The sequence below is a fragment of the Acidihalobacter yilgarnensis genome, assembly GCF_001753245.1.
Taxonomy (GTDB): Bacteria; Pseudomonadota; Gammaproteobacteria; order DSM-5130; family Acidihalobacteraceae; genus Acidihalobacter; species Acidihalobacter yilgarnensis.
Genome location: NZ_CP017415.1, coordinates 393413 through 450247 on the forward strand (window position 1 = coordinate 393413; position 56835 = coordinate 450247).

Annotated in this window: 57 protein-coding genes (2 of these 57 only partly in view); 42 read left to right on the plus strand and 15 right to left on the minus strand. The window is 60.6% G+C overall.

Annotated features, from left to right (window positions below; translation table 11 throughout):
• On the minus strand, positions 1-344 hold the 5' portion of the coding sequence (gene greB, locus BI364_RS01985) for a transcription elongation factor GreB (protein ID WP_070077332.1). Its footprint begins 166 nt before the window's first position; 344 of the gene's 510 nt are visible here — the first part of the coding sequence; it begins with the start codon at positions 342-344; its stop codon lies beyond the left edge, outside the window.
• Between the two features lie 65 nt (positions 345-409).
• Between greB and BI364_RS01990 the strand changes: the two genes are divergently transcribed.
• The 17 genes from BI364_RS01990 to BI364_RS02060 all read left to right on the plus strand — a co-directional run bounded on the left by BI364_RS01990 (position 410) and on the right by BI364_RS02060 (position 20878).
• Complete coding sequence (locus BI364_RS01990) at positions 410-2611, plus strand: tRNA(Met) cytidine acetyltransferase TmcA (RefSeq protein WP_083251095.1); 2202 nt, start codon at positions 410-412, stop codon at positions 2609-2611.
• A gap of 121 nt (positions 2612-2732) precedes the next feature.
• On the plus strand, positions 2733-3485 hold the full coding sequence (locus tag BI364_RS01995; protein ID WP_083251511.1) for a GntR family transcriptional regulator: 753 nt from the start codon (positions 2733-2735) through the stop codon (positions 3483-3485).
• Positions 3486-3560: 75 nt separating this feature from the next.
• On the plus strand, positions 3561-4913 hold the full coding sequence (locus tag BI364_RS02000) for an 8-oxoguanine deaminase (RefSeq protein WP_070077334.1): 1353 nt from the start codon (positions 3561-3563) through the stop codon (positions 4911-4913).
• Positions 4910-6172, plus strand: coding sequence for an amidohydrolase family protein (locus BI364_RS02005; protein WP_070077335.1), 1263 nt, complete (start codon positions 4910-4912; stop codon positions 6170-6172). The genes BI364_RS02000 and BI364_RS02005 overlap by 4 nt, the downstream gene beginning before the upstream one ends.
• A 311-nt stretch (positions 6173-6483) precedes the next feature.
• Positions 6484-7278 (plus strand): ABC transporter permease, encoded by a 795-nt coding sequence (locus tag BI364_RS02010; RefSeq protein ID WP_070077336.1) that lies wholly within the window; start codon positions 6484-6486, stop codon positions 7276-7278.
• 80 nt (positions 7279-7358) lie between these two features.
• Positions 7359-8357 (plus strand): ABC transporter substrate-binding protein, encoded by a 999-nt coding sequence (locus tag BI364_RS02015; protein WP_083251512.1) that lies wholly within the window; start codon positions 7359-7361, stop codon positions 8355-8357.
• Positions 8358-8707: 350 nt separating this feature from the next.
• Positions 8708-10126, plus strand: a complete 1419-nt coding sequence (locus tag BI364_RS02020) for a cytosine permease (protein WP_070077337.1) — start codon at positions 8708-8710, stop codon at positions 10124-10126.
• 122 nt (positions 10127-10248) lie between these two features.
• The gene (locus BI364_RS02025; protein WP_070077338.1) at positions 10249-11514 is read left to right on the plus strand and encodes a cytosine deaminase; all 1266 of its coding nucleotides are present in this window, start codon (positions 10249-10251) and stop codon (positions 11512-11514) included.
• Between the two features lie 509 nt (positions 11515-12023).
• Positions 12024-12734 (plus strand): GNAT family N-acetyltransferase, encoded by a 711-nt coding sequence (locus tag BI364_RS17165; RefSeq protein ID WP_083251096.1) that lies wholly within the window; start codon positions 12024-12026, stop codon positions 12732-12734.
• Between the two features lie 88 nt (positions 12735-12822).
• Positions 12823-13206 (plus strand): YybH family protein, encoded by a 384-nt coding sequence (locus BI364_RS02035; RefSeq protein WP_070077339.1) that lies wholly within the window; start codon positions 12823-12825, stop codon positions 13204-13206.
• Between the two features lie 896 nt (positions 13207-14102).
• Positions 14103-15649 (plus strand): IS3 family transposase gene (locus BI364_RS17170; protein WP_156782587.1). Its coding sequence is split into 2 segments (ribosomal slippage): positions 14103-14565 and positions 14565-15649, totalling 1548 coding nucleotides; the frame shifts between segments, so codons are not numbered across the junction.
• Between the two features lie 38 nt (positions 15650-15687).
• On the plus strand, positions 15688-16563 hold the full coding sequence (locus BI364_RS02050) for an IS5 family transposase (RefSeq protein ID WP_070077342.1): 876 nt from the start codon (positions 15688-15690) through the stop codon (positions 16561-16563).
• 488 nt (positions 16564-17051) lie between these two features.
• Positions 17052-17189 (plus strand): hypothetical protein, encoded by a 138-nt coding sequence (locus BI364_RS17745; protein ID WP_156782588.1) that lies wholly within the window; start codon positions 17052-17054, stop codon positions 17187-17189.
• 274 nt (positions 17190-17463) lie between these two features.
• A complete protein-coding gene (locus BI364_RS17175; RefSeq protein ID WP_083251097.1) occupies positions 17464-17874 on the plus strand; it encodes a GFA family protein in 411 nt (136 codons plus the stop codon).
• Positions 17875-17991: 117 nt separating this feature from the next.
• Positions 17992-18129, plus strand: coding sequence for a hypothetical protein (locus tag BI364_RS17750; protein WP_156782588.1), 138 nt, complete (start codon positions 17992-17994; stop codon positions 18127-18129).
• Positions 18130-18252: 123 nt separating this feature from the next.
• A complete protein-coding gene (locus BI364_RS02055) occupies positions 18253-19701 on the plus strand; it encodes a DUF202 domain-containing protein (RefSeq protein WP_083251098.1) in 1449 nt (482 codons plus the stop codon).
• Positions 19691-20878, plus strand: a complete 1188-nt coding sequence (locus tag BI364_RS02060; RefSeq protein ID WP_070077344.1) for a GspE/PulE/PilB domain-containing protein — start codon at positions 19691-19693, stop codon at positions 20876-20878. The genes BI364_RS02055 and BI364_RS02060 overlap by 11 nt, the downstream gene beginning before the upstream one ends.
• A 66-nt stretch (positions 20879-20944) precedes the next feature.
• On the opposite strand, the gene BI364_RS02065 is transcribed toward BI364_RS02060, so the two are convergent.
• Both BI364_RS02065 and BI364_RS02070 read right to left on the minus strand, forming a co-directional pair.
• Complete coding sequence (locus tag BI364_RS02065; protein WP_083251099.1) at positions 20945-22276, minus strand: NAD(P)/FAD-dependent oxidoreductase; 1332 nt, start codon at positions 22274-22276, stop codon at positions 20945-20947.
• A 669-nt stretch (positions 22277-22945) separates the two neighbouring features.
• Positions 22946-24301, minus strand: a complete 1356-nt coding sequence (locus BI364_RS02070; protein WP_070077346.1) for a dihydrolipoyl dehydrogenase family protein — start codon at positions 24299-24301, stop codon at positions 22946-22948.
• A 481-nt stretch (positions 24302-24782) separates the two neighbouring features.
• On the opposite strand from BI364_RS02070, the gene BI364_RS19040 reads away from it, so the two are divergent.
• On the plus strand, positions 24783-25190 hold the full coding sequence (locus BI364_RS19040) for a GFA family protein (protein WP_083251100.1): 408 nt from the start codon (positions 24783-24785) through the stop codon (positions 25188-25190).
• A gap of 123 nt (positions 25191-25313) precedes the next feature.
• On the opposite strand, the gene sppA is transcribed toward BI364_RS19040, so the two are convergent.
• A complete protein-coding gene (gene sppA / locus BI364_RS02075) occupies positions 25314-27152 on the minus strand; it encodes a signal peptide peptidase SppA (RefSeq protein WP_070077347.1) in 1839 nt (612 codons plus the stop codon).
• 560 nt (positions 27153-27712) lie between these two features.
• Here sppA and BI364_RS02080 point away from each other — a divergent pair.
• The 9 genes from BI364_RS02080 (at position 27713) to BI364_RS02125 (ending at position 36272) form a co-directional block, all read left to right on the plus strand.
• The gene (locus tag BI364_RS02080; protein WP_070077348.1) at positions 27713-28201 is read left to right on the plus strand and encodes a TspO/MBR family protein; all 489 of its coding nucleotides are present in this window, start codon (positions 27713-27715) and stop codon (positions 28199-28201) included.
• Positions 28202-28860: 659 nt separating this feature from the next.
• Complete coding sequence (locus BI364_RS02090; RefSeq protein ID WP_070077350.1) at positions 28861-29430, plus strand: hypothetical protein; 570 nt, start codon at positions 28861-28863, stop codon at positions 29428-29430.
• Positions 29431-29518: 88 nt separating this feature from the next.
• A complete protein-coding gene (locus tag BI364_RS02095; protein WP_070077351.1) occupies positions 29519-30274 on the plus strand; it encodes a cytochrome c oxidase subunit II in 756 nt (251 codons plus the stop codon).
• 45 nt (positions 30275-30319) lie between these two features.
• Complete coding sequence (locus BI364_RS02100; RefSeq protein WP_083251101.1) at positions 30320-32194, plus strand: cytochrome c oxidase subunit I; 1875 nt, start codon at positions 30320-30322, stop codon at positions 32192-32194.
• A 52-nt stretch (positions 32195-32246) separates the two neighbouring features.
• The gene (locus tag BI364_RS02105) at positions 32247-32816 is read left to right on the plus strand and encodes a hypothetical protein (RefSeq protein WP_070077352.1); all 570 of its coding nucleotides are present in this window, start codon (positions 32247-32249) and stop codon (positions 32814-32816) included.
• 1012 nt (positions 32817-33828) lie between these two features.
• Entirely contained in the window at positions 33829-35199 is a 1371-nt protein-coding gene (locus BI364_RS02110) for an NRAMP family divalent metal transporter (RefSeq protein WP_070077353.1), read from the plus strand.
• A 9-nt stretch (positions 35200-35208) separates the two neighbouring features.
• Positions 35209-35409 (plus strand): hypothetical protein, encoded by a 201-nt coding sequence (locus BI364_RS02115; RefSeq protein ID WP_070077354.1) that lies wholly within the window; start codon positions 35209-35211, stop codon positions 35407-35409.
• A gap of 119 nt (positions 35410-35528) precedes the next feature.
• Positions 35529-35777 carry a hypothetical protein gene (locus BI364_RS02120; RefSeq protein ID WP_156782589.1) on the plus strand — a complete coding sequence of 83 codons (249 nt, stop codon included), beginning with the start codon at positions 35529-35531 and terminating at the stop codon, positions 35775-35777.
• 183 nt (positions 35778-35960) lie between these two features.
• Positions 35961-36272: a DUF1840 domain-containing protein gene (locus BI364_RS02125; protein ID WP_070077356.1), complete on the plus strand. Its 312-nt coding sequence runs from the start codon at positions 35961-35963 to the stop codon at positions 36270-36272.
• A 49-nt stretch (positions 36273-36321) separates the two neighbouring features.
• Here the strand turns inward: BI364_RS02125 and BI364_RS17755 are convergent, their stop codons facing one another.
• Entirely contained in the window at positions 36322-36462 is a 141-nt protein-coding gene (locus BI364_RS17755; protein ID WP_156782590.1) for a hypothetical protein, read from the minus strand.
• Positions 36463-36861: 399 nt separating this feature from the next.
• Here BI364_RS17755 and BI364_RS02130 point away from each other — a divergent pair, with 399 nt between their 5' ends.
• Together BI364_RS02130 and BI364_RS02135 are read left to right on the plus strand one after the other, a co-directional pair.
• The gene (locus BI364_RS02130) at positions 36862-37854 is read left to right on the plus strand and encodes a hypothetical protein (protein WP_070077357.1); all 993 of its coding nucleotides are present in this window, start codon (positions 36862-36864) and stop codon (positions 37852-37854) included.
• A gap of 4 nt (positions 37855-37858) precedes the next feature.
• Positions 37859-38449: an RBBP9/YdeN family alpha/beta hydrolase gene (locus BI364_RS02135; RefSeq protein WP_070077358.1), complete on the plus strand. Its 591-nt coding sequence runs from the start codon at positions 37859-37861 to the stop codon at positions 38447-38449.
• On the opposite strand, the gene BI364_RS02140 is transcribed toward BI364_RS02135, so the two are convergent.
• From BI364_RS02140 to BI364_RS02150, 3 genes are read right to left on the minus strand one after another with little or no spacing between them, the layout of a single operon-like run.
• Entirely contained in the window at positions 38434-39225 is a 792-nt protein-coding gene (locus BI364_RS02140; protein WP_070077359.1) for an anti-sigma factor family protein, read from the minus strand. The two genes, BI364_RS02135 and BI364_RS02140, sit on opposite strands and share 16 nt — an antisense overlap.
• Positions 39222-39716: an RNA polymerase sigma factor gene (locus BI364_RS02145; protein ID WP_070077360.1), complete on the minus strand. Its 495-nt coding sequence runs from the start codon at positions 39714-39716 to the stop codon at positions 39222-39224. Before BI364_RS02145 ends, BI364_RS02140 begins: the two co-directional genes overlap by 4 nt.
• Before the next feature lie 50 nt (positions 39717-39766).
• The gene (locus BI364_RS02150; RefSeq protein ID WP_070077361.1) at positions 39767-40195 is read right to left on the minus strand and encodes a nuclear transport factor 2 family protein; all 429 of its coding nucleotides are present in this window, start codon (positions 40193-40195) and stop codon (positions 39767-39769) included.
• 234 nt (positions 40196-40429) lie between these two features.
• Here BI364_RS02150 and BI364_RS02155 point away from each other — a divergent pair, with 234 nt between their 5' ends.
• The 4 genes from BI364_RS02155 to BI364_RS18855 all read left to right on the plus strand — a co-directional run bounded on the left by BI364_RS02155 (position 40430) and on the right by BI364_RS18855 (position 42810).
• Positions 40430-41611: a transporter family protein gene (locus tag BI364_RS02155; RefSeq protein ID WP_083251102.1), complete on the plus strand. Its 1182-nt coding sequence runs from the start codon at positions 40430-40432 to the stop codon at positions 41609-41611.
• Between the two features lie 15 nt (positions 41612-41626).
• On the plus strand, positions 41627-41965 hold the full coding sequence (locus tag BI364_RS02160; protein ID WP_156782591.1) for a c-type cytochrome: 339 nt from the start codon (positions 41627-41629) through the stop codon (positions 41963-41965).
• A 7-nt stretch (positions 41966-41972) separates the two neighbouring features.
• The gene (locus BI364_RS02165) at positions 41973-42527 is read left to right on the plus strand and encodes a TlpA disulfide reductase family protein (protein WP_070079824.1); all 555 of its coding nucleotides are present in this window, start codon (positions 41973-41975) and stop codon (positions 42525-42527) included.
• Between the two features lie 151 nt (positions 42528-42678).
• Positions 42679-42810, plus strand: coding sequence for a hypothetical protein (locus tag BI364_RS18855; RefSeq protein WP_267887965.1), 132 nt, complete (start codon positions 42679-42681; stop codon positions 42808-42810).
• On the opposite strand, the gene BI364_RS02170 is transcribed toward BI364_RS18855, so the two are convergent.
• From BI364_RS02170 to BI364_RS02180, 3 genes are read right to left on the minus strand one after another with little or no spacing between them, the layout of a single operon-like run.
• Positions 42803-43237, minus strand: a complete 435-nt coding sequence (locus BI364_RS02170) for a cupin domain-containing protein (RefSeq protein WP_156782592.1) — start codon at positions 43235-43237, stop codon at positions 42803-42805. The genes BI364_RS18855 and BI364_RS02170 overlap by 8 nt on opposite strands.
• A 17-nt stretch (positions 43238-43254) precedes the next feature.
• Positions 43255-43902, minus strand: coding sequence for a uracil phosphoribosyltransferase (gene upp / locus BI364_RS02175; RefSeq protein ID WP_233279563.1), 648 nt, complete (start codon positions 43900-43902; stop codon positions 43255-43257).
• 28 nt (positions 43903-43930) lie between these two features.
• Positions 43931-44743 carry an ABC transporter ATP-binding protein gene (locus BI364_RS02180; protein WP_070077364.1) on the minus strand — a complete coding sequence of 271 codons (813 nt, stop codon included), beginning with the start codon at positions 44741-44743 and terminating at the stop codon, positions 43931-43933.
• A gap of 488 nt (positions 44744-45231) precedes the next feature.
• Between BI364_RS02180 and BI364_RS02185 the strand changes: the two genes are divergently transcribed.
• Genes BI364_RS02185 through BI364_RS02195 form a run of 3 tightly spaced genes read left to right on the plus strand, consistent with a single transcriptional unit; the run spans position 45232 to position 48172 of the window.
• Complete coding sequence (locus tag BI364_RS02185) at positions 45232-47340, plus strand: ATP-binding protein (protein ID WP_070077365.1); 2109 nt, start codon at positions 45232-45234, stop codon at positions 47338-47340.
• Entirely contained in the window at positions 47337-47720 is a 384-nt protein-coding gene (locus BI364_RS02190; protein ID WP_070077366.1) for a response regulator transcription factor, read from the plus strand. Before BI364_RS02185 ends, BI364_RS02190 begins: the two co-directional genes overlap by 4 nt.
• The gene (locus BI364_RS02195) at positions 47717-48172 is read left to right on the plus strand and encodes a chemotaxis protein CheX (RefSeq protein ID WP_070077367.1); all 456 of its coding nucleotides are present in this window, start codon (positions 47717-47719) and stop codon (positions 48170-48172) included. Before BI364_RS02190 ends, BI364_RS02195 begins: the two co-directional genes overlap by 4 nt.
• 192 nt (positions 48173-48364) lie before the next feature.
• Here BI364_RS02195 and fabA read toward each other — a convergent pair whose 3' ends face one another.
• From fabA to BI364_RS02215, 4 genes are all read right to left on the minus strand, one after another.
• Positions 48365-48856, minus strand: coding sequence for a bifunctional 3-hydroxydecanoyl-ACP dehydratase/trans-2-decenoyl-ACP isomerase (fabA, locus tag BI364_RS02200; protein WP_070077368.1), 492 nt, complete (start codon positions 48854-48856; stop codon positions 48365-48367).
• Between the two features lie 38 nt (positions 48857-48894).
• Positions 48895-49704, minus strand: a complete 810-nt coding sequence (locus BI364_RS02205) for a helix-turn-helix domain-containing protein (protein WP_083251105.1) — start codon at positions 49702-49704, stop codon at positions 48895-48897.
• A gap of 367 nt (positions 49705-50071) precedes the next feature.
• Entirely contained in the window at positions 50072-50872 is an 801-nt protein-coding gene (locus BI364_RS02210) for an MOSC domain-containing protein (RefSeq protein WP_070077370.1), read from the minus strand.
• Positions 50869-51378, minus strand: coding sequence for an asparaginase domain-containing protein (locus BI364_RS02215; protein ID WP_070077371.1), 510 nt, complete (start codon positions 51376-51378; stop codon positions 50869-50871). The genes BI364_RS02210 and BI364_RS02215 overlap by 4 nt, the downstream gene beginning before the upstream one ends.
• A 285-nt stretch (positions 51379-51663) precedes the next feature.
• Here BI364_RS02215 and BI364_RS02220 point away from each other — a divergent pair, with 285 nt between their 5' ends.
• From BI364_RS02220 to BI364_RS02245, 6 genes are all read left to right on the plus strand, one after another.
• Positions 51664-52317: a MotA/TolQ/ExbB proton channel family protein gene (locus BI364_RS02220; RefSeq protein ID WP_070077372.1), complete on the plus strand. Its 654-nt coding sequence runs from the start codon at positions 51664-51666 to the stop codon at positions 52315-52317.
• A complete protein-coding gene (locus tag BI364_RS02225) occupies positions 52304-52708 on the plus strand; it encodes an ExbD/TolR family protein (RefSeq protein WP_070077373.1) in 405 nt (134 codons plus the stop codon). The genes BI364_RS02220 and BI364_RS02225 overlap by 14 nt, the downstream gene beginning before the upstream one ends.
• Entirely contained in the window at positions 52705-53550 is an 846-nt protein-coding gene (locus BI364_RS02230; protein ID WP_070077374.1) for a TonB family protein, read from the plus strand. Before BI364_RS02225 ends, BI364_RS02230 begins: the two co-directional genes overlap by 4 nt.
• Before the next feature lie 280 nt (positions 53551-53830).
• Entirely contained in the window at positions 53831-55348 is a 1518-nt protein-coding gene (locus BI364_RS02235; RefSeq protein WP_197495799.1) for an efflux transporter outer membrane subunit, read from the plus strand.
• A gap of 66 nt (positions 55349-55414) precedes the next feature.
• Positions 55415-56506, plus strand: a complete 1092-nt coding sequence (locus BI364_RS02240) for an efflux RND transporter periplasmic adaptor subunit (RefSeq protein WP_070077376.1) — start codon at positions 55415-55417, stop codon at positions 56504-56506.
• A gap of 13 nt (positions 56507-56519) precedes the next feature.
• A protein-coding gene (locus BI364_RS02245) for an efflux RND transporter permease subunit (RefSeq protein ID WP_070077377.1) crosses the window boundary here: on the plus strand, positions 56520-56835 show its 5' portion. The gene runs 2795 nt beyond the window's last position; the window shows 316 of its 3111 coding nt (coding positions 1-316); the start codon lies at positions 56520-56522; its stop codon lies off the right edge, out of view.

Below are 56835 nucleotides of genomic sequence, written 5' to 3' on the forward strand. Positions count from 1 at the left end.
GCGCCGACGATGCGGTACCCGACTTCGTCTCCTGACTCGGTTTCCAGCGTGACCCAGGCGCCGAAATAGATTTTCGATGCCGCCTGAGGTCGCGTCACTACTTTGAGCGAGGGCAGACGTTTTTGCAGATAGCGTATGCGCCGGTCGATCTCGCGCAGCTCCTTCTTGCGATAGATGTACTCGGCGTTCTCCGAGCGATCGCCCTCGGCGGCGGCCGCCGCGAGGTGGCGGGTCACGTCGGCGCGATGCGGCCATAGCGCATCGAGTTCGCCGGACAGAGTCGCGTAACCCTCCGGGGTGATGTAGGGCGACGATCTCGGTGTAGGGGGGCGCCAGCGGCCCATGGTTTGTCGCAGTCCGGCAAGTGAAAGCGCGGAGTATATCCGGGTGGGGTCGGCGCTGCGGCATAATGACCGTCGTTGCACCGCGAAGCCCGAATTGCCGACTGATGTTCCCTGCCGATCCCGTCGAACTGGCCCGATCTCTGATCGACGCAGCGCGCGCCAGCCGCCAGCGTCGCGTGCTCGTGCTCGGTGGCGAACCCGCCTGGGCACGCGCAGCGGGTGAAGGCTTGCGCGGGGCGCTTCAGACTACCGCCTTATGGGTCGGCGATACGGCGCCAGCGGGTTGGACGGCGTGTGCGCCACGCGCAGCGCGGGGGCAGCTCGGGCGCGAATATCAGCTGGTCTGTCTCGATGCCTTCGCCGGGCTCGATCCGGATGCGCTCGGCGCGGTGGCCGGGACGCTGGTTGGTGGCGGCCTGTTGTGTCTGCTGTGTCCGCCGTTGGCCACATGGCAAGTCTATGCCGATCCAGAGTGCGAACGCATGTGCGTTGCACCGGGGAGCGTGGAGGCGGTGGGCGGGCGTTTTTTGCATCGTCTTGCGACGATGCTGGCCGACGCGCCGGGTGTATGCATAGTGCACCAGGACGGGCGTGTGAGCGGCGATCCGTCGGCGCTTGAGCTGCCTGCCGAGCTTGCCACGGAACCGGCGATTTCGGCGGACGGTTGCGTGAACGATGAACAGCGAGTGGCCGTGGCGGCGGTGCTGAACGTGGTGCGCGGCCATCGCCGCCGGCCCGCGGTATTGACCGCGCATCGTGGGCGTGGCAAATCCGCGGCCCTTGGTCTCGCGGCTGCCGTGCTCATGGCCGAACGCGGGGCGACGGTGTTGCTCACCGGCCCCAGTCTCGCGGCGGTCGAGGCTGTGTTCGAGCACGCTGCGGCACGTTTGTCTGGGGTGCGGCGCTCGCGCACCGAGTTGGTCTGTGGTGCGGGGCGGCTGCGCTTCGTCGCGCCCGATGCCTTGGCCGTAAGCCCGCCCGTGGCCGATCTTGTGCTGGTCGATGAGGCTGCCGCGTTACCTCAGTCATTGCTGTTGCGTCTGCTACGAGCTTGCCCGCGGCTGGCCTTCGCCACCACGGTGCACGGTTACGAGGGGTCGGGCCGTGCCTTCGCCCTGCGTTTCGAATCCCGGTTGGATGCCGAGGCACCCGGCTGGCGCGCGTTAACGCTGAAAAGCCCGGTGCGGTGGGCCGAGCATGACCCTCTGGAGGCGCTGGGCTTTCGTGCGCTGTTGCTCGATGCCGAACCGGCGCCGGCCGCCAGCATTGCCGGTGTGCCCATGCTGCGTGCGACGATTGAGCGTTTGGACCGAGACGCCCTGGCGGCGGATGAGGCGCTGTTGCGCGAGGTCTTTGGACTACTGGTTCTCGCGCATTACCGGACCCGGCCCTTCGATCTACGTCAGATGCTCGACGGTCCCTCGGTCGCGGTATGGGTCGCGCGCCTGAACGGCTGTGTCGCTGCGGTGGCGTTGATCGCCGAGGAAGGGGGGTTACCACCGGATCTCGCGTGCGAAGTGGCGAGCGGTCGCCGCCGGGTGCGCGGGCATCTCCTGCCGCAAGTGCTCGCCGCGCACTGCGGGCGACCGGACGCGATGGCGCTGCGTGGTTGGCGTGTGTTGCGGCTGGCAGTACATCCCGCCGTGCGTCGTCGCGGACTGGGTCTGGCGCTGCTCGCGCGACTCTCCACCGACGCGCGTGCCTGCGGGCAGGATTGGCTGGGTGCTAGCTTTGGCGCGACGCCGACACTGCTTGCCTTTTGGCGGCACGCGGGGCTGATGCCACTACGCGTCGGCGCCACCCGCGAGGCCAGCAGCGGCGCGCATGCGGCCCTGGTGCTGCGGCCGTTGTCGGTGGAGGCCGAGAGCTTGTACCGCGCACTGCGACGGCGTTACCTGGCGTTATCGCCACAACTACTGGGCGACGCGTTGCGTGATATCGACCCATTGCTCGCGCTGGCGTTACTCGCCCGCGATCCGGACGACGGAGTGCCATCGGTGCCGTCGCCCGAGTGGCGCCGCGACGCCGAGGATTTTGCCCGCGGCGCCCGCGATTACGAAGATGCCCTCGGCGTGCTTTGGCATCTTGCCGTCGAGGTGTTGCCGCGGACCGCGTTCACGGGCGACACGGCATACCGCGCACGGCAGGCCTTGGCGATGAAGGTCCTGCAGAAACGCAGCTGGAAGACGACGGCCGAGCATCTTGGCGTGCCGGGGCGGCGGCAAGTGATGGCGCTGTTGCGCGAGGCGACGGCGCGTCTGATCTGATGCATGCAACATTCCCGGTGACGGAGTGTGACGGTTTGTTATAGTGATGCGCTGGGCGGACGCGCGATCCGGATGTGTCGCCTGGGCTCGCCTGAAGTGCAAGCTATCCGAGGAGGTCAGCATGGGGCGCCCCATCGAAGTGTCCGCCAAACCGTCCGCACGGCCGGCGGCCCGGAGTCGAACCAAGACTCGCGCCGGCTCACGCTGTTCCGCGCAGGACATTTATGTCCAGTTGCGAGAGATGATTCTCAGCTTCGATCTGTATCCCGGCACCCGTGTTACCGAGACCGAGCTGGCCGAGCATTTCGGCGTCAGCCGCACACCGGTGCGCGAGGCTCTGCAACGCCTGGAGCAAGATGCCTATCTGTTGATCCGCCCGAAACAGGGTTGTTTCATCCGCCAGCTCGATATCGCCGAGCTGGGGCACTATTACGAGGTTCGCCAGGACCTGGAAGCCCTTTCCCTGCGCTTTGCCTGCGAGCACATGTCCGATCGTGCACTCAAGGATCTGGGCGAAGCCTGGGACCCGGAACTGCAGCCGGGGCGTTCGGAGGAACCAGGCGAGATGGTATCGCGTGAGGAATCCTTTCACGTGGCGCTGGCCGAGGGCGGCGGCAACAGCGTGCTGGTCAACTATCTCAAGGACATCAACAGTCACATTCGCGTAGTGCGCCGGCTCGATTTCACCAGTGGCGAGCGTATCGATCGCACCTATGCCGAGCACCACGAACTGGTCCACTGCCTCCTGCGGCGCGATCTGCCCGCCGCGGAGGCGCTGATGCAGGCTCACATCGCGCAGAGCGAGGCATTCGCTAAGTCGTTGACGCTGCATCAGCTTGCCCAGCGTCGCGATACCCGCTTCGGCCAGCGCTAATTCCCGGTACGGGGTATTTGGGTATGCAACGTTGCATTATTATGATGCGGTCGCATCCCTGACCCTGGAGACGATATGCGCACCTGGATACGCGAGCCCCTGGCCATTCTTGACCGGGAAGCCGCCGGCGGCTTGGTGATCGAGGGCGAACGGATCGTCGAGCGCGTGCCGATTGGCGCGCGACCCTCGGCGCCGGTCGATGCCGAATTCGACGCCCGCGCACACGTCGTGCTGCCGGGCCTCGTCAACACCCACCACCACTTTTATCAGACGCTCACGCGTGCCTGCCCGCCGGCGCTGGACAAGCCGCTGTTCCCTTGGCTGGAGGCGCTGTACCCGGTGTGGGCAGGATTGCGACCCGAGCACCTAGCGGTCGCGGCGCGGGTCGCCCTGGTCGAGCTGCTGCGTTCCGGTTGTACCACCGTGGCTGATCATCACTACCTCTTTCCCGCCGGTCTTGATGAGGCCATCGACATCGAGGTCGACGCAGTCCGCGCGCTGGGTATGCGCGCGGTGCTGACGCGTGGCTCGATGAGTCTGTCGCAGGAAGACGGCGGCCTGCCGCCGCGCAGCGTGGTCCAGCGCGAGGACGCCATTCTCACTGATAGCGAGCGCTTGCTCGCGCGCTATCACGAGGCCGGCGAGGGCGCGATGCTGCAGATCGCCCTGGCGCCCTGTTCGCCATTTTCGGTCAGCGGCGAACTGATGCGCGAGAGCGCGGCGCTGGCACGGCGCCACGGCGCGCGCCTGCATACCCACCTGGCCGAGACCGAAGACGAAACCGACTATTGCCTCGCGCACTTCGGCCACCGTCCGGTGGACTATCTGGAGACCTTGGGCTGGCTCGCGGACGATGTCTGGGTGGCCCACGGTATCCACTTCGACGATGCCGAGATCGCGCGTTTGGGCGCGGCCGGTGTTGGCGTCACCCACTGTCCCTCGTCCAACATGGTGCTCGCTTCCGGGCGTTGCCGCGTGCTGGCACTGGAATCGGCGGGTACGCCGGTGAGCCTGGGGGTGGATGGCTCGGCATCCAACGACGCCTCCAATCTGATGATCGAGACACGGCAGGCGTTTTTGCTGCAGCGTTTGCACGAGGGCGCCGCGCGGGTGGGGCATCGCGACGCCTTGCGCTGGGCCACCGAGGGCGGTGCCCGCTGCCTGGGTCGGCCCGACCTCGGTCGGCTGACGCCAGGCGCTCAGGCCGATCTGGCGCTATTCCGGCTCGACGAGCTGGGCTTCGCCGGGGCCGGCGACCCGCTGGCCGCGCTGGTGCTGTGCGGCGCGCATGCCGCCGACCGGGTGATGATCGCGGGTCAGTGGCGCCTGATCGACGGCGAGGTGCCGGGCCTTGACGTCGAAGCCCTGGTGGCGGCGCAGCGCGAGGCCTCGGCCGCGTTGCTCACGGCGGCCGGGGTGATCGCATGAGCGCAGTGGTCTATCGCGCGCCGATGCTCAATCCGCGTGGTGCGGATACCCTTGACGCCTGGGCCGATGGTGGCCTGCGCGTGCGTGACGGCCGCATCGAGGCGATCGGCGACTTCGATGCCGTCATGCGCGTCGGCGAGGCACATGACCACGTCGAAGTGCTGGAGGGCGTGATCGTCCCCGGCTTCGCCGACGTGCATATCCACTGGGTACAGCATCCGGTGCGCGGCGCCTTTGAGGCATCGCTGATGCCCTGGCTGCGCGAACATATCTGGCCGGAAGAGATGCGCTATGCGGACGAAGTCTTCGCCGCCGCCGCGGCACGGCGATTTTATACCGATACCGTGCGCGCTGGCACGGTGATGGGCATGAGTTACTCCAGTGCGCACGCCGATGCGGTGCGCATCGCCGATGACGCGCGCGTGGGCGACTGGATGACCGGCGACGTGGTGATGGAGCATGGCGCGCCCGAGGCATTGACCCGCGCCAGCGTGCACGAGGCCATCGAACTGGATCGTCGCGCGAGCGGCCTCGGCGCGGAGCGCTACGTGGTCACGCCGCGTTTCGCCCTCAACTGCACCCCACGTCTGATGGCCGACCTGGGTGCTTACGCCCGCGTCGGCGGTTTCCACGTGCAGACACATCTGTCCGAATCGGCCGCCGAAATCCGCGAGGTGCTGCGCGAATTTCCCGAGGCCGACGACTACACCGACATTTACGACCGCGCCGGCCTGCTCGGGCCTCGCACCGTGCTCGGGCACTGCGTGCACCTCTCGGCGCGCGAGTGGGCCGTGCTGCGCGCGCGCGGCTGCTGGATCGCGCACTGCCCGTCGAGCAACGAGGCGCTGGATTCGGGACGCATGGATCTGGAAGCGGTGCGCCGCCACGGCATCCCCTATGCGCTGGCCAGCGATGTCGGTGCCGGCCCCTCGCACAGCCTGCTGCACGTGATGCAGCGTTTTCTGGAAATCCATCGCGCCGCCGACGTGGCGGTGAGCGGCACCGAGGCGCTGTATCGCGCCACACTCGCCGGCGCCGAATGCATGGGGCGTAGCGTCGTTGCAGGCAATCTCGACGCCAGCAAGCGTGCGGACTTCGTACTGCTGCCCAGCCCCGGCGGCCCACTCGATGCCGAGGGCTGGATCGGCGAATGGACGCGCGGCGCCATGCACGAGTTGGAGAACCGCCCGCTCGCCACCTGGATCGCCGGCGAACGCCACGACCCGGCCACCGTTTCCGTGAATCCCCCGCCTCCCTGAGTCACGCCGTCGTGCGCGATTCGTCCCGGTGCGAACCGGAGGTGGTGTCTTGGATTTATTAATTCGCGACCTATTTTGGTGGCTTTGGCCCACACCCGCACGACGCGGTATGGGCGCTGGTCGCGGTGGTGGCGATGAACGCGCTTGGCCCGCTGTATGCCTGGCTCAACATGAAGCTGGCCGCGCCGCACGCGGCCTGAATTGCGCCGGGCGATGGGCGTCGCCCGGCGTTTTTGGGGAGTCCGCTATGATTTTCGGACGGACCCGCGCACATCGGATGCGGGGGCGCAGCGGATCGGGACGGGCGGAGCATGCTGGGAGAACAGAGGGCCGCTGCCAGGGCGGGGAGCGTGGCGGTCGGGCACTGGGTGGTGTTCGGGGTAATCAGCATCGCCCTGTGGGCGGTGATCGCGCGCGCCTATGGACAAACCTATCTACTACCCGATCCCTGGCAGGTGCTGACGCAAGCGGGGCGACAACCCGGCCTGCTGCTGCACTACACACTGATCACCGCTGCGGAAATCGGACTCGGCTTCCTTGCCGGCAGCGTCGCCGCGCTGCTCGTTTCGGTGACGCTGCTGATTCTGCCGCGCTGGCTGCGCGACTACATTCAGCGGCTCGTGGTCACGCTCAACTCGGTGCCCTTCGTGGCCATGGCCGGTTTGGTCGTGATCTGGTTTCCAGCGCCGATGGAGGCGCAAACCATGGCGGCCGCGTTGTTCTGTTTCTTCGCCGTGGTTTATCACACGCACCAGGCCTTCGGCGCTTCGCCACCGCTGTACGAAGACTTGATGAGTTCCTACAGCGCCAGCTTCATGCAGCGGCTGCTGTATCTCAAGCTGCCGGCCTCGCTGCCGGTGTTGATGACCAGCCTCAAGGGCGGCGCGATGGCAGCGGTCAACGGCGCCATCGTGGGTGAGCTGTTCGGCGCCTATCAGGGCCTGGGTTTCCTGATCATGGATTCGCGTTACGTGGGCAACACCTCGCGGGTGTTCCTCAGTGCCCTGCTGTGCACCGTGCTCGGCTGGGTGCTGATGGGTCTGTTGGCGCTGGTGGAGCGTCGGGTGCTGGGCTGGCACCGGATGCAGCTGCGCGAAGCCACTTGAGCGGGCGTACGACCCGCAACGCCGTGATGTACGGCATCGCTGTACGACTTGAAGGGCAAACACAAAAGGGAGACAAGGGCATGATTCTGAAATGGGCAAGGGTAGGGGTATTACTGCTGGGCCTCGCGGCCCTGGGGGCGCAGGCGGCCGACAAACCGTCGGTGCAGGTGATCGAATCTTGGTTTATCCACGCCGAGTCGATCGGCGACGTGGTGGCCAAGGACAAGGGCTTTTTCGGCGATCTCGACGTGCGCGTCGTGCCGGGCGGCCCAGGGCTGTCGCCGATCCAGCGGGTGATGGCCGCCAGTCGTGACGGCGTCGTGGCCCTGGGCGTCGACCTGCCGTATAACGTCATCCGCGCGCGGTTGAGTCAGGGCCTGCCGCTGGTGATTCTGTCTGCCGACTTCCAGCATTCGGCGATGCGCATCCTGTCCTGGAAGCCGATCAAGTCCAAGGACGACATCCACGGCGCCTTCGCCACCTGGATCGGCTATGACACGCCGATCAAGGCCGTCTTCGGCAAGGATTGGGCGCAACACATTGAGGTCGTCAACCAGACCGGCGATCCGGCCACGCTCGGCGCCTGGCTCAACCACCGCTACGAGTTCGCCTCGGGCATGGCCTACAACGAGGTGATGGTGGCGGCAGAGCATGCCAAACAGCCGTATCACGTGGTGTCCTACAGCGATCTGGGCGTCGATTGGCCGGAGAACGTCGTGTTCACCACCGAGAAAACCCTGCGCGAACACCCGGAGATCATCCGTCAGGTGCTCAATGCCCGCTATCGCGGCTACCGTTATGCCTTCCAGCATCCCGAGGAGGCCGGCAAGATGCTGGCGAAAGCTTCGCCGAGCCTGAACATTCCCTTCGAGCTGAAGGGCTTGGCCAAGATCTATGAAATCATGCGTCCACTGATCGGCTATGACCTCGGCCGCATCGACGGCACCGTGCTGACCCGCATGGCCAGGCAGCTGGCCAATGCCGGCATTCTGCCGCAGAACCCCGATCTGCACGGCGCCTATCACTATGTCCCGAGTGGGGTCGGCTGGCCGCCCGGCGCAGCGGTGGCAGGCGACTAGCCCCTGCCTCGACGCGTCGCCCGCCATCGGGGTGGGCGGCGCTTTTCATTCGGTGCCGAGCGCGGTTCGCAGCGCATGCCGGCGCGATGACGCAGGGTGCATGGCACCTCCGCCCACCAGGGCACTCGCCCAACCACCTGAATCACGCGGGTCTGCACACTTTGGGTGCGTGCCGGGCGCTGATACCCTTCGCATCTTGCCTGTAAGCCTGTCGCCACAATGTTGGCTGCTGCCGGCTCGATATTTGCATTTGCCCCGGCCTGACGCCGCCGCATTGCCGGCACGTTAGTGAGCGAGCCGCGACGGCCCGATTCAAACAACAAACAACATACAATTAGGAGGGCGCATTCATGTCTACTTCAGCCGAGAGTGCCGGTCTGAACACCGCCGCCACGCCGCCCGGGGGGATCGAGGCACGCGGCATCGAGCGGGTACTGCCGCACGAACGTACCCACGTCAGTATCCTCGACAACTTCACCCTGTGGCTGTCCGCCAACATGGTCATCTCCACCGTGGCCCTCGGCGCGCTCGCGATCCCGGTCTTCGGCCTGGGCTTCTGGGACAGCTTCCTGGTCATCCTCGCCTTCAACATGCTCGGCGTGCTGCCGGTGGCCTATTTCTCCACTCTTGGCCCGCGTCTCGGCCTGCGCCAGATGACCATCGCGCGCTTCTCCTTCGGCTGGCACGGCGCGAAGATCATGGCACTGTTCAACGTCGCCGCCTGCATAGGCTGGTCGGCCGTGAACGTCATCGTCGGCTCGCAGATCATCACCGCGCTGAGCCACGGTGCCGTGCCGGTATGGGCCTCCATCCTGCTGATCGCCGCGCTCACCACAGCGGTCAGCGTATACGGTTACCGCTACGTGCACCGCTACGAGCGCTACGCCTGGATGCCGATGGCGGTCATCTTCCTGATCGTCGTCTTCACCGCCGGCGGCAAGATGGGCATCGTGCCCACGCCGGTCTGGAACATGGCCCACTGGGCTTCGCTGATTTCCTTTGGCGGCGCGATCTACGGTTTTGCCACCGGCTGGAGTTCCTACGCGGCGGACTACACCGTCAACCAGCCTGAGCACACGTCCGCGAAGAAAATCTTCTGGCTGACCTTCTTCGGCGTCACCATCCCCTGCATCCTGTTGGAGACCCTCGGCCTGTCGCTGACCACGGTCGGCGCTTTTGCCAAGGCGGCGAACGAGGGTGGCGGCGCACTGCTGGCCGCCGCGCTGCACCCGCTGGGCGGTTTCGGCGAACTGCTGTTGCTGCTGTTGGCGCTGTCGGTCATTGCCAACAACATCCCCAACGACTACAGCCTCGGTCTGTCCATGCAGGTTCTCGGCCGCGTCTTCCACAAGGTCAACCGCGCGGTCTGGACCTTCATCGGCGCGGTGGTCTACATCGTCATCGCCATCGCCGCCGCCGCGCACTTCAACGCCGCGCTGGAGAACTTCCTGCTGATGGTGGCGTACTGGCTCAGCCCGTGGTCGATCATCCTCATCCTGGAGCACTTCATCGTGCGTCGCGGCCACTACAACCTGGACGGCTGGAACGAGGCGCGTCACCTGCCGGTCGGCTGGGCAGCGATCATCTCCATGGCGATTGGTCTGTTCGGCGTGTATCTCGGTGCCGCGCAACTGCTCTTCGTCGGTCCCATCGCCGCGCTGTTCAACCCGCCCTACGGCATGGACATCGGCTTCGAGCTGGGGCTGGTGTTCGCGGGGATCTCCTATGTAATCCTGCGGCCGATGGAACTGCGCGCGCATGCACGCTGAGCGTCCGCCGTCCCGTCGCATCTGGCGGGACGGCCTAAACTAGGAGGCGCAATCGCCGCCGCCCGTGTGGGCGGCGGCCGTCAACCGGGGGCCGACGCGCCCCGCCGAATGAGCCAGACGTCATGACCGACATCCTGATCCGCAACGCCCGCATCACCGCTCGTGGCCCCGAGCCCTGCGACGTGGCCATCGCCGGCGGACGCATCGTCGCCATCGGCCCGCACCTGCCGGGCGGCGGCACCGAGATCGACGCGGCGGGCGGCCTGCTCAGCCCGAGCTTCGTCGAGCTGCACTGCCACCTCGACGCCACGCTCACCGCCGGCAGCCCGCGCCCCAACCGCAGCGGCACCCTGTGGGAAGGCATCGCCCTGTGGGCCGAGATCAAGCCCGCGCTCACCGAAGAATCGGTCTATGCCCGCGCGCGCAAGACGCTGATGTGGATGCTCTCGCACGGCGTCACCCACGTACGCACCCACGTCGACGTCTGCGACCCCTCGCTGGTTGCCCTGCGCGCGCTGATCCGCCTGCGCGAGGACCTGCGCGGCACCCTCGACCTGCAACTCGTCGCCTTCCCGCAGGAGGGCATCTACGCCTATGCCGACGGCGAAGCGCTGATGCAGGAATCCATCCACCTCGGCGTCGACTGCCTTGGCGGCATTCCGCACTACGAGATCACCCGCGAAGACGGCGTGCGCTCGGTCGAATGGGTGCTCGCGCAGGCGCGCGAACATGGCCGGCGGGTGGACATCCACTGTGACGAAACCGACGACGAGCAGTCGCGCTTCGTCGAGGTCATGGTCGCGCAGACCCTGCGTCAAGGCCTGTCCGGCCGCGTCACCGCCAGCCACCTCACCGCCTCGCACGGCTATAACGGCGCCTACGCCGGCAAGCTCATCGGCTACATGGCCCGCGCCGGGCTGCACGTGGTCACCAATCCGCTGGACAACTCCGTGCTGCAGGGACGCTTCGACGGCTATCCCACGCGACGCGGCCACGCGCGCATCAAGGAAATGCTGCAGGCCGGGCTCAACGTCGCCTGCGGCCACGACTCCGTGATGGACCCCTGGTATCCCATGGGTGACGGCGACCCGCTCAAAGCCGCCTTTGTGCTCATGCACTACGCCCAGATCATCGGCGCCGACGAACGCCCCTGGCTGTTCCGCATGCTCACCGACATGCCCGCTGCCGCCTTCGGCCTGAACGACCACGCCATCGCCGAAGGTGCCCCCGCCGACCTCATCCTATGGGATATCCCCACCGAGGACGAGGCCCTGCGCCGCCTCCCACCGCGCCGCGCCGTGTTTCGCAACGGGGTTGTCGTCGCCGAGCGCGATGGCGCGGGCATGCGCGTGTTGGGCGAGCCGCTGGACGTTTCGCCGTCAGCCTGAGCTGCGTATCGATCTGCTATTGTCCAGCGGCGGAACTTATCGGCCGACCGCGGCTCTATTCATTAACCTGATGGATGTCGGGGTCAATGACAGGACGCGGGCGGGCGATGACGCTCGATATCGTAGCGTCTCATGCGAAGGGAGATAGGTTCGGGTCCCACCTTGTAACATGCGCTATATCCGACCCCGTTTTCGCGTAAAGAAGGCATTTGACTCCGGACGTGCAGCCACTCGACCCTGCCTGCGCGTCGATGTGTATTTGTTGTCCGCTATAGGGTGTATTTGACGACTAGATATGATGTGTAAGCCTTGATAAGGCGAGCATGACTTTAATTTAGACACCTACCAGATGTGATTCAACGCACCCTTTTCGGTGTGCCTACTTTTAGTTAGTGCTATTTATTTGAATTTGGCAGGGCCATGGAAGAGAGAAAAAAACTAGCTGTCCTCATCGACGCGGATAACAGAGTAGCAAGCGGGGTCGGGTCTCGTATTGTACATTCAGCGGAGTGGACCTGATTGGCACATATGTCAGGCCCGAGGCGCGCGGCACCGGGGCGGGGCGGATGCTGGTGGCGGCTGCCATCGATTATGCCAAGGCTCGACCAGGGCTGGAGGTCGTCACGCTCACTGTCACGAAGGGCAATGCTCCAGCGGAAGGCCTCTACCGCTCGGTTGGCTTCCAATCCTTCGGCATCGAGCCCATGGCCATTCGGAGTGGGGGCGCATACCTGTCCAAGGTACATATGTGGCTGGAGCTAGGGCACATGAGCGTTGTACCGTCCTTTCGTACCGTCGACGAATCTGAAGGCGAAGAGCTCGCACGCATTCGGGTTGAGGCTATGCGTGAGAGCCTGGAGCGCATCGGAAGGTTTGATGAAGCCAGGGCAAAGGCGCGGTTCCTTTCGAGCTTTGTGCCAGCGTACACCAGAGCTGTCGTGATCGGTGCGCAACTTGTGGGATTCTTCGTGGTTCGGCCGGAAGGTAGAGGTTTGCTGCTTGATCACCTATACGTTCGCCCTGTACATCAAGGGCAAGGCATCGGTTCGCTCATACTTGCCAAGGTCTTCGCCGAGGCTGATGCGAAACAACAGGTGGTCAAGGTGGGTGCTTTGCGGGAGAGCAGATCCAATGAGTTCTACGTCAGAAGCGGATTTGTTCTCGTGGAGAGTGCGGAGCATGACAATTACTACGAACGTCTGCCGCAGAATGTGCGCTAACACCCCAGTCGAGCGGACGGCGTACCGCTGGCTGCTCCATCGGCAGTCCGTCGCTCATGTCGAACGTTAGGCATCCAAAGGAACGGAGATGCACCCGATTGAAGTTCTCATCAGCAAAGCGGATACCGCGATAAACCAAGAAGATTTCGACACGTTGCTCGATTTCTATTCCGATGACGCCGTCCTTGTGATCAAGCCAGGAATGAATGCTGTGGGAAAAGAACAGATTAAAAAAGCGTTTGAAGCAATCGCAATTTACTTCGAGCATAGTTTGGATGTGAAGCAGGCTGGGATGGCACTCTTGGAAACCGGAGATACTGCATTAGTTCTGGCCACGACTGTTGTCTCAGCGAAGAGTCTCGCAGCTACCGAGCGGAAGGCTACCTATGTTTTCAAAAAAGACAAAGACAATCAGTGGGTATGTGCCATTGATAATTCTTACGGGCACGATCTGCTCAAAGCAGATGCCTAACCACGCCGGTTATGGCGAATGTTGGGCCCCTCCAGAGACTCCTACAATATGAGGCGAATGTTGAGACAATCACCTCCAAAGCCCTATGGTCCAGACGAGGCTCGTGCGGAACATCGCGCCTGCGTCGACTATCACATCGCTTTAGTGAATAGCCGATTTACGATCGTTGGACTCTATGTCGCGGCGATGGGTTTCATAGCGGGTGCAGTTTTCAAGGAAGTAATTAGTTGGGATTTTCGAGCTGCTGTCTCTCTGTTGGCTTGCTGGCTCACCGCCTGTTTGTGGATACTTGAACTTCGATCGCGTGCGCTATTTACTAACATTGCCCATCGAGGGATCGATATCGAGCGTCGTTATTGGAAGCTCGACGGCGAAGAACTTATGTCAGGGTTCTTCAGTCGGCAGCATAAGCTCCCGGCTAAGACTGAAGAACTCGATTCGAGTGCCGCACCTCGTCGAAAAAAACCAGATCGCCCGGTTCTAGGATGGAGCCCGGACGCAGCAATATCTGAGAAGTGGTCCCGCTTCATTAGCCATAGCATGGGGCTTGACTTGTTATACGCAGGCGGCCTGGTTTTCTGGGCATGTTCAACTGTGATTTCAACAATCTATTGGCTCGTCTGCTCCTAAAGGGCACCTCTAAAAACCTCTCTTGATCAGCGATAATTTGGGCATTCCAATCCGAGATATGTAAGCGCCATGCAGCCTAGTTTCTTTGACCATCAAGACCGCCTTGACCTATTCGAACGGCTGGGAGATCCGCTACCCAAGCTGGAACGTACGATTCAATGGGAAGCCCTTCGCGAGGTGTTGCATCCGGTGCCCCCGGTGGCAAGGTAGTTGTCGTCTGTCCGAAATGGAGTAAGGCACAGATCGGGGGCGGAAAGTTGGTGGATATGAAGCATTATTCAGCAGAACGTAAGGCTGCCGTACTCCGGAAGATGTTGCCGCCTTTGAGCCTGCCTGTAGCGAAGTTGGCCCAGCAGGAAGGCATTTCTGACGGGACGCTCTATCATTGGCGCAAGCAGGCAATGGCGAGGGGCGACATGAGTGCGGTGAGCAAGAGGAAGGCCGAAGGCTGGTCTGCCGAGTCCAAGTTAGCGGCGGTGGTGGAGACGGCCCTGCTGTCGGAGGTGGAGTTGAGCCAGTATTGCCGGGAGAAGCGACTGTATCCCGAGCAGGTAAAGGCTTGGAGGCAGGCCTGTATTGTCGGGCAACAGACCGCCACCCAGCAGAGGCAGACAGAGGGTATCCAAGCCCGCGAGGACCAGAAACGGATTCGTGAACTGGAGCGGGAACTGTGTCGCAAAGACAAGGCCTTAGCCGAGGCTGCCGCGATATTGATCCTGCGAAAAAAATTGAACGCCCTCTGGGGAGACGACGCCGGGGAGAATTAACCCCGGTCCCGGAGCGGCAACAGTTAGTCGCATGGATACAGGAAGCTGCTGACGATGGATCCCGCCGGTCGCGAGCCTGCGCGGAAGCCGGCTTATCATTACGCACCGTCCAGCGATGGACAGAGGAGTCGGGAGAGGTGAAGACAGATGCCCGCACAACGGTCGAGCGACCGACACCCAACAACAAGCTGAGTGAAGCGGAAGTACAGGAGGTGCTGGAGGCCTGCCACCGCCCAGACACCGCACACCTGCCGCCGACCCATATTGTGCCGCGACTGGCCGATGAAGGAGTCTATCTAGCCTCGGAATCCACCTTCTACCGGATCCTCAAGGCCAAAGGCATGGCGGCACGACGTGGTCGTGCGCACCCGCCCCGCAAGGTGAAGCTACCCACCACCCATACGGCCACAGCAGCCAACACCGTCTGGTCTTGGGATATCACGTACTTGCCGTCGCCGGTGCGTGGGCAGTACTACTATCTCTACCTCTTTGAGGACCTTTACAGCCGCAAGGCGGTGGCCTGGGAGGTCCATACCGAGGAGAGTGGCGACCATGCCGCTGCGCTCATTCAGAGAGGCTTTACGGCGGAGCAATGCTGGCGGCAGCCATTGGTCTTGCACTCCGACAATGGCGCCCCGATGAAATCGTCCACGCTGCTGGCCAAGCTCTATGATCTGGGGATCACTCCGTCTCGGGGCCGGCCACGGGTTAGTAACGACAATCCGTATTCGGAGTCGCTGTTCCGGACGCTGAAATACTGCCCGCAGTGGCCGGAGAGTGGCTTTGCGAGCCTTGATAATGCCCGGATCTGGGTGCGCGATTTTATCGCCTGGTACAACCATGAGCATCGTCACAGTCGCATTCGCTTCGTCACCCCCGCCCAGCGTCACCGGGGCGAGGATCATGCACTGCTGGCGAAGCGCCATGCCCTCTACGAGGCGGCCAAGGCGAGAAACCCTGCGCGCTGGTCAAGTGGCATACGCAATTGGACACCTGTTGGTGCGGTAGATTTGAACCCGCAGCGACAGGATAAAAAGGCGGCTTAAAAAATGGGAGACGCGACAACTACCTTGACAGACGCCGGGTGTACAAGGCCTCAGATCCCCGCAAAGGCGGACGCCCGCCCTTCGATGCGGTACTGATGTTCAAGGTGCTGGTGCTCCAGCAGTTCTACAACCTGTCGGACGATCAGACGGAGTTCCAGATTCGGGATCGCTACAGCTTCTGCCGATTTCTGGGTCTGAGCCCGGAGGGCCGAGTCCCGGATGCCAAGACGATCTGGGTGTTTCGTGAACGGCTCAAGCAATTGGCGCTCACGGATCAGCTGTTTGGCCAGGTCCTAAGCCAGATTGATGCAGCGGGCTTTACGGCGCGCAAGGGGCAAATCGTGGATGCGGCCTTGGTTCCGGTGCCGTGCCAGCGCAACCGCCGGGATAAAAACGCCAGGATCAAGGCCGGCGACCCGCCGCAGGAATGGAGCGAAGCCAAGCGTCGTCAAAAGGATGTGCAGGCACGCTGGACCCAGAAGCATGGCCAGAGCCACTACGGCTACAAGAATCACCTGAGTGTCGACAACCAGCACAAGGTGATCCGCCACTACGCGGTCACCTCGGCCGAGGTGCATGACAGTCAGGTCTTTGAGCGGCTCCTGGATGAACGCAACAGCAGTGGCGATGTCTGGGCCGACTCGGCCTATCGTGACCAGACCCGCGAGCAGGCGCTAGCGCGGGCCGGCTACCGTAGCCACATCCATCGCAAGGGCAGCCGCAAGCGCGCCTTGAATGAGCGCGAGCAGGCCGCCAACCGTAAACGCTCGAAGGTACGGGCTCGGGTCGAGCACATCTTTGCCCAGCAGGCCAATCGATTGATACGCACCATCGGCATAGCGCGGGCCGAGGTCAAGATCGGGATGATGAACCTGGTCTACAACATGCGTCGTTTGGCATGGCTGACCGGATGATGAGGAGACGTTGCAGCGGGATAGCCCTCACTCGAGGTATTCGGACTGAACGAAATCCGAATGCAGAATCTGAACATTGACTAAAACCGTCAGCCATCAGGATTTCTACAAACCCCACTTGCCCCTGAAATCAATTTGGCGTTTTTAGAGGTGCCCTAAAGTGAAACGGCGTGGCCCAACCCATCATTCCGCCGAACTTGCGCGAAAAGCCGCGCAGGCCGGTGAATTCAGGCGTTGGGCGTAATCATCAGAGAACCATCCGTGGCACTTCCTGATGCAAAATTGTTCGTGTGTCACATGGTGATTGTGCGGATTCAATCGGTGGATACAACACACTAGATTCTGAGTAGGGATCAGGAGTGTTGCCATGAAGCAAACAAGCGTAGAAAAGGGGTCGAGCGTAGAAAAGGGGTCGGGTCTCGTATTGTAGCATGCTGCTTCAATGGTGATTTTCTCAGGTTTCGTTTTGTCGCATGAGGCAGGGCAATATGAAGGTTATAAAAACCGACATCAGCGAAGTCGGCCCATTGTTGTGGGTTGATGCGTGGCATCGGTGGGGTACGGAACTCGTGAATGCGGGCGTGGTCGAACTAGGTTGCGGTCTTGAGCGGCCGGGACTCGCCTGAGCGCGAGTCGCACCCTGAATCCAATGGAGAAATACGATACACCCGCGTGGTCTGACAGAACGGGAACGGCTCTGCGGTCGACCGGCGCCGTGCGCTTACCCGACCGTTGAATATACAATACGAGACCAGACCCCATATTTTCCTAGGGTGTATTTGACGACTAGAAACGGGGTGTAAGCCTTGATAAGGCGAGCATGACGCCTGACAGGTGTGATTCAACGCACCCTTTTAGGGTGTCTACTTTTAGTTGGGCGTGCATTAAGAGGATTTGCAAATGGATGATAAAATATCAGGTTCATGTCACTGTGGATTGATTAATTTCGAAATAAAAAATAATCCGAAGTTTACTGTGAATTGCCATTGCGATGATTGCAAAAGGCGCAATGGAAGTGCATTTTCAACCTATGCAAGCGTAGATGAAAGCGATTTGGTATTTGCTGAAGGTGAGAATCATCTCAAAAAATACAAAGTCGAGAATTCTGGTGAAAAATATTTTTGCAGTGAATGTGGTTCACAAATTTATAACAAAAATTATCGCATTCCTGGCCTGTTTTTGGTGTTTTATGGAGCACTTTCTCAGCCGTCCAACTTTACGCCAACATTTAATGTGTTTTGTTCGAGCAAACTCAGTTGGGTCGATGATATTAATAAAATAAAAAGTTTTCAGGAATCTGTTCAAAAATGAAGCGTCCTTGTGATACAGCGCCTAACAACCGTATCAAAAACGCCCGCAAACAACGCGTGGGGTAACGGGGCGGGTCTCGTATTGTAGGTTTCGTTTTGTCGCATGAGGCGGGGCAATATGAAGGTTATAAAAACCGACATCAGCGAAGTCGGCCCATTGTTGTGGGTTGATGCGTGGCATCGGTGGGGTACGGAACTCGTGAATGCGGGCGTGGTCGAACTAGGTTGCGGTCTTGAGCGGCCGGGACTCGCCTGAGCGCGAGTCGCACCCTGAATCCAATGGAGAAATACGATACACCCGCGTGGTCTGACAGAACGGGAGCGGCTCTGCGGTCGACCGGCGCCGTGCGCTTACCCGACCGTTGAATACGACGAGGGACTGACGGCGTCTCAGTCGATCCTCCGGCGGTTGGACGTCGACACGCTGAGATCGGATCTCTGGCTGCCGCTCTCGTGGAGCGAGGACAGCGCGGAGGTGGTGGTCTGCGATCCCGATAATTTGGCGCTGCTGAGCGACATTCAGGAGATGCTGGATGTCGACGAGCTGACACTGCGCGTCGCCAGCCGGGCGGATCTGATCCGGCTGATCGAGAACAGCGCGGATCTGAATGTCGATTTTCCCACTACGGCGGGGCGCACGCCGCTGGCCAAGGTGCGCACCTATCTTGCCGGGCTACGCACTCGCTACGCCGACCAGCGAACACAGTACGCGCGCAGCCGGACGGGTCTTGCACTGGCGCGCACGGGGCTTGCCTTCATCAGTATCGCGGTAGTGTTCCTGCGCTTGTTCGGCGGGGGCGAGTTGCTGTTTTTCGAGATCCCGCTGCTGATCCTGGGTGTGCTCGCCGTCATCGACGGCATCACGTGGTATCTACCGGCGCGGCGGGAGACGCAGGAGATCAAGCCCTACCCGCCGTACGACGTGCCGGAGGCGTACACGGCGCTGGAGGTGTCGGACCCAGGCGGCGCCATGCGCTTCGGCAGAAGCCGGGTCGTTGAGAGCGCCGGTGCGCTGCGCGAGGACTGGGACGCACTCTCGCCGGTAGAGAGGCGACGTTTCCTGGCCAACGACCGCACCAATCTAGCCGAGGAGCGGACCGTGCTGGCCTATCTGAGAACCATGATGGCAAAGGCGCGGACCGGGCTCGCCTTTGCGCGCACGGGTGTCGCTTTCGCCGGCATTGGCATTGGCTTCCTGCGCAAATTTCACCCCGGCCCCTGGTCGGCCTTCGACTGGGCGCTGATCGTCATCGGCACGGCGATGCTGGCCGAGGGGTTCCACTGGTACCGGCCGGGCCGGCATGCCGCCAATGCGGCGCTGGATACGGTCGGCAAGGTCAGCGGCCGTCGGGGCCTGTGGGACACTATTTCCCCCTCCCGGTGTCTTGTCGCCTCGGGACTTGATCCCGTGGCCGAAGCCAACGCGCCCGAGGCGCGGCCCGGCGTGTGGGCCACCACGGGGCTGGCGTTGGAGCGCACTACGCTCGCCGACAAGCGCAACGCGATGTCGCACCTGCGTACGGTGCTGGCGCGCTCGCGCACGGGGATGGCCTTTATCCGCACCGGATTCAGCGTGATGTCGGTGGGCGCGGGCCTGTTTCTCTATTTCGACTATCTCGGGCGTACCGACGCGCTGTGGTCGGCGCTGTATATCGCGCTGATCGTCATCGGCCTGTATCTGATTGGCGATGGCCTGTATTGGTATCTGCCCGCCGAGCGGATCAAGCGGCGCTCGTCGTTCTGCGACAGCGGTTTCGAAATTGCCGACGCCGACTACAGCATCCCGAAAAGCGCCTGGAAGCGGGAGCAGTATCGTCATGACGACTGACGCGAATCCTTATGTGGCGCTGGTGGAGGATGGCCTGCTCGACCAGGCACAGCTGGCTGCGGCGCAGCAGAGCGCGACCGCGCGGGGTCTCGATATGGAGCGCGTGTTGTTGAAGGATTGCGGCGTCTCGCGCTGCGCGCTGCTGACCGCCTTGTCCCGACACTATGGTTGCCGTTTCTTCCAGTACGACGAACGCCTGCCGGTGCCTTCGGCGCTGTACGCCGGGCTGGACGGCAAGGTGCTACGGGCGGGGCGTTGGTTCCCGGTGATGCAGCTGGGCGAGACCGTGGTGATCGCCGCCGCCGATCCATCCAGCGAGGCGATGCGCGCGCAGGTCAGACAGCTCGTGCCCGCGGCGGATCACGAATTCCGCGTCGCGCTCAACGAGGATGTACGCTGGTATATCCAGGATTACCTGCATGCCGAGGCGCATCTGCTCATCGGCATCGAGCGCACTGGCCTTGCCTACTGGCGCAACACCATGGCCCTGTGGCGCACCAAGCTCGCCTGCCACCGGACCGGGCAGGCGCGGGCGCGCACATCGATGAAGCTGCTGCGCTGGGGGCTGGCGCTGGTGGCGCTCTCGAATGCACTGACGCGCATCAATGCCAACGTGCTGGCACCGCATCATGTCGCCATTCTGGTGGTCGGCATCGTCCTGGCCGCCGTCGGCCTCTTCGACTACCTCAAGGTGCGTCGCTCGGGCATGGATCTCTCCTGCCAATCTGCCCTGATGGACATCACCGCCGAGACCATCCGCTTCACCCGGCGCTACCATCTGGATGAGGCGCCGCCCAAACCAGAGGACGATACGCCGCTGGCGCAGCTCGCCGCTGCGATCACGCACTATTGCTCCATTCTGCGCCCGGTTCCGGCCAGCAAGGAGCGCACCCATCTGGCGCGCGAGCGCAACATGCTCGCCGCGCAGCGGACCATCGCCGCCAGCCACCGGACGTCGTATGCGCGCGCCCGGACCGGGTTGTCGCTGATCCGTACGGGCGTTTCTTTCATCGGGCTGGGCATCGCCATGGATAAGATGCTGGGTGCCGGCCCTTACAGCTTTACGGATTACATCCTTGCCGGGGCGGGCGTCCTGATGCTGATCGACGGCATGCTCTGGTATCTGCCGGTCCGCAAACTGAAATACGGTATCGGCCGCGAGATCAAGGAGCGCTAGCTGTCCCACGCGGGATGGTGACTCCGAATGTCCCGTGCCTTGATTATGAAGACCGCACGCTATCGGTCAGTGCCGGGCTGAGGGTCGGTCAGGGCCGACTATAAGCCTAGCGCCCCGACCGAAGGTCAAGTAGTTGTAGAACCATTGCATTGCAACCAGAAGGCGGTTGCGGTTGCCGATCAGAAAGAAAATGTGCGTTATACCCCAGAGCCACCAAGCCAGCCGACCTTTTAGGCGCAGAGGCCCAAGATCCATGACGGCGGCATTGCGGCCGATGGTGGCGAGGCTGCCATAGTTTCGGAAGCGAAAGGGCTTTGGCAAAGCCTTGCCTGCAACGTCGGACGCGATGTGTGTGGCGACGTAGGCGCCAGCCTGCTTGGCGGCGGGCGCGATACCCGGTATTGGCTTGCCGTCCTGTACATAGGCGGCGCTATCCCCAATCACGAAGATGTTTGGATGGCCATCCACACTGAAATCGTCCTTTACCTTCACGCGGCCGGAGGGGTCGGCGGCGATATTGAGCCAGCGGGCGGCTGGGGATGCTTTGACGCCAGCTGCCCAGAAAATGTTGGCAGCCGGAATGTGCAGGTCGCCGCAAGTCACGCAGTCCTCGGTGCAGTGGGTGACGTGAGTGTCGACCTGAACCTCCACACCCATTTTTTCCAACGATCGTCTGGCGAACGCGGATAGCGAAGGTGAAAATTGGCCCAATACTGAGGGGCTACCTTCGATGAGGAGGATGCGGGCGCTACGCGGATCGATATTGCGAAAATCCGCAGTTAGGGCCTTTTTGGCGAGTTCTGCGATGGCGCCGGCCAATTCCACGCCGGTTGGACCACCGCCGATGATGACGAAAGTCATAAGTTGCCGGGTCTTATCGTCATCATGGTCGGTGGTCAGCCGGTTTTCAGCGCGTTCGAAAGCTTCCAAAACGCGTCTGCGAATCAGCGTCGCATCTTCGACGGTCTTCAGGCTCGGTGCGATCCTTTCCCACTCGTCGTGGCCAAAGTAATTATGGGTCGCGCCGGTGGCCAAGATGAGCCAGTCAAAGGGAATCTCGCGGTTGTCCTGTAGCCGCACCACAGATGACGATGCATCGACTTCGACGACCTCACCTAGCAGGACCGTGGCGTTGCGTTGATTGCGCAGAATGCTCCGCACCGGCCAGGCGATATCGGCGGGGTTGAGGCCTGCGGTCGCCACCTGATAGAGCAGCGGCTGAAACAGATGGAAATTGCGGCGGTCGATTACGGTCAGGGCTATACCTGTGGACCGCAGACCGCGTGCGGCCGCAAGACCGCCAAAGCCGGCACCAACGACCACGACACGTGGGCATCCCCCGACGTTTTGAGGGGTGTTTTCAGTCTCAGATGGTAACGCGGTGCGATTTGAATTCATGATTGCGGCCGGGTTGTGACTGCGGTGGTTGAACCCGGCATGTGTCCGGGTAGAGACAATGTTTTCTGACCATTATTGCTTATGGTCGGCAGTGCATCGGATGAGCCGCCTCGGTGATCGTGCATCGAGTATCTCCCTATGTACCTAACGGAATCTGGCGTCATCAATTTCACACAATCATGTTTTTTGTGTTATCGCGACAGACCTGAATACGCAAACCGTGATCGAACCGCGCCGTTTTCAACGAACACTGCCATGAATAGACGGCTGAGTTGATTTCAGGTGTACGGCAGGCGTGCTTTGATCGATGTTGATTCGGGTCGTGTAGAGACGTACTGACTGCAAGTGGTGTGATCCCATCCAACGATTGATTCCGAGACGCGGAACACTGCGCACACTTGACTGATGGACATTTTCAACATTGGGTCAGGATACCCCTTATAAAGAAACTACGTCCACATAATGAAGGGCTCAGTAAATGGGGATAAGTTTTATCTTTTGCCTATGCAATGCTGATAAGTAAAAGGCGATATCAGACCTTGTATTTTCGCGATTATCTGACTCAGCCCGGGAAGATATATTTCCATGTGGTAGCCTCTTCGATCCGGGACAAAATGACTTGCTGAATACGGTATTGAACAGTAGGTGCTACAGCCAAATGAAATTGGTTCAAAGCATCGAGCCAATGTCTGACGCGTAGCTAGGATAAGCAAAGATGATCCCTTTGATCTGATTTGCGGTAAGCCCGGCGCCTATCGCCATAGCAAAGAGATTAATCTGTTCCTCGGCCGCCGGTCCGATCAGGTGGGCGCCAAGGATTGCGCCCGTGTCTTGTTCGACCAGAACCTTGTAGGCGGTTTGCTTCGCGCCGACCCGTATCGAGGAATACCAGTCGGATGTCTTTTTGAAGTTTGTGTCGAATTTTAGCCCTTTCTCCTTTGCAGCCGCTTCTGAAAGACCGATGCTGGCGACGGGGGGGAGCGTAAATACAACACTTGGAATCGGCGGGTATGCAACGACGCGTTCATCTTTCCCGGCCAGAAGGTTCTTGGCTGCGATGCGCCCTTCGTAGGCCGAAACCGGGGTTAAGTTGGGCCCACTGTCCGCGCAATCACCGGCAGCGAAGATCGCGGAATTGGTGGTGCGCATCGAAGGGCTGACTTTGATGCCGTGTGGGCCGAATTCAACTCCAGCAGCCGAAAGATTCAGGCTTTCAATATCGGGCACTCTGCCGGTGGCATGAACGACCAGATCGCAAGCGACAATTTCCGGGCCGGACGGTGTTTCAAACGATACCGTGAACTCCTTGCCGTGTTTTTCGATGCCGGTAACCTTTGCCTGCACACGAAGATCAATGCCCAAATCTACGGTGGCCTCGACCAGTAAGGCCACTAGATCGGGGTCGAACGAGCCAAGCGGCCTCTTGGCCATTTCCAAAATCGCAACCTCGCTGGCCCCGGCGCGTTTGATAATATGGGAAAATTCCATTGCGATGAAGCCACCACCGACAAAGGCGACTCGGTCTGGGCGTTCCGGCAGGTCCAGAAATTCTGTGCTGCTCGTGAGAAGCTCTTCGCCTGGGATATTTAGCGTCATCGGACGGGCGCCGGTGGCGATGTGAAAATATTTTGCTCGCAGGATTTCGCCGTTCAGCTCTAGGGTGTTTGGGCCGGTGAAGCAGGCTCGGCCATGTAGCGCCTTGATGCCCACCTGGTCAAAACTTGCCTCGATGCGCGAAGGCATGACGTCGGTAAAAGTGCGCTTGAAGGCCATCATCTCGGGCCAGTTGATTGTGCCTTCCGCCTCAAGCCCTTTATCCTTCATATTACGGATACAATCGATACCTTCGGTCACACCGATCAGCATTTTCTTGGGATCGCAGCCACGAAGTGCGCAGGTGCCACCATAAGGTAGGCTGTCAATGATGGCGACGTTCCAGCCGGCCACCGCCGCCATTCTGGCGACCCCGTTTCCACCGGTTCCAGCCCCGATCACGATCAGGTCATAGATGTTGTCGTCGGTCATGTGATCTCCTTCAATATTTGAATGAACATGGAGACAATGGCCGGATTTCGACCAAAATCTTTTTTTACGATGGGTAGGACGCCAGCGCGGTCGCCAGATGATGTTGATCTCTGTATGGCAATGACTATAGTCGCGTATGTGCAAGAGCACATTGTCGAGACGGCCAGGTACCAACGATAGCGGGGAAAATCTGAAAAATGTCGTCAGAAAGAAGATGAAACAGCGCAACGCCACAAGATTTCAAATGCGGAGAGGTTGTTTTGTGGGTGTGGGTGTGGGTGAAATATTTCGTGTTGGTGCGTCTGCGGAGCAGCATCGAGTGTTTCTTGAATGGATGTCCTTGACGTGTTTAGTTATGATTTCAAGTTGCCTTATTCCCATGTCAACCAGGTAATCAGGTGGCCGGGGTCTGCAAAAGGCATGGCCTGCCGCTGAGTCCGTCGAATGTTAATGATGTGAAAATCCTGTCGAGAGGTCGCAAGTGAATTCATACAGTGGGTCATGTTTCTGTGGCGAGGTACGTTACAAAATCAACTCTGAAATACTGAATGCGGTCAATTGTCACTGCGCTTTTTGCCGATCCCATAGTGGAGCGGCGTTCTCGACATACGCGGTATTTCCGCAGGCTTCTCTTGAGATCACGAAAGGTGAAGACAAGTTGACGTGTTTTCAGGCAGACGAGGGAAGGAAATATTTTTGTGGTGTGTGCGGCACGCCTGTATTTAACTTGAATAATCGATATCCGGGAGTGTGCATAATGTATTTTGGCACCCTGGAAAATGCAAAAACGATTTCGCCAGCGATCAACGCCTGGTGCGAAAGTAAATTGGGGTGGGTGGACGCTTTATCCTCTCTCCCATCTACGGCACAGGCTGTTGGGCGGCAATAAGCACATAACACGCCGCAAGATACGGCCTAACGGCACGGGCACCTGAGCCCCATGATTCACGGCCGTCACGCCAGGCGACATTCGTGTGATTGCCTGGCTCCACTCATATGGGTTGCCACGCTTTCAACGCGGCACGACGACGGGCGCGTAGGCGAAGTAGCCGTAGGGCCGTGCGCTGCGCAGCAGCAGCATGGCGTTGCGGAGCTCGCCGGTGTGCATGCCCAGCAGGTTGGCAATGGCGAGGTTCGCAGTGAGGGGATCGCTGTTCGCCGAGGTGCCGAGGAATAGGGCGAGGTGTCCGCCGAGGTCGCCGAGCGAATCGCCCGGGTCGGGGCGCGGTAGGTAGTCGATGCGGTAGCTGCCGGGCTTGAGGTGCGCGAGTCTGGCGGCGTCCGCCAGGGCTTCGGGCATACCGCCCAGATGGTCGACGAGCTTGAGGCGTAGCGCTGCCTCGCCACTCCAGGCGCGACCCTGGGCCGCCGCGTCGACCTGCGCGAAGCTGAGCTTGCGTCCCTGAGCGACCTGATCCACGAAACGCCGATAGAGGTAGCTAACGTGGCTTTGCAAAGCCGCGCCCAGCGCCGGGTTGAGCGGCATCATCGGTGATGCGGTGCCCGCGGTCGGCGTGGTGCCGATGCCGGATACGGCGATGCCGAGTTTGCCGAACGCGCCGGAGAAATTGGGGACAAGCGCGAACACGCCGATGTCGGCCGTGATGGTGGTGCGGTGCGCGTAGAGGGTTTGCGCGGCGCTGGAGATCATGTAAGCGCCGGAGGCGGCGAGCGTGCCCATGGAGACGACGACCGGCTTGCCAGCCGCGCGCAGGCGCAGCACGGCGGCGCGGATGTCCTCGGAGGCGTCGACGCTGCCGCCGGGCGAGTCGACCTGGAGGACGACGGCGTGCACGGTGGGATCGTGCAATAGGTGGTCGAGCTGTGCGACGGTGGGGCCTGAAACCACGGCACCCGGTATCGGCGTGGCGCCGCCGACGATCATGCCGTCGATGGGCACCACGGCAATCGCAGCCGAGCCTTCGGGTGGCTTGGCGGTGGCCGCGTCGTAGGCACGGTAGTCGATTGAGTGCGGCGACCGCCCCGCAGCCGTGGCGACGGCCTTGGCAAATGTATGCCAGGTGCCGATCTGGTCGATCAGACCTTGCTCCTGAGCCAGCCGCGCGGTATCGCCGCCGGCCGTTTGCGTGAGCATGGGCAGTTGTTCGGCGTAGGCGCGTATCTGCGCCGCCTTTAGCTTGCGCCCGGCCGCGACGTTTGCCGTGTAGCTGGACCACCAGGTCTGCAGCCACGCGCTGTTTTCTTCACGCGCATCAGCAGACATGTCGCTGCGCGTGAAGGGTTCGACTGCGGATTTGTATTTGCCCTCGCGGAAGGCATACATCGCCACGCCCAGCCGATCGAGCAGGGTTTTGAAGTAGGGCTGGTAATCCGAGTAACCGTCGATCAAGACCGCGCCCAGCGGGTTGAGGTAGACGTGGTTCGCTTGCGCCGCGAGCAGGTAGTCGCCTTGCGAATAGCTGTCTGCGTAGGCGTAGATGGGTTTGCCGGCCTTGCGGAAGCGCGTTAGCGCACGCGCCACGACTTCAAGCTGAGTGAGGCTGCCGCCCTGGAACTGGCGTAGGTTGAGCGTCATCAGTTTGATGCGGGGATCGGTCGCCGCCCGGTCGATCGCGGCGGTCAGTTGGCGGATCAGCACTTCGTTGGGCGGGCGGTCGAGCAGCGCGCCGGCGGCCCGTTGCCATTTGCCCTCGCTGTAGCTGTAGACCAGATGTCCTTGCGGCGCGACGACCAGTACCGCCTGGTCCGGCACCGTGGGGTGCTGTGTGGCTTTGAACAGTGCGAGTGCGATGGCCACCAGGATGCCGAGTGTAATCAGGTTGAGCGTGATCCGGCGTAAACCGTGCAGCACTCGGTCGAGCCAACGAAGCGGTGCCATCACCTTGCTCATGCCTGTCGCTCCTGCGTATCGGGTCGGGTGTCAACTTGAAGGACTGTAATCATTATCTATTTTCAATGCTCGATGCGTGATGAGGGTATCGCTGCGGGTTGCTCAAGGCGATTCGTCGCGCAGGCCCTTGGCGGAGCCTGGTGCACGCTAGTGGCCAACCATGCCACATCAGACAGCGGAATAGGGACGAAGTTGAGGCATGGCGGGTTTTCTTCCGTACGTTACAGTCGCCATGTTTTTATCGATGACGGCGGCATGTGCGTGTCCCAGCGTTTGCGCGCTGGTTATCGCGCAGGCGCGACGGCGTTGCCCGTGATTCCGTGGTCTTGTGCAAGCGCTGGACTATGGGTCATATGAGATGGTTGCACCCCGGTTTTGGCGATGCCGTCTCCAGCGAGGCAGCCGGGATGACTGTTGGCATATTCCAAGCCAAGCAATAAGCCTCTGGCGATGTACGATCCAACACCGAAACATGAATCGCGTCTGACGCCTGATTGCGTAGCGAGTGGTCTAAATTTCAGGAATACCATTCGTTAGATTGATCAACCCAAGGCAGCCTCATGCGACCACGTTCATATACCCGTCAATTGCTCGGACTCGTCGGATGGTTTCTGTTTGTATACGCGACGGCAACCATCGGTGCGGTGGCGTCGATCCAGGCCGTCTCGTTCTATCTGCAGCTCACGCGACCTGCTTGGGCGCCGCCGGCATGGGCGTTCGGGCCGGTATGGACCGCGCTTTATGCGTTGATGGCGATGGCGGCCTGGCTGGTTTGGCGCAGTCCGGGGCGGTCACGCGGTGCGCTGACCCTGTTCGTGATTCAGCTTGCGGCCAATGCCCTCTGGTCGTGGCTGTTTTTTGTCTGGCACATCGGCGCCTATGCCTTCATCGAGGTGTTGTTGGTGGTCCTGATCGTCGCCACTCTGGCTGAATTCTGGCGGGTGAGCCGACTCGCGGCGGCGCTGTTGTTGCCTTACTTGGCCTGGGTTTTGTTCGCGGCGATGCTGACGTGGTCTGTATGGCGAAATAACCCGGGGTTTCTGGGGTGAGTGGATGCCGCAAACACGACTATGCGTTTAGCCAATATTCGGATTGGTCGACGACCATCAGGATATATCCATCGAAAATTTCAACGATGCGTCCGATGGTATGCCGTTTCCTGACGAAGGGGCATATCGATGACACAGCTTGTCTGTTCGCTTCACGTGGGCTCAGCGGCTCCATCATCGGTAGCATTTGAGGTTCTAAAGTGCTACCGACCACGCGCATGCTCGCGGCCGGGAATGCTTTGGTTTCTTCTTATTGCCATCAGCGCCTGAATACTTTGGCGTTGATGGCCGCGCCCCAGACGCTCAGGCCGAGCGTTATATTCTCCCGGTAGCTGATTACGCCTTGGGTTCGAATGCGCGGGTGTGCTTCTCGCGGTTTCAGGTGTCATGCCGCTCGCCCCTTCACTGCTTTTATTCAGAAGGTAGGCGCAATGGAACATCACATGCGGTCTCTCAGCTTAGAAGAAATTTCTGATATTCCGTGTAATTGACGTACGTCAATTGACATTGGCTTACGTTATGAGTGAATGCCCGCATATGTGATTTGTATCAGGGCATCGGGTGCTCAGGTGGATCTTTAAAACCCCATGAATTTGTTAGATAAAAACTTGTTTATCTGTGTGGGAAGGCGACGGTTCATTCATTAGGAGAACGTAATAATGGCTCAAATAAGTACACTAACGAAGGAGGTTCCAGGCAGGGGTGGTCAAGTATTGACCGCATTAATTGTCTTTGTCGTGCTGTTCGTGGCGGGTTGGTATTGGACCCAAACAACACAGCCGACGTCGTCTGGACAAGTGATGGCTGATGGCTATCACCATTACACGATTGATGAGCATAATTTCTACTACACACCTAGTCATCTCGTCTGGCACGTCGGGGAAAAAGTAGAAATCACACTGGACAACCGTAACCATGCGCGCCCCGGTCTGAATCATCAGTGGAACATGGGTCGCGGTTTGGCATCGGATGCAACGGGTTTCGTGGAACACCGCGAACCGACAGGTTGGAAGACCAATTTCTTTGCGGGCGTGACCATCAACACCAAGTCTGGTGTGGAAAAAATCCAAAAGGATTTTTCGGTCAGCCTGACGCCGGGACAACACTTCACCTTCAAGTTCATCGTGCCGAACAAGCCCGGCAAGTGGACGTATGGCTGTTTCCTCCAGAACGGTCAGCATTTCATGGATGGTATGCAGGGTGTCGTTGATGTTAAGCCCTCAATTTAGGGTGTGGCAGATAAAAATCAGTAGGAAAAATAATAACTATTAGCCGTGCGGGTGGTGTCAAGGGGGCCTTGGCCGAGGTGTATTTTTAATGAAAAGAAATCTTTGGAGAGACTTCATCAACGTCGTCATTATCTGGGCGATATTGATACCGATCGCGCAGACCTTTGTATTCTGGTCTGTCGATCATTTATGGCCGGCAGTGGCGAGTCTGCAGGGAGAGATCACCAAGGACGCGATCACCTTCATTTACCACGTGACGGTGATGGTGTTCATTCTGGTGACCGTGCCCTTCGTGTATGCCGCGATCGTGCATCGGGTGCCGCTGGACGACAAGCAGAGTGCACAGATTCACCGCCACGCGTTCGGCCCGTTCACCCTGGCCTGGTTGGGGATTTCGATCATGATCAACACGGTCGTGTTCGTGTATCCGGGCATGGTTGGTCTGGAGCAGCTGTGGAATATCGCAGCCGACGCCAAGGACCCGCTGGTCGTCGACGTGACCGGTCAGCAGTGGCAGTGGACGTTCAGCTATCCCAAGCAGGGCGTGATGAACTCGCGCGTTCTGGAGGTGCCGGTTGATCAGCCGATCAAGTTCATCGTCAAGACCGATGACGTCATGCACTCCTTCTGGGTGCCCATCTGGGGAATCAAGCAGGCACTGGTGCCTGGCGAAACCCGCTCGATCGTGATCACGCCGACCGAGGAAGTCACCACCGATCAGAACCCGTTGGCTCGCGTGCAGTGCAGCTGGGACTGCGGACTGGGCCACGCGCAGATGCGCGCCGTGGTGAAGGTGGTGTCGGACAAGGAATTCCAGGCATGGGTTGCCAACCAGAGCTTCTAAGCATCGCCCCTACGAACGACTCAGTCATGACAAGAGGACTATGAGATGTCATCGGTAATTTCATCAAGTCAGAATAGGGCCGGCAGCCCGCGAGGGATCACCTTCGCAGACTGGTGGCCGCTAGCCCGCGGAGTGCTGTGGGCCGGCATCGGCTATATGATCGGCACGCTGATCGTGGCCTTAATCGAGCATGGTTCGCTGGCTTCGCCGCGCGAACTGACGGCGGGCTACATTTTTGGCCTGATCGGCTGGTTCATGGGCGTTGGCGTGTGGGAAGGCTGGGTCAAGCCCTCCTTCGGCGGCGAGGAGACCTGGATCAACAAGGGCGTGGGGCGTTACTTCCGCTTCGGCACCGAGGCTAAGGCCACCGCGCACCGCTACACGATCTTCGCGATCGTGACCTTCTTCATCGCCGGCATGCTGGCGATGGCCATCCGTATCGACCTGCTGTCGCCGCATGGCATGTTCTTCGCGAATAAGCAGCAGTACAACGAGGCCTTCAGTATCCACGGCACGTTGATGCTACTCGCAGTGGCTGCGCTGGCCTTGATGGGAGGGGTGGGCAACTTTATATTGCCGCCGATGATCGGCGCGCGTCAGGTGGTGTATCCGAAGCTGATGGGTATCAGCTCGTGGTTCGTGCCGCCGGCGGTGGTTGCGGTTGCGATGAGCCCGATGGTGGGCGGTTACGAGAGCGGCTGGATGGGTTTCCCGCCGCTGGCACAGCTCGGCGGCACCGGCATCATCTTTTACTTCCTGGGGGGCGCTACCTTGCTGCTTTCCTCCTGGGCTGGCGCGATTAATTTCCTGGGTACATTCGTGTTCATGCGCGCCAAGGGTATGACCTTGTCTCGGGTGCCGATGTTCGTGTACGGCGTGGCGGGTGCCTCGGTTATATTGATTCTATTTGTTCCGTACACGGCTACCGCGTTTTTATTCAATTTATTCGACATGATCGTGGGGACGAAATTCTTCGCGCTCAAGGGTGGCATCACGCTGGCCTACCAGGATATGTTCTGGTGGCTGTTCCATCCCGAGGTCTACGTGTTCGTGCTGCCGGTCTGGACCTTATGGCTTGAAATGATTGTGGTGTTCACACGTCGCAGCCTGTTCGGCCGTGGCTGGGCGATCGCGGGTGTGGTGGGGGTGACGGCGATCTCGGGTGTGGTGGGCGTGCATCACTTCTTCACCCAGGTCAGCGACGTGCGTTTGCCCATCATCATGGGGTTGACCGAGATGGTGTCCGTGCCGACGGGTTTCTTCTATCTGGCGGCGATCGGCACCCTCTGGGGTGGCCGTATTCGGATGACCTCGCCGATGCTACTCATGCTGATGTCGATGGTGAACTTCCTCAACGGTGGCCTGACAGGTGTGTTCAATTCCGACGTGCCGGCGAATCTTCAGATCCACAACACTTTCTTTGTCGTGGGCCATTTCCATTACACCATTCTCGGAAGTATGTTGTTCACCTGGATCGCCGCGCTGTATTACTACTTCCCGAAGGTCACGGGGCGCATGGTGAACGAGTTCTGGGCGAAGTTTCATGGCTGGTGGTTTTTTATCTTCTTCAATCTCACCTTTTTTCCGATGTATATCGCCGGCCTCGACGGTATGAACCGCCGCGTCGCGACCTATCTGCCGTACCTGCAGTCGCTGAACGAGTGGATCTCGATCAGCTCGTTCCTGCTCGGCGCGGGCTTCCTGATTCCGTTGGTGAACCTGGTCTACAGCTACTACCGTGGCCCGATCGCCAGCGACAATCCCTGGGGTTCCAAGACCCTGGATTGGCAGATGCCGACGCCGCCGCCTTACGAGAACTTCCCGTTCGGCAAGGACCCCGTGGTGGTGGGCGATTTCTACAACTACGAGGAAAACGCACCGGATCCGGTGATCTGGGTGGAGACCAAGCAGGGCGCCTAAGGCGCCTTGCAGGTCCGCGACACGACCAAATACCTGTTGAGGAAATAAGGCAATGGAACTAGACGAAGCAAAAGCCTACGTGAACGGGATTCTCGATCCCGCCCCAGCGCGCGCCAAGCGTGGCGCGTTCGGGCTGATCCTGTTGTCGTCGACGATCTTTTTCATCCCGCTGTTTGCCGCGCGCTTTTTGTGGGCCTACGCGGACAAGCCCGCGGGCATCAACTACGTCTTTTGGACGGTACTCACCCTGATCATGATCGCAAGCCTGTTCCCGACCTCGGGTGCGGTCAAGGCGGCCTACCAGGGCGAAAATAGTGGCATCGCGCGCAATCTCTCGATTGCACTGCTGATGATCACGCTCGTGGCCATCGGGATCATTTATCAATGGTTCACCGGCACGATCCCGATCGATAGCCGTTACGGTGAGAACCTGTACACCGACACGGTCGCTTTTGTGATCATGATGTCCCTCGCGCACTTTGCCTTCATGGCTTACGTGTCGGCGAGCTCGAAGGGCAAGATCCGCGCCGCACAGGCCTGGAAAATCCATAACGCGGTGGATTTCTGGCGCCTGCTGGTCGTCATGTGGGTCCTGTTCTATGTGATTTATTTCATTGTTTGATCGTGCGATCCGGTTGCATGGAGTAAACGGGCAGTAGATTCTATCGGCTACCGGATTGCTCAGTGGCGCGATTGCATCGGAATATGCGCGTCATCCTCAATGCGCAGAAATGGGATGGGCCATTTCGGCTGAATTTCACAGCCGGAATGGCCCTTAAAGATTGGGTTCGATGGATGGTGGAATGGCTTGGCGTCCTTCGAATGACCTTGTCGCGAAAGGTCTGGGAATTTTCAATTTATACAGTGTGGCTCTAGCAGAAGAAGGCTGGGCGCTCGTCTTTGCATGTTTAATACCCATGCTCATCGTTGGACGCGACTAAATTAAATGCCAGATTGTGATGGGACGTATATTGCTTGCGTAGCACCTGCGGGCATATGCGCCGTATGTGACTATGAGCAACAGCCCTGCATCGCGGAAAAGCGCTATATATGTTGGGAGAGGTGAAATGTGTACCGAACAGCGGCAGTTCGAGCATTCATGCGTTCGCACATGGCTGATCAATCGGTTGATTGAGGTAGGGGCGTGCTCATAAAAGTCAGATAGAAATACGGTTGGTACGGTGGTAAGGCGCCATCTGTGACGATGATATGCGCGACCCATGTATGCCGCTGAAACAGAGGGTGTGGTTTGTCGAGTCTCGCCCTGCATACAGTGCGATCTAAATTTTGATGATTCCATGTTCGCAGTGCATTTATTGCGGCGAAACGCTCAATGAGCGAACAGGCACACGTCGTGCTTGACGCGCTTCTGTCGGTTGCTGTACAAACTCGCATCATTTCTCGTCAGGAGGCAGCGAGGCTTGGACAGTCACCCTAGTAGGCCCGTCAAGGGCAACTCAGGATCCCGGGCATCGGGCGGCTTGGTCAAGTAACGCTTGCACCATCGCCCGGTCCTCGGGCGATGCAGACCACTCTCCATAGATTTGTACTGGATACCGATCTTGTCACGCGCAAGACCGGCGGAAGTGGTATGTCAAAGCCGCGCTCCATATTGACTGTGTGGAGGTTGCGTAATGTCGGCTGTACCCGAAATCCCCGTGGCCTCCGATGAGGCGGATATTCTGCGAGATTTGCCCGACGATGAACGTCGTCGCATCAGAGATCGCTGGCGCATCTACCAGCTGCGTCGCGATCCTTCTTTGTGGCGACGGATGCTGCTGCTGCTGAGCCTGATCGGGCCGGGCATACTCGTGATGATCGCGGACAATGATGCCGGCGGAGTCATCACCTATGCGCAGACGGGCGCGATGTACGGCATCGGTTTTTTCATCCCGTTTCTGTTGCTGATGATCCCTGTCGCGTACATCGTGCAGGAGATGACGGTGCGCCTGGGTGCCGTAACCCACCGTGGGCACGCCGAAATGATCTGGGGGCGTTACGGCGCATTCTGGGGTGTCTTCTCGCTGCTCGACCTAGTGGTGGCCAATATTCTGACGCTGGTGACCGAGTTCATCGGCATTCGCATTGGCATGAGCGTTTTTTCAGTGCCGCCGCTCGTTTCGGTATCGCTGGCCTGGCTGTTTATGGCCGGCACCATGATTTTCCTGCAATACCGCACCTGGGAGCGTCTAGCGCTGTGGATAGCCGCCGGCAATATCGTTTTCGTGCCTCTGGCGATTGCCGCGCACCCGCACTGGGGCCAGGTGTTGGCCGCGATCGGAAATTGGCACATACCCGCGGCGGCGGCGCTGGGTGCCTTCACCTATGTGATCTTGGCCAACCTCGGCACCACGATCGCGCCATGGATGTTATTTTTTCAGCAGTCCTCGGTCGTCGACAAGGGACTGAGCGTGCACGATATCCCGAGTGGACAGGCCGATACCGCCTTTGGCAGTTTTTCGATGGGCATCATTGCTATCGCGATCGTCGTGCTCACCGGCACGCTGGTATACGGCCACGTGCATGCGACCCGCTTTGACATCCAGGCGATACTGCAGCTGCTACGGCACAGCAGTCTCGGCGGTATTGGTACCTCGCTGTTCGCGCTCGGCCTCGTTGAAGCCGGTCTGATCGCCGCCATCGCGATCACCGCAAGTACCTCCTGGGCGGTCGGCGAGGCGCTGAGATTGCCGCGTAGTTTGAATCTCAAACCGCAGCGGGCCCTGCCATTCTATCTTTCCGGCGTCCTCAGCGCGGGCATGGCCGCGATGGTCGTGTTGATACCGCACGTGCCGCTGGGGTTCCTGAACCTGACGGTACAGGTGATCGCCTCCATTTTCATGCCCGCGGCCATGCTGTTTCTGCTGATGTTGCTCAATGATCGGAAAATCATGGGCGAGCATGTCAACCGGCCCTGGCAGAATTATGCGGCCTTTGCCATCGTGGGTTTCCTGATTCTGGCCAACGGCGTATACGGATACACCGTCCTTTTCGCTGCTACATGAGAAATTTCGATGAAGCGTAAACCGATATCAAATCCGCCATCGGGAGCAGATTTCCTCGCATTCATGCAGGAGGAGGCGCGCCAGGAACCGTGTGAAATCACGCGTGCGCCGATAAAAGGCTGGATCCAATTCGCCTTTTGGGGGCTGCGAATCTATATCGTAGTCATGCTGTTGATGGTCGCCATCGGATTTGTTCGTGGCATGAATTAGCCATTTGTGCGCATCAAGGATCACTGCGGATGATAATGCGGAGTGAGGAAACAGATCGATCTCGCCACCGTCTCAAAGCCGAACGCTGGCGTCACCCGAAACACGCCGAGGTGATCGGTATGTCAAACCTGAAAATACGTGTGTTCACGGAAGATAACGCGGACCCGGATACCACGGTGACGATTCCTGGGCTGGTCCTCAAATTCGCCACGCGACTGATACCTGGGCAGGCGAAAACCGCCTTGCTTGAGAGCGGTATTGATTTGGACGAGTTGGCTCGGCTGGCGATAGATCCCGCGATTACGGGGACTTTGATCGAGATCGAGGATCATCGTAAAAACGAGAAGATCGTTATTTCCCTGGAGTAATGCACCCGTTTTGCGTTGGACATTACATGATACCGAGCGTAATCCGCGCGCCTGTGGGATATTGGTGGCGTTCGCTTCATGTTTGATGCCGATGCATGTTCGTGGTGCGAGTGACGCGTCAGTTTGGTGGGAACTTGGCTGCCTGACGAAGCGACGCCAAATCACCTAAGGGGAGGGGTACGCATGTTGGTGACTTTTACCTGTTCCGCATATGCGGACATTACGATGTTCGGTGACGTGGCTGTGCGTCTGATCAAGATGATGGGCCACAGCGGTACGATACCGAGCGCAATTGTCGCCGAAGACGTGGCGGCGGCACTGGGTCGTCTCAAGTTGGCGTTGGATGCGGTGTCGCCCGCGGAGGAGACCGCATCAACTCAAAATAACGAGGATGAGTCGGCGGTGAGCCTCCGGCATCGCGCCATGCCGCTGATCGATCTGCTGATGGCGGCGGCGGCGAAGCAGGTCAACGTGATGTGGGACAGTAACCGTTAGGCGTGCATCGCGCCTGGCGCCGGATTCGGCGCCAGGCAGACGGTATTTGTCAGTCGCCATCCCCTTCACCGTGATATATCGGCGGACCATAGTAGCCGCCGTCGGGATAATAGAAGCAGCCGCCTAGCGAGAGGCCGAAGATCAGAATGGCAAGTGCTGCGAGGATGCGTTTTACCGTGATTGCAGACATCGTGGTCTCCATTTGCAGGTGAGGCGAGCGCCTGGATCGCGCAGCGGACGTGGCACCATGCGTGGGGTATGGGCTGCGCAGATGGTCGAGCGTGTTTGTGCGGCGTCTTGAGTCGAAACGCGGCATGGCGCTTCGACCCGCAACCGGTCCAGGCGGGCCTGCGGGTTCATGCTGCTTAACACGCAAAGCGTCGGTTAAAGGTTTCCGCGCGCGATCGTCACGCGGTTGCCCGAAGCCGATGGCGCGAGGCATCGGCGAAGGCTGATTCTCAGGTCGGTTGGCAGCTAAACGCTGATTTGGCCGCGATGGTGGCCATTCCGCATGTTTGTCGCGGTCGGCTACCGCGTGTAGGGATGACGTAATTCGATGTATCCGATTTAACAACCGAAGGGGGCCTGAATGTATAGCGAGGAAGAGCTGGCATCGGCGGTGACAGCTGGAATCCTGTCGGCGGAAACGGCCACGGCATTCCGGGCGCATGTGGCGGCCGCGCGGCACACGTATACGGTCGACGAGGAGCAATTCCGACTGATCACCGGCTTCAACGATATCTTCGTGGTCATGGCCTGTGCGCTGTTGCTGATTTCCTTGACCTGGATCGGCGCCGCCTCGGCGCCCTGGTTAGGCGCACTGGCCCTGATGGTGGCGTCCTGGGGTTTGGCGGAATTCTTCGTGCGGCAACGGCGCATGGCATTGCCGGCCATTGTGTTGCTCCTGAGTTTTGTCGGTGGCGTGTATTACCTGGGGTATGCATTTTTCGGGCGGTCGTTGACGGCGTTGGCCTTCGCCAGCGCGTTGGCAGCGGTTGCGGCCCTCGCCCACTGGTTGCGCTTCAGGGTGCCGATTACCGTGGCGGCAGGCGTGGGGGCTGGGCTCGGGCTGATCATCGCCCTGTTGTTCAAGCTGGTGCCAGCGGCGATGTCGTACGCAGGCGTGATCGAATTCGCCGGCGGGGTCGCGGTGTTTGCGCTGGCGATGGCTTGGGATGCCGCCGACACCCGCCGTCAGACGCGCAAGTCCGATGTGGCGTTCTGGTTGCACCTGCTGGCGGCGCCTTTGCTGGTGCAGCCGGTATTTTCGCAGTTGAGTCGCTTCGACGGCCGAGTGGACCTGATGCACGCACTGATCGCAATCGCCGTCTATGTCCTGATCGCGCTGGTCTCGTTGGCGATCGACCGCCGGGCGCTGATGGCCTCGGCGTTGGTGTACGTGCTGGTCGCGTTCAGCGTGGTACTCAAGGAATTCGGCATGGTCAGCCTCGGCTTCGCGTTCACCGCGCTGCTGATCGGTTCCTTGCTGCTGCTACTGTCCGCCTTCTGGCACCCCTGTCGCCGTTGGCTGCTGGGCTGTTTTCCCGCCATCGCATTACACCGGCTGCCGCCGCTGCGATGAGCACATGAGGGACCACGAGCCACGCGTGCTTCTGCTGCCGGGCATCGGTGACTCGGCGGCCGGGCATTGGCAAAGCCGCTGGGAGGCTTCACGGCCGGGTTTCGTGCGCGTGCGTCAGCGCGATTGGGATGCGCCGGCCCGCGAGGACTGGTGTCAGACCCTGGAGGCGGCGCTCGCGCAGGCCGGGGAGGGCGTCGTGCTGGCGGCACACAGTCTGGGCTGTCTGCTGATCGCTCACTGGGCCATGGCAACGCGGCGGCAGGTACGCGGAGCCTTGATCGTCGCCCCGCCAGACCCGGACGGGCTGGCATTCCCCACTACCGCGACGGGTTTCGCCCCGGTGCCGCTGCGGCCGCTGCCGTTTCCGAGCATCGTCGTTGCGAGTGAGGACGATCCCTATGCCTCATTTGATTTCGCCATCGGTTGCGCGCGTGCTTGGGGCGGTCGACTGGTTTCCGTCGGTGCCCGCGGGCACATCAACGCCGACAGCGGACTCGGCGATTGGACGCAGGGACTCGATCTGCTGCGGGAACTGGGTGTCATGGACGGTGGAGACGGCAGGGGAGCCGCGCCACAGGTTCAGGGTGTGAGCTGACGATACACGCCACCCGCAATCTTGAGCAGCTGCGGCCGTTCGAGTCTCGCGGTGAGCGCATAGCCCAGATCGCGCTCGATCCAATAGAAGACCGACAGCCCGCGTTCGTTCGTATAGCGGAAAGCGGTGTCCCCGTCCTCGCCGGTCTGCACGGTAATGTAGAGCGTGAGGCGCTCGCCGGCCCGGTTGTCATACATCAGCTGAGCGGCCGGCCCAGCTTGGGCGGGTAGCAGGCGCCCGCCCATCAGCCGGTAGCCATAGCGTGTGAGACTGGGCGCGCGCAGCGTGTGCCCCAGGCGTTTCGAAAGCCAGCCGAGCAGATGCTTTTCCTGACGGGCGTCGACTTCGACCGGGTGCAGTACCTCAGGGCTATAGACCGCATAAGCGACCGCGGCCTCGCGCGCGAGCGTGGCCGGCGCGGTGATGCGTGCCGTGACGGTGTTCGCGTCGTGATGGGAAACAGTAGCGCCGAACCAGCCCGCGCCTGTGCCCAGCAGCAACCACACAGCGGCGGCGGCCGCGCGTGCCCGGACGCGTGGCAGGGCGTTTTGGCGACGCGCGACCGGGCGCCGCAGACGCTCGGGCAGGGGTTCGTTCAGCACGTCATCGTACAGCCCGTGCAGTGCCTTGCGCTGGCGCCGATAGGCCTCGACGCGGGCCCTGGCCTCTGACGTATGCGCCAGCCAGGCCTCGATTTCGGCGTGCTGTGCAGGCGTCAGCCTCTCGTCCACAAAGGCTTGCAGACGGGCCTCGTCGATATCGGTTTCGCGATTCATTTGACCCTCCTGATGCGCCGCTCGGGCTCGCCGTCGAGCAGCCGCCGCAGTCGCTCGCGACCGCGAGCCAGACGTGACATGACGGTGCCTTGCGGGATGCCGAGTACGCGCGCTGTCTCGGCATAGCTGAATTCCTCCAGACCGACCAGCAGCACGACCTCGCGAAACTCCGACGGCAGCCCGTCGATGGCCGCAAGCAGGTCGCGCGCGATCAATAGCCCTTCCTGTCTGTCGCCTTGCGGCGTGTCGCAGAGCGCGTCATCCCAGGGCAGTGTCGGGCGTTCAGCGCGACGCTGGTTGATGTAAACATTGTGCATGAGCGTAAATAGCCAGGCCCGCAAATCACTGCCTCGTCGCCATAGTGCGAGCTTGCGCATGGCGCGTTCCAGCGTGTCCTGAACGAGATCATCGGCTCGCGTGCGATCTCCCGTCAGCGCTCGCGCATAGCGGCGCAGTCGCGGGATGTGCGGTTCGATGATCGCGTAGTCCATGATGCGCGCCTCGTACGGGGCCGGACGTGGCTACGCCGGCCCCGGTGGCTTTAGTAGCTGGAAGTGACGCGCTTCGGGTCGATCTGCCAGACCTCGTTGACGAGTTTTCCGTCCCGGTACGTCAGGATATAGCGCACCTTGATGTTCTTTTTGGACATGAAGTCCACATTCGCGGTCACGGTGGCACCCTTCGGATTTTCACTGACGGTCAGATCGTCGACTTGGTGTGTCACGCGCCCGTTGGCACGCGTGAACTTGCCCCACACGGTGCCGATCGCCTGAGTGCCTGCATAAACGCCATCGAGCGGCCCACCCACCCACTGAAAAACAGCATCGGGTGCGTAATCCTGGGTGATCGCCGTAACGTCCGCATCGGCAATGGCCTGAAAGTGCTGTCGGGCCTGAGTGTCGGTATCGGCCATGGCTGGTAGGGAAGTGCCGCACAACATGGCGACGAGCAACACGGGTTTGAAATTCATCGTCTTAAGACTCCTTGGCGCGCGCCACCACGGTGGTGGCGCATACAGGGCTAACACCCGTAGCCAGCGTTTATTCCCGTGACGATGAAATTGTTTCGATCTGTATGTGCAGACCGGTCGTGACGGTGCGACAAAATGCCACTTCCATCGGAATATCTTATTACATAGCCTTAGTAATAACAGGGTAGTGCTGCAATACGCACATCACTGCGATAAAGCCACCGAGGGGAGATCATGAATCAATACAAAAAAGCCGCCATGCTGGCGGGGGGGATCGCTTTGTCTTCGATTTTTGCGCCGGCCCAAGCCTACGTCGGGCTGTGTTGTGGAAAATGCGGCGGCAATATGCCGATGAATATCCCGGGTGGCGGTATCCCGGAAACCTACGAATTCCGCGTAAAGCTCAGTCCGATGTACATGCATATGGGCGGTTTGCAGAACGGCACGAACGGCGTATCCGCCGATCGCTTGCTCGGTATGCCAATGATGGGTGGAAAACCCACTGGAAAATACATGGCGGTGCCGACCAGCATGGATATGAGCATGCTCAATCTCTCGGTGGGTTACAGCTTCACGAAGAAATTTTTCGGCGGCGCGATGTTCATGTGGAAGCAGAACAGCATGAACATGAAATTCAATTCCATGATGCGCATGTCCACAGGTGTCGATGGCTTCACGATGAGGTCCCAGGGCCTGGGCGACACCATGCTGATGGGGAAATACCTGCTTTACGCCGATGATCCCTTGATCCCGCGTCGCGAGGTTTCGCTGTTCTTCGGTCTGAGCCTGCCGACTGGGTCGATCGATATCAAGAACAAGGATCATCCCGTCGCGATGCGTCGTAAGGAACTCGATCCCTACGGCATGCAGCTCGGTTCGGGTACGGCCGATCCGACCATAGGCGTGCTGTACCAGGGGCGTGCGTCGCCCTATTGGTGGGGCATGAACGCCACCTACACGGCACGCCTCTACGATAACAAGCGACATTATCGGCTGGGCGACGAGGCACATCTGGATCTCTACAGCATGTACCAGATGAATTATTCGACGGTTGCAGAATTTCAGCTGAATGGCATGCATCAGGGTGCGATTCGGGGCGTGATGAATTCTGCCGCCTCCGGTGCTTCCGGCCATGCGATACAGGGCAATCCGATGTCGCCTTATGCGACGCCGTTGTGGAATCCAGCCAATTATGGCGGCGATGAAGTTGCGGTTACGGCGGGTATTCAGTGGCAGCCCGCACCGCTGTGGATTCTCGATTTCCAGGGCAGCGTGCCGGTTTATCAGCGTCTCAACGGGTTCCAGGAAAGGCGCGACTACCGTGTGATGTTCACGATTTATCGGGAAATTCCGACGTCGCGCAGCGTTCGTTATTTCGGTTCGGGCGCCAATGGCCCCAGCAAACTCGGATTTTGAGGGGGGATGAGCATCATGACTGAATCGCATCGAAACAATAAAAAAATGGCAGACGGAACCACCTGCGGACGTTTGTGGCGATTTTGTGCCTCCGCCGTTGCAGCGACGCTGCTTGGCGGTTGCGCGGCGGAGCAGACGCCGGTGCCGCAGGCGAGCTCAATGGCCGCGCATGTGTACGAGGCGCATTGCTCGGCCTGTCATTCGTTGCCGTCGCCAAAGCGTCTTTATTACAGCCAGTGGGAGCATATGGTTGGGGTAATGGACGGGAACATGGTTCACGAGGGTATGAAACCACTGACCCCGGAGGATCAGCGCATCATTCTTGATTATCTCAAGGCCAATGCGCGTCGGTGATTGGCCGATGAAATCGATGCGTATACGAATTGCGGACATGCGCCTGCTGGTGGCTCTATTCGCCCTGTTGGTTGGCAGCGGTGCTGCGTGTGCGGATGCATTTTCGGATCTGCGGATCATCCGGCCGCATGTGTCTCTGCCAGCACCCGATCTCGATCTGAGCGATCTTGGCGGACGGACAACACGCTTGTCCGATCTGCGTGGCAAGATCGTGATTCTCAATTTCTGGGCGACGTTCTGTGCGCCCTGCCGCGAGGAATTGCCATCGCTGCAAAGGTTGGCGCGTCGGTATGCGGACAAGGGCGTGGTGGTTCTGGCGGTGGCGGAGGACCGGGGAGGGCGTGCGGCGGTCGCGCCGTATCTGAAGAAAAACGGTTTCACGCTGCCGGTCTTGCTCGATCCATCCGGCGCGGTGCGCAAACGCTATGAAGTGCGCGTGTTTCCGATGACCTATATCATCGGTCGGGACGGTCATATTCTGGGCTTGGCCATTGGCGCCCGCGATTGGTTCGGTGCAGCGGCGCGCCGCCTGCTCGATCCGTTGATAAACACGCCTCCCTAACAACCGGGTCTGGAGTAGAGAGAGGTCTCATGCGTGCCGTCCCAACTTGCGTTGCAGAGGGTAATGGCATAATCCAGCGAGCTTAGGCGCAGTTCGCGGATCAGCCCATCGGGGGCAATGCAGGCGAGCTGTGCGAACGCCGAGGGAGCGGATGAAGGAAGAGACGCGCGCGCGCATCAAGCATTGGGGCAAGCGATTCGGCTGGATCGCGCTGGCGTTTTACCTCGTCAAGGGTCTGGTGTGGCTTGCCATTGGCCTGGGGGCCTGGTCGTTGTTCAAGTAATCCCGCGAGCCGGCGGTGTCCCGCCGGGCGTCCACGGGCCATCCACGCGCGCGGCCTCTCCGTCTCCGGGCCAGGGCGGCAGGGTTGCCGCGATCACCGCAAGCGGCGTGTCCGGCGCAGCGCGGAACTGAAAATGGACGCCGCAGGGCAAGGTGAGGCAGATGCCCGGTTCGAGGGCGACAATTTCTTCGTGCGATGCCTGTCGCCGCCACAGCTCGCCACATCCCTCCAGCACATACCAGATTTCCGTCACGCTGCGGTGCATGACCGCGGCCGATATCTGTCCTGCGGCCAGCTCGAAGCGGGCCATGCTGCCGCCCCTCATGCGCAACAGAACGCGAACCGTCGATCCGTCTGGCGCGATCTCCGCCGCCGCCTGCGCGAGCGGTAGCGTGGCGAAGGTATCGGCTGGGTCGTGCGGATTCATCGCTGGCGGCGCATCAACTATTTAGTGCCGAACAATCGGTCGCCGGCATCGCCGAGACCGGGGCGGATATAGGCGTGGTCGTCAAGTTCGCGGTCGAGTGCGGCAGCATAGACGGGCACGCCCGGATGGGCCTCGCGCAATACCGCGAGCCCCTCGGGGGCGGCGACCAGGGCCATGAAGCGGATATTGGCGTCGGCTACACCGTGCCGGTTGAGCACGTCGATTGCGTAAGCTGCGGAATGCCCGGTGGCAAGCATGGGGTCGACCAGGATGAACAGCCGGCCTTCGGGCTCCGGCAGCTTGACCAGATATTCCACCGGGCGCTTGGTCTCGGGGTCGCGATAGAGTCCGATATGACCTTCGCGAGCCGAGGGCATGAGTTCGTGCAGCCCACTGGTCATGCCCAGCCCGGCGCGCAGAATGGCGACCACCGCCACCTTTTTGCCCTGGATCATCGGTGCTTGCATGGTTTCGAGCGGGGTGTCGATGGCGTGATGCTCCAGCGGCAGGGTGCGGGTGATTTCGTAACCCATCAACAACGAAATCTCCTTGAGCAGGCGCCGGAACTGGATGGTAGGCGTGTCGATTCGCCGCGCCAGCGAGAGCTTGTGCTGGATCAACGGGTGGTCGAGAAGGTGAAGATTGGGAAAGTCCGGGTTGTGCACAGAAGGTGTCCTCAGAGTCGATGTGTCGTCAGGCATGGTAGGCGGCGTGAAGGCCTTCGTGTACCTGGGTGACCAGTTCATGGAATCGCGGCAGATCGCGTGTGCCGAAGTCGCGGGAGGCCGGGAGGTCCACGTCGATTATGCGGGCGATGCGGCCAGGGTCGGCTTGCATCACGGCGATACGGGTGGATAGGAATACGGCCTCGGCGATTGAGTGAGTGACGAAGACCACTGTCTTCCCGGTGCGTCGCCACAGCGCGTGTAGATCTTGGTTCATGCGTTCGCGGGTGATCTCGTCAAGTGCGCCGAAGGGCTCATCCATCAGCAGCAGCTCAGGGTCGAGCGACAGCGCGCGGGCGATAGAAACGCGCTGCTGCTGGCCACCCGAGAGCTGCCACGGGTAGCGCCCGGAAGCCTCGGCGAGGCCCACTTGCGCCAGGCGTTCGCCGGCGATGCGCCGGGCTTCAGTCCGTGACCAGCCGAGCAGGCGCAGCGGCAGCATGACGTTGCCGAGCGCGGTGCGCCAGTCGAGCAGGGTGGGAGCCTGGAAGACGTAGCCATAGCGCCGCTCGCGACGGGCCTCGGCGGCACTCAGGCCGTCGATGCTGATGCGACCGGCGGATGCCGACTCAAGGTCGGCCAGGATGCGTAGCAAGGTGGTTTTGCCGCAGCCGGACGGCCCGATCAGGGATATGAATTCGCCTCGCGCCACATCGAGATCGATACCGCCGAGCGCGAGCTGCGAACTGGCGGCGGAGCGCCCATAGCGTTTCTCCAGTGCCTCGATGCGTACCAGGGAGGCCGCTGTGCCCGAGTATCCGATGCCCTCTGCTGAGTTCATGCCCGGTTTGCTCCACTTGCGAGGCCGTGTCCGCGCGTCGTGCCGCGCGGTGGCCTGCGTCGTTATGGGATGGCCGGTCTGGCCGGCTCTCGGTGCATGGTAATCGGTGCGGCGGCGCAGCCCAAGGGTATGGCGTTGTGTTCGCGCATGGCCGATCCGTCCACCCGTCTCTGACGTTCAGGCATGAGTCTAGCGTTTCTCACCCGGTAAGCCGTGGTGACGGGCGGCGTTCCATTTTGGGGCGCACGTGCGCTTGGAGCTTCATGATGGTGCGCTGGAGTTTCGCGTGGCGTATGTGTGTACCAAGGTACGACAAGAGGCATGAAATCTGCTTGTTCGTATGCAGCCCGTCCGTCTGAGGCGGAAAATGGAGAGAGGCGCCCCCAGTGCCTGCAACGCCAACCTGCCCATGACGTGCTACGTACGACCGGACAGGCGCAGGCGCTCCAGCCCAACCTAATAATCCAAGATAATGATGCGAGGTTGAGATGCTTTCAGGAAAGCGCGTTTTGGGCGGAAAATATGCCGATATCGTGTTGGCAATTGCCCTATTTCTGGTCTTCGATTTGGGCGTTTTAATGATTAACTTCTACACGTCCTACCAAATTTCATCGGAGGCGGTCGCAATCAATTTGGCCGGCCGTCAGCGAATGTTGTCGCAGCGCATGACCAAGGACCTGTTGGAAATGCGTACGGCTACGCCGGCCGGTCAGGTCTACGACAACGCCCGCCGCGAACTGATCGCGACGACCATGATGTTCGATACCACGCTAGAGGCCTTTTATCGTGGCGGCCAGGCGGCAGATACTAATGGGCTGCCGGTGATGCTGGCGCGCCTGACTGACCCTCGGGCACGTCAGATACTGGAAACTTCGCGCGGCATCTGGCTGCCGCTCAAGCGGGCGATCATTGCGGCGAATGGACCGACGGCAAGTGCCGGCACGGTCAAAACCGCAGCGACATTATTGATTGAGCGTAATCTGACGCTGCTCAAGCTCATGAACGATCTGACCACCCGGCTGGCTGGTTTGGCGCAAGCCAAGGCTTCTCATCTTCGCGAAATTCAGACCGGTGGCATCGTGCTGGCATTGTTGAACTTCGCCTTCATCCTATTCCACTTTATACGAAAACTACGCCGCAGCGACGCGGAAGCGGAGAGCGCAAGAAGGGAAACGACGGAAATCCTCGATACCGTAAACGAGGGGTTTTTTCTGCTTGATCGCGATATGCGTATCGGGTCGCAGTATTCGAAGGCACTTTCGAAAATTATCCGTAAACCGCTCGTGGGCGAAGAGGATTTTATTCGTCTTTTCGAGGACATCGCCGATGCGGAAACCCTTGGTGTGGCTCGCGAATATCTCGGCCTCCTGTTTGAAGACCGGATTCGTGAGCGCCTGACCACGGACCTCAATCCGCTGGAACGCGTCGAGGTGCATTTCTCACGTGAAGGCGGTGCCTTCGAGACGCGCTACCTGAGTCTGTCGTTCACGCGCGTCTATGTGGACGGGATGATTTCGCATGTGCTGGGTACTTTGAGCGACGTGACCGATCAGGTACGCCTGGAAAAAGAAGTCGAACTCGCCAACAAGCGTTCGCAGGAAGAGGTCGAACTGCTGGTGGGCTTGCTCAAGGGCGATGCATCGCAGACCGCAGCGTTTATGCAGAAGACGGAAGCTGGATTGCTCAGCGTGAACGAACTGCTCAAGGGCAGTCACGATGCCGCCAGCCACGTCAGAACGGTGGAGAAGATTTTCCCAGTGATCCACACGATCAAGGGCGATGCCTTCGCGGTCGGCATCGATGCCTTCGGCAACATGGCACACGAGGTCGAAAAAACCTTACTGCCGCTGCGCGGCGTGACCGCTATCGCCGGTACGCATTTCCTGCCGATCACCGTTCTGCTTAACGAAATGCTGGCGCGCATCAAGCTGGTACGCGGACTGCTGGATCGTGTCACCGATATCCAACGCTCAATCGCCGAGCCGAATGCCGGTACGGCCGAACGTTGGACGCAGGAATTCAAGGCATTCGCCGGCCGGGTAGCCAGTGATCTGCACAAGCGGGTCGAGCTGGAGACCACGCTGCCGGTCCTGGACGATCTGCCGTCGTCAGTGCTGCAGAAGTTGCGCGATATGTGCATCCAACTGATCCGGAACGCGGTCGCCCACGGTATCGAGCCTGCGGAGGCGCGGCTCGCCAGTGGCAAGCCGGCAATCGGAGCGATACGCCTCAAGCTGGAACGTTACAGGACTGGCGAATTGCATCTGAGTTGCCGCGACGACGGGCGCGGTATTTCGCCTGGACGTATCCGAGAATCACTGCTGCGTGCCGGGCGCTACACTCAGGCGCAACTCGACGAACTGAGCGACAAGCAGATCGTGATGAAGATATTCGAGTCGGGATTTTCGACCAATAGCGATCCAGATGCCCATTCCGGCCACGGTGTCGGCATGGATGTCATCAAACAGTTGGCGATGGCGCTGGGCGGACGTTTGGGATTGGGCACGCGACCGGGGCAGTTCGCCGAGTTTCGTGTGCAGCTGGAAATGGAGAACGCACGCCCATCCGAGCCGATGCCGGTGAGGGTGGCGTCATGAAGGTCATGGTGGTGGACGACTCGACGATTATTCGCGGCAAGATCGCAGCCATCGCCCGTAAGGGTGGGCTGGGCACGGAGATCGTGGTTGCAGGGCTTGCCGCCAACGGTCGAGAGGCTGTGCGCTTGTGTAAGCAGACGCAGCCAGACATCGTGACCATGGATCTGACGATGCCTGAGATGGATGGTATCGAGTGCATCGAATCGCTCGTTCAGCTCAAACCCGATGTGCTGATCCTGGTCGTGTCGGCGCTGGCCGACAAGAGCACGGCGATACGCGCGCTCAAAAAAGGCGCACACGGGTTCATTTGCAAACCGTTCACGGATGATGAGCTGATCGAGGCCCTATCTGAATTGATCGCCATGAGGGTGCGGGCATGAATGCAACGGAAATGCAGGTTTTTGTCGACGCCACGACACACTATTTCGTACAGTCCACTGGCTTGGAGGCGGAAGTCCACGCACCATACCTATCGGACGCCACGATGCCGGATGTGTTCGATTACACCGGCGTCATTAGCGTCGTTGGCGATTTTCGCGGCTGTATTTATTTCTCCGCACCGCGCGCGATGATGCGCCATCTGCTGGTCGAAATGGGCGAGCAGAACCACTCCGACGACTACTTGCTCGACATGATTGGCGAGATCGCCAACACACTCTCGGGTAATGCCCGGCGCCACTTCGGTCCGGAGTTCATCATTTCAGTGCCAGTCTCGCTCAAGGGCAACCTGACAGATATTCGCCCACCTTCCGATCTGCGTCCCTACGTAGTGCCCGTGCGTTGGAAGAGTTATCGCTCCGTGCTGGTTATCTGCGTCGAGCGTGGCGGCTAACGCGGGTACGGTGCGCTTCTCCCCCGAGATGAGTGTGGACGGCTGAGGGGAATCGCGGCTATCAAGTTGCAACGACTGTGGAGGGCTCATCACCTGGAAGCGAGCGGGAATTACGAGCGCAGATCATTCAAAACATCTCGGCTGCAAGCCGATGGCTTAGCGATGTCCCATGTGCGAGCGGCAGGCAACGCGCTATTGCGTGATGAGCCCCACTTTCAGGCCCTCTGCCCGATAGATTGTTTCACCCTTGTGGATGACTTGGCCGTCGGCGACGCCTACCGACAGTTGCCCTGAAAATACCCGTTTGATGTCGAGACGATACTGAATCGATCCGGCATCCGGATGGATTTGCCCACTGAACTTTACTTGGCCGACGCCAAGTGCTCGCCCTTTGCCCGGTAGGCCTGACCAGCCGAGGAAGACTCCCAATAATTGCCACAGGGCATCCAATCCCAAGCAACCCGGCATTACCGGATCATCTTTGAAATGGCAGGCGAAAAACCAGTGGGTTGGGTGGATATCCAGACTGGCTTCCAAGTGTCCTTTGTCGTAGCGGCCGCCGGTAGAAGATATGCAATGGATCTGGTCGATCATCAGCATATGGGCGCTGGGTAGTTGTGCATTACCCTCACCAAAAAAACCACCCTCCGCCATGGTCAGAATTTGCGCTTTCGTGAAGTGCATCGGGTTCCTCCTAAAAGAAAAACCGGCACTCTCGCGAATTACAGATGTTCTGTATTGTAAAAATCGGACGAAAAGCGCTGGAAAATGGAATGTGGATTGGACAGCAGGTGCCGTTTGTATTCATTTAACAGATGGGCTTGGTCGTAGAATCCGAGTTCTGCGGAAAGCGCAAGCGAACATTTTGGGTTCTCGTGCAATGCCTTGGCGACACGCTGGATCCTGATGATCCGTGAGAACGCCTTCGTCGTCAGGCCAGTGCGTTGGCGAAACAATTGATTGAGGTGATGGCCGCTTGCGCCGATTTTTTCAGCGAGGGCACTGATTCTGATATTTCCGAAGGATAAATAAATCAGTTGCATTGCCAGATCGGATTTTGATGGGGCTTGGGGCACGAAGTGCCGCAATAGCCAGTCCTCACAGATCCGGGCGCGCTGGATGAAGTCGGTCCGATCGTAAATTCTGTCGCACAGCTCGGCTGAGTCGTTGCAAGTGAGGTATCGGCTATCAACCATCTGGTTCGTGATTTCCGATAGATTTAATTTGAAAAAATGGTGCAACGCGCCTGGATAGAAGCGAATGCCGAAATAATCGCCCGCGCGTGGGATTGGAATATCCAATGCTTGTGTGTTTGCACCACCGATTCGCACAGAATCGATGCCGATAAAGAGGGCTTGGGTACCGTCCGGGATGATTGGGTAGCGTGTGGGTCCCGTTGCGCGAACTTGCAGGTAGGAATGCACGATTCCCGCCATTCTTTTCGTGGCAGGATGTTCGCGCACGGAAAGGCCAAAGTGTTGATGAGCCGTAGGTGTCAATAATGGCTGGAATGGCTGGTAGCCTGGGTTCATCGATATTCGATCATTTGAGTATTTGTCTGTAGCGATGGATATCGTTGATTGGGATTCGTTGTGACGCGGTCATATTCTCTTACGATGGTCCTTGGGTGGGCGTTCCACGCTTTAGAAGCTGGTCGCGTATGTTGCTTGACATCCACAGGCGATGGATGGCTTCCAGCCGGGAAATTCATGAGCCAGATGCCCCTAGTGCCTCGTGCAGAAAGCGCCCATTCCGAAATCTCCATGAAATATGTGCGCTGCGATCTGTGAAGGGTGTCTGCCTGTGGGCAGTGCTCACGGTCATGCCGCTAGGTCTGTTCCTTCCGCCGCAACTGGTCAAAGCCCTGTGTTGCGGTCACATGACGTGTTCGGCTGACGATCAGGTGCTGACGAAGGCTGTGGCTTCGGCCATGAGCGTATCCCCGAGTGCGAATGCTCCGCCTTCCAGCACCTCCGCATACACGCCCATGTAGTTATGTCCGAAGTGCTGCATCAGCTGGCGCGGTACGTCGATGTCGCGTTGGGCGGTGGCGGGGTTGACGGTGGTGGCGGCGCAGCGGGTGATCGGCGAGACGACGTGCAGACGTGCCTTGCCAAGCCGGATGTGGCCGTCGACCCAGTTGAGCTCGTTCCAGGCGGGCAGGCCGCTGAAGTAGACGTTGGCGCGGAAGCGCAGGGGGTCGAGGTCGGTGCCGACACGCTCAGAAAGCGCGGCGATGCTGGCGAGGTTGATGAGCGAGACGTACTGGCCAGTCTGCGCGTTGGGCCGGCGGCGTGCGTCGCCAAAGGCATGTCCTGCGGCCTCGACGAGCTTCGGCGGGACGCCGGGCGCATCGCCGAGGAAGTCCGCGAAGAAGCGTTCGATCGCCTCGCGGCCGTCCGGCGTGTCCAGTGTGACCGTGAGCAGGGTCTCGCCGTCGCGGACGATTTCGAAATCGCCGTCGCTGGCATCGAAGCGGGTGTGCAGCTCGGCCAGGCGTTCGTCACGCATGAGCATGAAGAAATTGGTTTTGGGTAGGTGCACCGGGTGCGCCGGGTCGAAGGCCGAGTCGCTGCGCGCGAGCGCGAAGCGACGATCATGCGGGAGGCAGCGGCCGGCTTCGAGGGTCACGGCGGTGAGTGCCTCGGGGCTGAGCCCCTTGACGGGGTAGCGGTAGAGGCGTTCGACGGCGGGGCTCATGGGTTCTCCTGGTTCGGGGCGTCGGTGGTGGATTCGAAGCGTCCAGCCTCTCGATTCTTGCGCACGTGGTCGGCCTCGAAGATACGCCCGCTCATGGCGATATAAATCCCTTCGGGCAGGCTTTGCACGGCGCCGACCGCGAGGCCGAGATTGAATGCCGCGTCGCTGTTGCGAAAGCGCGCGGGCTGCATCGCACCGGTGAACACGATGACCTTGCCGGCGATGCCAGCGAGCGCCGCGGCGGTTTCGGTCATGGTGTCGGTGCCGTGGGTGACGACGATGTGGCGGTGCGGGCAGGCCTCGACGCGCGCGCGGACCAGGGCGCGGTCGGCGTCGGTGAGTTCGAGGCTATCCTTTTTGATCAGGCTGGCGACCGTGAACGTAAAGTCCACGCGGCCTTCTTCCAGGATGTCGGTGGCCATCGGTTCGCCGATCCGGTAGTCGGAGAGGGCGTCGTAGTAGACCTTGTCCAGGGTGCCGCCGGTAGCGAATATCTGCAGGTGCATGCGCGTCGTCCGTGTGCGCCGCGAATGCGGCGGGTCTGGCGCGACCTTACCCAAATGCACTGGGCTTGTGAATGTGTCGTGGTCACATTTGCCAACAAAATAACGGGGCTCGACGCCGTCGGGGTGCTTCCCAGGCTTGCGTCGGCGGGGTAGTCTGTGGGCGCTCCCTCCCGTTCGGGCGGCGCTTTGCATGCGGAGGCGAGCTTATCCCACAATAGACCACTCGAATGTCCGGCGTGCTCTGTGCGCGCTTGCCGTTCGCCCACACGAATCGGGTGTTCACCTATGCAAGATGTCTACGCTTCCTGGCACACGCTGCAGTTCGGCGGGCCGCTGATCTATCCCTTGCTGTTCCTCGCCGTGCTGATGGTCGCCATCCTGCTGGACAAGGCCTATGTCTACTGGCGCTTCACCCGACCCTCGTCGACCCTGATGCGGTTGATCGATAATCTGGGTACGGGCTGGGCAGACATCGAGCGCCAGGTGTCGGTAAGTAACCCCCATCACCACTTCGTGCGTTTTGTGCGCGTGATTCTGCAGAACCGCGACCAGCCGACCTGGTGGGCCGAGTCGCGCGCGAGCGACGAGGCGCAGTCCATTGAGCAGTCGCTGGCGCGCGGTTTGTGGATGCTGGAAACTATCGTCACCGCCGCGCCGTTGCTGGGCCTGCTAGGCACCATTTACGGCATGATCCACGCCTTCAGCCTGTTCGGTAGCCATGGTCTGGTCGACCCCAAGGGCGTGACCTCTGGCGTCGCCGAGGCGTTGATCGCGACCGCGGTCGGTCTGGTCGTCGCCGTGGTCGCGCTGTTCGGCTACAACTATTTCTCGCGGCTGCAGACCCGCACCCTGGATGAGATGGAGCGCATCGGCACGCGGCTGCTGGATCGCGCGCGCCTCGATGCCGAAACGCGTGGGACCCCCGATGAAGCTGCGTAGATCGCGCAAGGCCCGGCGCGGGCGCATCGAGATCATTCCGATGATCGATGTGATGTTTTTCCTGCTGGCGACCTTCATGCTGGCCTCGTTGTCGATGCAGAACCTGCACTCGCTGCCGGTGAATCTGCCTAAGGGGACGGCCGAGAAAACGCAACCCGTGGCGCCGGTCACGCTGACCGTGACCAAGGACGATCGCATCTATCTGAATCAGACCGAGGTCACGCTGGCCGATCTGACGGCGAAGCTGCGCGGGTTGTTGCAGCAGCATCATGCAACCTCCGTGATTGTGGCGGCGGACGAGAATGCCCGTGAGGGCGTCGTGGTGCGCGCGATGCTGGAGGCCCGTCATGCCGGCGTTGAACACTTTCTGATCGCCGTCGAGAAGAAATGAGCACGCAGGCCGCCTGGGGGTACTCGCCGCCGGACGATCCGATGCGTCGGCTGTTCTGGGTGGTGCCGCTTGCGCTGTTGCTGGTGATCGTGTTCGTGCTCGGGATCGGGCACTGGCTGGTGCGCAGCGCGCCAGCCGCCAAACCGCCGCCGCCGGTCGACGCACGCATCTATGAACTGCCGCCCTCGCGCTCGGCGATGTTCTCGCCCAAATCCGGTAAACCGGCGACGCACACACCCTCGCATGCGCCGACGCATGCGGCGCAACCGCCTGCGCCGCCTCCGCAACATGCCGCGCGACCGGCGCCCAAGCCCTCCGCACCGCGCGCATCGGCACCGCCCAGCGAGTCCGCCGGCCAGCCCGAACCGCGTGTCTCGCTGCCGGCGAAACCCCAGCAGACGCCGTCACCCCATCCTGCTCCCCGGGCCGCGCCGACCAAGCCGCTGAACTGGGCCAAGCTCAATCAGCAGATTAATGAGGCCGTCGCCTCGACCATCAGCCGTTCCGAGCTGCCGCAGATACATGATCCGCACACCCTGGTTGCGCGTTTCTATCTCGCCACGGTCCTGCGCAAGTTGCAGCGCATCGGCGATATGAACTATCCCGGCGACCTAGTCGGTGACACGCGTGTCATGGTGATCATCGGTCGCCAAGGCGAGCTGATTGGCTACAAGTTGCTCGATTCCTCCGGCAATCCTGCGCTTGATCAGGTCGCTGGCAATATCGTGCATATGTCGGCCCCGTTCGCGCCGTTCCCAGAGAAAATGGGCAAGCAAACTTCGCGTGTGAAGCTGGTGATCACCATGCACTTCGAGGGTTACCGCAATCTCAATCCGGAATGAGGTCGTGCGCGATTTGATTCGAGTGCAACTTATCGCCAACCAGGCAGTCGAACTGGGATCAAGCGGCGCCTGAACGGTCTTTCCCTGATGAATCTGAATACCTGACACGCTCTTCCGGCGTGCGGGGCGTCACGCGTTGCGACACGCTGGAAGGGCTATGCAGTCATTGAATAAATTTATCGAAAAAAGCCATGACGGGGTGCAAGAAGGCTTTGACTCCCGGCACCGCAAACAGTACAGTCCGACCGGTCGGTATGTTCCCCGGAATGAGAGCGCAGTCGTGCCAGACATCTTTCGTATTACGCTAAGACCCCTGGGTCTCCTCACGCTGGGGATGGCGCTGTCCGCCTGCAGCTTCGAACCACCGATCCACCTCCCGGCAGGCCCTGGCAGTGCGGGCTATACCGCAGGAGCGGCACCGCACAAGACGGTTGCGAGCATGGGCAAGGGTGGTGCCGCGCAGACCCTGAGCTACGGCAAGGATATGAGCACCGTCTGGTGGCGGCTGTTCCACTCCCCGCGGCTCGATGCCCTGGTCAGCCTGGCAATGCAACACAACCCGACCCTGGATCTGGCGCGTGCCCAGCTGCATCAGGCCGAAGCCGTCGCCTCGATCAATGCCAGTGTGTTTTATCCTCAAGTCAGCGCGAGCCTGGGTGCACAACGCGCCAAATCAGTCACGCAGAGCGGCGGCGGGAAGACGAATGCCTACACCTATTCGCTGTTTACCGGCGGTGTCGGCGTCAGCTACTACCCCGACATCTTCGGCGTCAATCGCATGGTTTATCGCGGCAGCGAGGCCCAGGTCGAGTATCAGCGTTACGAGCTTGAGGCCGCGGGGCTGACGCTCAGTGGCAATGTCGTCACCGCCGCCATCGGCGAGGCCGCGGTGCGTGCCCAGATCGACGCGACCCGGCGGATCATTGCGCAGGAACGGCATCTGCTCAAGTTGACCGAAACCCAATACCACGTAGGCTCGGTCAGCCAGCTCAACGTGATCAATCAGCAGGCCCAGCTGGCCAGCAGCGAGGCCTTGCTGCCGCCGCTGATGCAACAGCTCGCGGTTTACCGTCACGAGATGGCGATTCTGGTCGGTCGCTACCCGAGCCAGTGGCACGACAAGCCCTTTACGCTCGACGAGCTGCATCTGCCCAAGCACATTCCGGTCAGCCTGCCCTCCACGCTGGTCAAGCAGCGACCGGACGTGCAGGCCGCCGAGCGCCAGATTCGTTACGCCGCCGCCCTGGTCGGCGAGTCGCGCGCAGAGTTTTTTCCCGCGCTGCAGCTCACCGGCAGCTTTGGCTACAGCAGCAATACGACCAATCTGCTGTTCAACCCGGTGAGTACGATCTGGAGCCTCGCTGCTTCGCTGGTGCAGCCTATCTTCGAGGGCGGCAAGCTCGACGCTCAGGAGCGTGAAGCCAAGGCGGTATTCGATGGCGAGTTCGCCAATTACCGTATGACCGTGCTGGGTGCCTTCCAGCAGGTGGCCAATGCGTTGCGCGCGGTGCAGAACGATGCCGATGCCCTGGCTGCCGAGCAGTCGGCGCTGGATTCCTCGCGTCAGGCCCTGCAAATGGCCGAATACGACTACCGCACCGGCGAGACGGATTACCTGGCGCTGCTCGCCGCCGAAGTGCAGTACAACGACGCCAAGATCGCCTATCTCAAGGCACAGGCGCAGCGTTACCAGGACACCGCCTCGTTGCTGCTCGCACTGGGCGGCGGCTGGTGGCACCAGCCGGTCAAGGGCGTGCCGGCGTCGATGATTCATGCCAAGGCTGGACACTCCTCATGAAGTCGCAATCCAACCATTTCCGTTTTCCCGTGAACGTCAATACCTCTGAGATCGAGGGGGTCTGTTATGAAAAAGCGCCTAGCCATTGTCATCGTCGTGCTCGTTGTCCTGTTCGGTGGCGTCTTCGGCTGGAAGGCCTTCGTCGGCCACAAGATGGCGGAGATGATGGCGCATATGCACATGCCGCCGGCCACGGTGAGCACCGCGACGGCCAAGACAGAGATATGGCACGCCAAGACCTTCGCGGTGGGCACTCTGAGCGCGGTACAGGGCGTGAACCTGATGGCGCAAATCGCCGGCGACGTGACGCGGATCGATTTCCATTCCGGCGAATACGTGAAGGCAGGGCAGCGCCTACTGCAGATCGACGACAGTACCCAGCGCGCCCAGCTTGAACATGACGTCGCGCAGATGCACCTTGCACAGGTGAACCTTGATCGTACGCGCAAGTTGATCGCGCATCATGCGACGAGTCAGGCCCAGGTCGATACCAATCTGGCCACGCTCAAGAGCGCCGAAGCCGCCGTTTCCAGCGATCGCGCCACTCTGGCCAAGCTCAACCTGCGGGCGCCGTTCAGCGGCCATCTCGGTGTGCGCGAGGTCAGCCTCGGTCAGTACGTTTCGGTGAGCACGCCGTTGGTTGATCTGCAGTCCTGGAGTCCGCTGTACGTCAACTTCACCGTGCCGCAGAGCGAAATCGCCCGCGTCGAGGTCGGCACGCCAGTCGAGGTCACGGTGAACGCCTACCCAGGCAAGATCTTCAAGGGCAAGGTACACGCTCTGGGCTCTTCGGTAGACACCGCGACCCGTCAGCTCAGCGCGCAGGCGGTGATTGGCAATCCAGGCGACGTTCTGCGCCCCGGCATGTTTGCGCGCGTCAGCGTGATCGGCAAGAAGCCTCAGTCGGTCGTCGTGGTGCCGGCCACTGCACTCGCCTACAACACCTACGGCGATTACGTGTACATGATCGAGTCCAAGCAGGAAGGCGGCAAGACCGTCAAGATCGCGGTGCAGCGCAAGGTCGACCCTGGGCTGCAGCGCGACGAGCTGGTGCAGATTAAGTCCGGGATCAAGCCGGGCGAGACGGTGGTGATCGCCGGACAGGTCAAGCTGCACAGCGGCGCTGCGGTGGTCATCAACAATTCGGTAAAACCCTGAGGCCGACGTCGATATGAAATTCACCGACATCTTCGTCCGCAGGCCGGTCCTCGCGACCGCGCTCAGCCTGGTCATATTGTTGCTCGGCCTGCAGGCCTTCACGCAGATGACCGTGCGTGAGTATCCGCAGATGACCAACTCGATGGTGACGATCACCACCACTTACCCGGGCGCCAGTCCGAGTACGGTGCAGGGGTTCATCACCACGCGGCTGGAGCGGGTAATCGCGAGCGCTCCCGGCATCGACTACATGACCTCGATCAGTTCCGAGGGTGCCTCCATCATCACCGCGTACATGAAGCTCAACTACAGCCCCGACGCGGCGGTGG

Excerpts from the sequence above, each read along its gene's own strand:
- BI364_RS02105 (WP_070077352.1), top strand. The coding sequence starts at position 32,247 with ATGGAACTAGACGAAGCAAAAGCCTACGTGAACGGGATTCTCGATCCC.
- BI364_RS02205 (WP_083251105.1), bottom strand. The coding sequence starts at position 49,704 with ATGAACCCAGGCTACCAGCCATTCCAGCCATTATTGACACCTACGGCT.
- BI364_RS02125 (WP_070077356.1), top strand. The coding sequence starts at position 35,961 with ATGTTGGTGACTTTTACCTGTTCCGCATATGCGGACATTACGATGTTC.
- BI364_RS02100 (WP_083251101.1), top strand. The coding sequence starts at position 30,320 with ATGTCATCGGTAATTTCATCAAGTCAGAATAGGGCCGGCAGCCCGCGA.
- fabA (WP_070077368.1), bottom strand. The coding sequence starts at position 48,856 with ATGCACTTCACGAAAGCGCAAATTCTGACCATGGCGGAGGGTGGTTTT.
- BI364_RS02110 (WP_070077353.1), top strand. The coding sequence starts at position 33,829 with ATGTCGGCTGTACCCGAAATCCCCGTGGCCTCCGATGAGGCGGATATT.
- BI364_RS02065 (WP_083251099.1), bottom strand. The coding sequence starts at position 22,276 with ATGAATTCAAATCGCACCGCGTTACCATCTGAGACTGAAAACACCCCT.
- BI364_RS02230 (WP_070077374.1), top strand. The coding sequence starts at position 52,705 with ATGAGCACGCAGGCCGCCTGGGGGTACTCGCCGCCGGACGATCCGATG.
- BI364_RS02145 (WP_070077360.1), bottom strand. The coding sequence starts at position 39,716 with ATGGACTACGCGATCATCGAACCGCACATCCCGCGACTGCGCCGCTAT.
- BI364_RS02060 (WP_070077344.1), top strand. The coding sequence starts at position 19,691 with ATGACGACTGACGCGAATCCTTATGTGGCGCTGGTGGAGGATGGCCTG.
- BI364_RS02035 (WP_070077339.1), top strand. The coding sequence starts at position 12,823 with ATGCACCCGATTGAAGTTCTCATCAGCAAAGCGGATACCGCGATAAAC.
- BI364_RS02155 (WP_083251102.1), top strand. The coding sequence starts at position 40,430 with ATGAATCAATACAAAAAAGCCGCCATGCTGGCGGGGGGGATCGCTTTG.
- BI364_RS02210 (WP_070077370.1), bottom strand. The coding sequence starts at position 50,872 with ATGAGCCCCGCCGTCGAACGCCTCTACCGCTACCCCGTCAAGGGGCTC.
- BI364_RS02220 (WP_070077372.1), top strand. The coding sequence starts at position 51,664 with ATGCAAGATGTCTACGCTTCCTGGCACACGCTGCAGTTCGGCGGGCCG.
- BI364_RS02185 (WP_070077365.1), top strand. The coding sequence starts at position 45,232 with ATGCTTTCAGGAAAGCGCGTTTTGGGCGGAAAATATGCCGATATCGTG.
- BI364_RS02215 (WP_070077371.1), bottom strand. The coding sequence starts at position 51,378 with ATGCACCTGCAGATATTCGCTACCGGCGGCACCCTGGACAAGGTCTAC.
- BI364_RS02020 (WP_070077337.1), top strand. The coding sequence starts at position 8,708 with ATGTCTACTTCAGCCGAGAGTGCCGGTCTGAACACCGCCGCCACGCCG.
- BI364_RS02010 (WP_070077336.1), top strand. The coding sequence starts at position 6,484 with ATGCTGGGAGAACAGAGGGCCGCTGCCAGGGCGGGGAGCGTGGCGGTC.
- BI364_RS02195 (WP_070077367.1), top strand. The coding sequence starts at position 47,717 with ATGAATGCAACGGAAATGCAGGTTTTTGTCGACGCCACGACACACTAT.
- BI364_RS02070 (WP_070077346.1), bottom strand. The coding sequence starts at position 24,301 with ATGACCGACGACAACATCTATGACCTGATCGTGATCGGGGCTGGAACC.
- BI364_RS02080 (WP_070077348.1), top strand. The coding sequence starts at position 27,713 with ATGCGACCACGTTCATATACCCGTCAATTGCTCGGACTCGTCGGATGG.
- BI364_RS02190 (WP_070077366.1), top strand. The coding sequence starts at position 47,337 with ATGAAGGTCATGGTGGTGGACGACTCGACGATTATTCGCGGCAAGATC.
- BI364_RS01990 (WP_083251095.1), top strand. The coding sequence starts at position 410 with ATGACCGTCGTTGCACCGCGAAGCCCGAATTGCCGACTGATGTTCCCT.
- BI364_RS18855 (WP_267887965.1), top strand. The coding sequence starts at position 42,679 with ATGAAGGAAGAGACGCGCGCGCGCATCAAGCATTGGGGCAAGCGATTC.
- BI364_RS02095 (WP_070077351.1), top strand. The coding sequence starts at position 29,519 with ATGAAAAGAAATCTTTGGAGAGACTTCATCAACGTCGTCATTATCTGG.
- BI364_RS02240 (WP_070077376.1), top strand. The coding sequence starts at position 55,415 with ATGAAAAAGCGCCTAGCCATTGTCATCGTCGTGCTCGTTGTCCTGTTC.
- sppA (WP_070077347.1), bottom strand. The coding sequence starts at position 27,152 with ATGAGCAAGGTGATGGCACCGCTTCGTTGGCTCGACCGAGTGCTGCAC.
- BI364_RS02015 (WP_083251512.1), top strand. The coding sequence starts at position 7,359 with ATGATTCTGAAATGGGCAAGGGTAGGGGTATTACTGCTGGGCCTCGCG.
- BI364_RS02000 (WP_070077334.1), top strand. The coding sequence starts at position 3,561 with ATGCGCACCTGGATACGCGAGCCCCTGGCCATTCTTGACCGGGAAGCC.
- BI364_RS02115 (WP_070077354.1), top strand. The coding sequence starts at position 35,209 with ATGAAGCGTAAACCGATATCAAATCCGCCATCGGGAGCAGATTTCCTC.
- BI364_RS02005 (WP_070077335.1), top strand. The coding sequence starts at position 4,910 with ATGAGCGCAGTGGTCTATCGCGCGCCGATGCTCAATCCGCGTGGTGCG.
- BI364_RS02150 (WP_070077361.1), bottom strand. The coding sequence starts at position 40,195 with ATGAATTTCAAACCCGTGTTGCTCGTCGCCATGTTGTGCGGCACTTCC.
- BI364_RS17750 (WP_156782588.1), top strand. The coding sequence starts at position 17,992 with ATGAAGGTTATAAAAACCGACATCAGCGAAGTCGGCCCATTGTTGTGG.
- BI364_RS02120 (WP_156782589.1), top strand. The coding sequence starts at position 35,529 with ATGTCAAACCTGAAAATACGTGTGTTCACGGAAGATAACGCGGACCCG.
- BI364_RS02165 (WP_070079824.1), top strand. The coding sequence starts at position 41,973 with ATGAAATCGATGCGTATACGAATTGCGGACATGCGCCTGCTGGTGGCT.
- BI364_RS17745 (WP_156782588.1), top strand. The coding sequence starts at position 17,052 with ATGAAGGTTATAAAAACCGACATCAGCGAAGTCGGCCCATTGTTGTGG.
- BI364_RS02160 (WP_156782591.1), top strand. The coding sequence starts at position 41,627 with ATGACTGAATCGCATCGAAACAATAAAAAAATGGCAGACGGAACCACC.
- BI364_RS02135 (WP_070077358.1), top strand. The coding sequence starts at position 37,859 with ATGAGGGACCACGAGCCACGCGTGCTTCTGCTGCCGGGCATCGGTGAC.
- BI364_RS02090 (WP_070077350.1), top strand. The coding sequence starts at position 28,861 with ATGGCTCAAATAAGTACACTAACGAAGGAGGTTCCAGGCAGGGGTGGT.
- BI364_RS17175 (WP_083251097.1), top strand. The coding sequence starts at position 17,464 with ATGGATGATAAAATATCAGGTTCATGTCACTGTGGATTGATTAATTTC.
- BI364_RS02180 (WP_070077364.1), bottom strand. The coding sequence starts at position 44,743 with ATGAACTCAGCAGAGGGCATCGGATACTCGGGCACAGCGGCCTCCCTG.
- BI364_RS02140 (WP_070077359.1), bottom strand. The coding sequence starts at position 39,225 with ATGAATCGCGAAACCGATATCGACGAGGCCCGTCTGCAAGCCTTTGTG.
- BI364_RS02025 (WP_070077338.1), top strand. The coding sequence starts at position 10,249 with ATGACCGACATCCTGATCCGCAACGCCCGCATCACCGCTCGTGGCCCC.
- BI364_RS02225 (WP_070077373.1), top strand. The coding sequence starts at position 52,304 with ATGAAGCTGCGTAGATCGCGCAAGGCCCGGCGCGGGCGCATCGAGATC.
- BI364_RS02130 (WP_070077357.1), top strand. The coding sequence starts at position 36,862 with ATGTATAGCGAGGAAGAGCTGGCATCGGCGGTGACAGCTGGAATCCTG.
- BI364_RS01995 (WP_083251511.1), top strand. The coding sequence starts at position 2,733 with ATGGGGCGCCCCATCGAAGTGTCCGCCAAACCGTCCGCACGGCCGGCG.
- BI364_RS17755 (WP_156782590.1), bottom strand. The coding sequence starts at position 36,462 with ATGTCTGCAATCACGGTAAAACGCATCCTCGCAGCACTTGCCATTCTG.
- BI364_RS02170 (WP_156782592.1), bottom strand. The coding sequence starts at position 43,237 with ATGAATCCGCACGACCCAGCCGATACCTTCGCCACGCTACCGCTCGCG.